The organism is Streptomyces sp. DSM 106670, assembly GCF_055792845.1.
Map to the genome: position 1 here is coordinate 3296775 of NZ_CM147704.1, position 57540 is coordinate 3354314.

46 protein-coding genes and 1 tRNA gene (2 of these 47 running past the window's edge) are annotated in these 57540 nt (G+C 72.1%); 20 read left to right on the forward strand and 27 right to left on the reverse strand.

Annotation, left to right across the window (positions count from 1 at the left end):
• The 4 genes in view from ACSMXR_RS14565 to ACSMXR_RS14580 are tightly spaced (at most 8 nt apart) and all read right to left on the reverse strand, a layout consistent with a single transcriptional unit that may run on beyond the window.
• Nucleotides 1–715, reverse strand: the 5' portion of a protein-coding gene (locus tag ACSMXR_RS14565) for a QcrA and Rieske domain-containing protein (RefSeq protein WP_473172038.1). The gene continues 5 nt to the left of window position 1, outside the view; the window shows 715 of its 720 coding nt (coding positions 1–715); it begins with the start codon at nucleotides 713–715; its stop codon lies beyond the left edge, outside the window.
• Nucleotides 712–1314 (reverse strand): 4Fe-4S dicluster domain-containing protein, encoded by a 603-nt coding sequence (locus ACSMXR_RS14570; protein WP_473172039.1) that lies wholly within the window; start codon nucleotides 1312–1314, stop codon nucleotides 712–714. The genes ACSMXR_RS14565 and ACSMXR_RS14570 overlap by 4 nt, the downstream gene beginning before the upstream one ends.
• An 8-nt stretch (nucleotides 1315–1322) precedes the next feature.
• Entirely contained in the window at nucleotides 1323–3650 is a 2328-nt protein-coding gene (locus ACSMXR_RS14575; protein WP_473172040.1) for a molybdopterin oxidoreductase family protein, read from the reverse strand.
• Nucleotides 3647–4756 (reverse strand): MFS transporter, encoded by a 1110-nt coding sequence (locus ACSMXR_RS14580; RefSeq protein WP_473172041.1) that lies wholly within the window; start codon nucleotides 4754–4756, stop codon nucleotides 3647–3649. The genes ACSMXR_RS14575 and ACSMXR_RS14580 overlap by 4 nt, the downstream gene beginning before the upstream one ends.
• A gap of 218 nt (nucleotides 4757–4974) precedes the next feature.
• On the opposite strand from ACSMXR_RS14580, the gene ACSMXR_RS14585 reads away from it, so the two are divergent.
• The gene (locus tag ACSMXR_RS14585; protein ID WP_473172042.1) at nucleotides 4975–6057 is read left to right on the forward strand and encodes a P1 family peptidase; all 1083 of its coding nucleotides are present in this window, start codon (nucleotides 4975–4977) and stop codon (nucleotides 6055–6057) included.
• A 231-nt stretch (nucleotides 6058–6288) separates the two neighbouring features.
• A complete protein-coding gene (locus tag ACSMXR_RS14590) occupies nucleotides 6289–7044 on the forward strand; it encodes a DUF6227 family protein (RefSeq protein WP_137234683.1) in 756 nt (251 codons plus the stop codon).
• A gap of 62 nt (nucleotides 7045–7106) precedes the next feature.
• Here the strand turns inward: ACSMXR_RS14590 and ACSMXR_RS14595 are convergent, their stop codons facing one another.
• On the reverse strand, nucleotides 7107–8657 hold the full coding sequence (locus ACSMXR_RS14595; RefSeq protein WP_473172043.1) for an MFS transporter: 1551 nt from the start codon (nucleotides 8655–8657) through the stop codon (nucleotides 7107–7109).
• A gap of 61 nt (nucleotides 8658–8718) precedes the next feature.
• Here ACSMXR_RS14595 and ACSMXR_RS14600 point away from each other — a divergent pair, with 61 nt between their 5' ends.
• Entirely contained in the window at nucleotides 8719–9792 is a 1074-nt protein-coding gene (locus ACSMXR_RS14600; RefSeq protein ID WP_473172044.1) for a helix-turn-helix transcriptional regulator, read from the forward strand.
• A 131-nt stretch (nucleotides 9793–9923) separates the two neighbouring features.
• Here ACSMXR_RS14600 and ACSMXR_RS14605 read toward each other — a convergent pair whose 3' ends face one another.
• Nucleotides 9924–10925 (reverse strand): sigma-70 family RNA polymerase sigma factor, encoded by a 1002-nt coding sequence (locus ACSMXR_RS14605; protein WP_103508188.1) that lies wholly within the window; start codon nucleotides 10923–10925, stop codon nucleotides 9924–9926.
• 611 nt (nucleotides 10926–11536) lie between these two features.
• Here ACSMXR_RS14605 and ACSMXR_RS14610 point away from each other — a divergent pair.
• Complete coding sequence (locus tag ACSMXR_RS14610) at nucleotides 11537–12622, forward strand: questin oxidase family protein (protein WP_473172045.1); 1086 nt, start codon at nucleotides 11537–11539, stop codon at nucleotides 12620–12622.
• A gap of 56 nt (nucleotides 12623–12678) precedes the next feature.
• Here ACSMXR_RS14610 and ACSMXR_RS14615 read toward each other — a convergent pair whose 3' ends face one another.
• Nucleotides 12679–13461 (reverse strand): dioxygenase family protein, encoded by a 783-nt coding sequence (locus ACSMXR_RS14615; protein WP_103508191.1) that lies wholly within the window; start codon nucleotides 13459–13461, stop codon nucleotides 12679–12681.
• 266 nt (nucleotides 13462–13727) lie between these two features.
• Between ACSMXR_RS14615 and ACSMXR_RS14620 the strand changes: the two genes are divergently transcribed.
• Nucleotides 13728–14240: a MarR family winged helix-turn-helix transcriptional regulator gene (locus ACSMXR_RS14620; RefSeq protein WP_137234688.1), complete on the forward strand. Its 513-nt coding sequence runs from the start codon at nucleotides 13728–13730 to the stop codon at nucleotides 14238–14240.
• A 98-nt stretch (nucleotides 14241–14338) separates the two neighbouring features.
• Here ACSMXR_RS14620 and ACSMXR_RS14625 read toward each other — a convergent pair whose 3' ends face one another.
• Together ACSMXR_RS14625 and ACSMXR_RS14630 are read right to left on the reverse strand one after the other, a co-directional pair.
• Complete coding sequence (locus ACSMXR_RS14625; protein WP_473172046.1) at nucleotides 14339–15883, reverse strand: MFS transporter; 1545 nt, start codon at nucleotides 15881–15883, stop codon at nucleotides 14339–14341.
• A gap of 168 nt (nucleotides 15884–16051) precedes the next feature.
• Nucleotides 16052–16711 (reverse strand): TetR/AcrR family transcriptional regulator, encoded by a 660-nt coding sequence (locus tag ACSMXR_RS14630; protein ID WP_218526054.1) that lies wholly within the window; start codon nucleotides 16709–16711, stop codon nucleotides 16052–16054.
• Nucleotides 16712–16976: 265 nt separating this feature from the next.
• Here ACSMXR_RS14630 and ACSMXR_RS14635 point away from each other — a divergent pair, with 265 nt between their 5' ends.
• Nucleotides 16977–18254, forward strand: coding sequence for a M6 family metalloprotease domain-containing protein (locus ACSMXR_RS14635; protein ID WP_137234691.1), 1278 nt, complete (start codon nucleotides 16977–16979; stop codon nucleotides 18252–18254).
• On the opposite strand, the gene ACSMXR_RS14640 is transcribed toward ACSMXR_RS14635, so the two are convergent.
• Nucleotides 18241–19989: a class I adenylate-forming enzyme family protein gene (locus tag ACSMXR_RS14640; protein ID WP_473172047.1), complete on the reverse strand. Its 1749-nt coding sequence runs from the start codon at nucleotides 19987–19989 to the stop codon at nucleotides 18241–18243. The two genes, ACSMXR_RS14635 and ACSMXR_RS14640, sit on opposite strands and share 14 nt — an antisense overlap.
• Before the next feature lie 163 nt (nucleotides 19990–20152).
• Nucleotides 20153–21076 carry a phosphorothioated DNA-binding restriction endonuclease gene (locus ACSMXR_RS14645; protein ID WP_308342374.1) on the reverse strand — a complete coding sequence of 308 codons (924 nt, stop codon included), beginning with the start codon at nucleotides 21074–21076 and terminating at the stop codon, nucleotides 20153–20155.
• 229 nt (nucleotides 21077–21305) lie between these two features.
• On the opposite strand from ACSMXR_RS14645, the gene ACSMXR_RS14650 reads away from it, so the two are divergent.
• Both ACSMXR_RS14650 and ACSMXR_RS14655 read left to right on the forward strand, forming a co-directional pair.
• Nucleotides 21306–21378: transfer RNA gene (locus ACSMXR_RS14650), tRNA-Arg, on the forward strand.
• A 148-nt stretch (nucleotides 21379–21526) separates the two neighbouring features.
• Complete coding sequence (locus ACSMXR_RS14655) at nucleotides 21527–22138, forward strand: hypothetical protein (RefSeq protein ID WP_473172048.1); 612 nt, start codon at nucleotides 21527–21529, stop codon at nucleotides 22136–22138.
• Nucleotides 22139–22230: 92 nt separating this feature from the next.
• Here ACSMXR_RS14655 and ACSMXR_RS14660 read toward each other — a convergent pair whose 3' ends face one another.
• Nucleotides 22231–22869 (reverse strand): DUF4333 domain-containing protein, encoded by a 639-nt coding sequence (locus ACSMXR_RS14660; protein ID WP_137234723.1) that lies wholly within the window; start codon nucleotides 22867–22869, stop codon nucleotides 22231–22233.
• 269 nt (nucleotides 22870–23138) lie between these two features.
• On the opposite strand from ACSMXR_RS14660, the gene ACSMXR_RS14665 reads away from it, so the two are divergent.
• Complete coding sequence (locus ACSMXR_RS14665; RefSeq protein WP_364884870.1) at nucleotides 23139–25217, forward strand: restriction endonuclease; 2079 nt, start codon at nucleotides 23139–23141, stop codon at nucleotides 25215–25217.
• 14 nt (nucleotides 25218–25231) lie between these two features.
• Here the strand turns inward: ACSMXR_RS14665 and ACSMXR_RS14670 are convergent, their stop codons facing one another.
• The gene (locus ACSMXR_RS14670) at nucleotides 25232–26104 is read right to left on the reverse strand and encodes an aminoglycoside phosphotransferase family protein (protein WP_473172049.1); all 873 of its coding nucleotides are present in this window, start codon (nucleotides 26102–26104) and stop codon (nucleotides 25232–25234) included.
• A gap of 99 nt (nucleotides 26105–26203) precedes the next feature.
• Here ACSMXR_RS14670 and ACSMXR_RS14675 point away from each other — a divergent pair, with 99 nt between their 5' ends.
• Nucleotides 26204–26977 (forward strand): ATP-grasp domain-containing protein, encoded by a 774-nt coding sequence (locus tag ACSMXR_RS14675; RefSeq protein ID WP_473172050.1) that lies wholly within the window; start codon nucleotides 26204–26206, stop codon nucleotides 26975–26977.
• A gap of 120 nt (nucleotides 26978–27097) precedes the next feature.
• On the opposite strand, the gene ACSMXR_RS14680 is transcribed toward ACSMXR_RS14675, so the two are convergent.
• The 3 genes from ACSMXR_RS14680 to ACSMXR_RS14690 form a co-directional block, all read right to left on the reverse strand.
• Complete coding sequence (locus ACSMXR_RS14680) at nucleotides 27098–27958, reverse strand: adhesin (RefSeq protein WP_473172384.1); 861 nt, start codon at nucleotides 27956–27958, stop codon at nucleotides 27098–27100.
• A 231-nt stretch (nucleotides 27959–28189) separates the two neighbouring features.
• Nucleotides 28190–30058, reverse strand: coding sequence for an MFS transporter (locus ACSMXR_RS14685; protein ID WP_376184017.1), 1869 nt, complete (start codon nucleotides 30056–30058; stop codon nucleotides 28190–28192).
• Nucleotides 30059–30263: 205 nt separating this feature from the next.
• Nucleotides 30264–32834, reverse strand: coding sequence for a serine hydrolase (locus ACSMXR_RS14690; RefSeq protein ID WP_473172051.1), 2571 nt, complete (start codon nucleotides 32832–32834; stop codon nucleotides 30264–30266).
• A gap of 192 nt (nucleotides 32835–33026) precedes the next feature.
• On the opposite strand from ACSMXR_RS14690, the gene ACSMXR_RS14695 reads away from it, so the two are divergent.
• The 3 genes from ACSMXR_RS14695 (at nucleotide 33027) to ACSMXR_RS14705 (ending at nucleotide 35295) form a co-directional block, all read left to right on the forward strand.
• Nucleotides 33027–33746 (forward strand): GOLPH3/VPS74 family protein, encoded by a 720-nt coding sequence (locus tag ACSMXR_RS14695; RefSeq protein WP_003968450.1) that lies wholly within the window; start codon nucleotides 33027–33029, stop codon nucleotides 33744–33746.
• A 266-nt stretch (nucleotides 33747–34012) separates the two neighbouring features.
• A complete protein-coding gene (locus ACSMXR_RS14700) occupies nucleotides 34013–34870 on the forward strand; it encodes a helix-turn-helix domain-containing protein (protein WP_030078611.1) in 858 nt (285 codons plus the stop codon).
• A 218-nt stretch (nucleotides 34871–35088) separates the two neighbouring features.
• Complete coding sequence (locus ACSMXR_RS14705; RefSeq protein WP_030078613.1) at nucleotides 35089–35295, forward strand: DUF397 domain-containing protein; 207 nt, start codon at nucleotides 35089–35091, stop codon at nucleotides 35293–35295.
• Nucleotides 35296–35465: 170 nt separating this feature from the next.
• Here ACSMXR_RS14705 and ACSMXR_RS14710 read toward each other — a convergent pair whose 3' ends face one another.
• The gene (locus ACSMXR_RS14710; RefSeq protein WP_376184015.1) at nucleotides 35466–36320 is read right to left on the reverse strand and encodes a hypothetical protein; all 855 of its coding nucleotides are present in this window, start codon (nucleotides 36318–36320) and stop codon (nucleotides 35466–35468) included.
• 96 nt (nucleotides 36321–36416) lie between these two features.
• Between ACSMXR_RS14710 and ACSMXR_RS14715 the strand changes: the two genes are divergently transcribed.
• Both ACSMXR_RS14715 and ACSMXR_RS14720 read left to right on the forward strand, forming a co-directional pair.
• Nucleotides 36417–37199: an SDR family oxidoreductase gene (locus ACSMXR_RS14715; RefSeq protein ID WP_473172385.1), complete on the forward strand. Its 783-nt coding sequence runs from the start codon at nucleotides 36417–36419 to the stop codon at nucleotides 37197–37199.
• A gap of 384 nt (nucleotides 37200–37583) precedes the next feature.
• Nucleotides 37584–39176, forward strand: a complete 1593-nt coding sequence (locus tag ACSMXR_RS14720) for a sodium:solute symporter family protein (protein WP_473172052.1) — start codon at nucleotides 37584–37586, stop codon at nucleotides 39174–39176.
• Nucleotides 39177–39191: 15 nt separating this feature from the next.
• On the opposite strand, the gene ACSMXR_RS14725 is transcribed toward ACSMXR_RS14720, so the two are convergent.
• From ACSMXR_RS14725 to ACSMXR_RS14735, 3 genes are all read right to left on the reverse strand, one after another.
• On the reverse strand, nucleotides 39192–40307 hold the full coding sequence (locus tag ACSMXR_RS14725; protein WP_137234705.1) for an ADP-ribosylglycohydrolase family protein: 1116 nt from the start codon (nucleotides 40305–40307) through the stop codon (nucleotides 39192–39194).
• Nucleotides 40308–40487: 180 nt separating this feature from the next.
• On the reverse strand, nucleotides 40488–41228 hold the full coding sequence (locus ACSMXR_RS14730) for an AAA family ATPase (RefSeq protein ID WP_473172053.1): 741 nt from the start codon (nucleotides 41226–41228) through the stop codon (nucleotides 40488–40490).
• 10 nt (nucleotides 41229–41238) lie between these two features.
• On the reverse strand, nucleotides 41239–43641 hold the full coding sequence (locus ACSMXR_RS14735; RefSeq protein WP_473172054.1) for a tetratricopeptide repeat protein: 2403 nt from the start codon (nucleotides 43639–43641) through the stop codon (nucleotides 41239–41241).
• Between the two features lie 139 nt (nucleotides 43642–43780).
• On the opposite strand from ACSMXR_RS14735, the gene ACSMXR_RS14740 reads away from it, so the two are divergent.
• Nucleotides 43781–44371: a hypothetical protein gene (locus ACSMXR_RS14740; protein WP_473172055.1), complete on the forward strand. Its 591-nt coding sequence runs from the start codon at nucleotides 43781–43783 to the stop codon at nucleotides 44369–44371.
• Between the two features lie 31 nt (nucleotides 44372–44402).
• Here the strand turns inward: ACSMXR_RS14740 and ACSMXR_RS14745 are convergent, their stop codons facing one another.
• Entirely contained in the window at nucleotides 44403–45269 is an 867-nt protein-coding gene (locus tag ACSMXR_RS14745) for an AraC family transcriptional regulator (protein WP_218526039.1), read from the reverse strand.
• A gap of 124 nt (nucleotides 45270–45393) precedes the next feature.
• Nucleotides 45394–46632, reverse strand: a complete 1239-nt coding sequence (locus ACSMXR_RS14750) for an MFS transporter (protein ID WP_473172056.1) — start codon at nucleotides 46630–46632, stop codon at nucleotides 45394–45396.
• 100 nt (nucleotides 46633–46732) lie between these two features.
• On the opposite strand from ACSMXR_RS14750, the gene ACSMXR_RS14755 reads away from it, so the two are divergent.
• A complete protein-coding gene (locus tag ACSMXR_RS14755) occupies nucleotides 46733–47638 on the forward strand; it encodes a MerR family transcriptional regulator (RefSeq protein ID WP_473172057.1) in 906 nt (301 codons plus the stop codon).
• A 17-nt stretch (nucleotides 47639–47655) separates the two neighbouring features.
• Here the strand turns inward: ACSMXR_RS14755 and ACSMXR_RS14760 are convergent, their stop codons facing one another.
• Complete coding sequence (locus ACSMXR_RS14760) at nucleotides 47656–48495, reverse strand: NPP1 family protein (RefSeq protein WP_381795068.1); 840 nt, start codon at nucleotides 48493–48495, stop codon at nucleotides 47656–47658.
• Nucleotides 48496–48622: 127 nt separating this feature from the next.
• Between ACSMXR_RS14760 and ACSMXR_RS14765 the strand changes: the two genes are divergently transcribed.
• The gene (locus ACSMXR_RS14765; protein ID WP_473172058.1) at nucleotides 48623–49672 is read left to right on the forward strand and encodes an aldo/keto reductase; all 1050 of its coding nucleotides are present in this window, start codon (nucleotides 48623–48625) and stop codon (nucleotides 49670–49672) included.
• A gap of 107 nt (nucleotides 49673–49779) precedes the next feature.
• On the opposite strand, the gene ACSMXR_RS14770 is transcribed toward ACSMXR_RS14765, so the two are convergent.
• Complete coding sequence (locus tag ACSMXR_RS14770) at nucleotides 49780–50433, reverse strand: class I SAM-dependent methyltransferase (RefSeq protein WP_473172386.1); 654 nt, start codon at nucleotides 50431–50433, stop codon at nucleotides 49780–49782.
• A gap of 86 nt (nucleotides 50434–50519) precedes the next feature.
• Nucleotides 50520–53108: a bifunctional FO biosynthesis protein CofGH gene (locus tag ACSMXR_RS14775; protein ID WP_473172059.1), complete on the reverse strand. Its 2589-nt coding sequence runs from the start codon at nucleotides 53106–53108 to the stop codon at nucleotides 50520–50522.
• 172 nt (nucleotides 53109–53280) lie between these two features.
• Here ACSMXR_RS14775 and ACSMXR_RS14780 point away from each other — a divergent pair, with 172 nt between their 5' ends.
• Entirely contained in the window at nucleotides 53281–53982 is a 702-nt protein-coding gene (locus tag ACSMXR_RS14780; protein ID WP_364885098.1) for an HAD family hydrolase, read from the forward strand.
• A gap of 621 nt (nucleotides 53983–54603) precedes the next feature.
• Here the strand turns inward: ACSMXR_RS14780 and ACSMXR_RS14785 are convergent.
• Nucleotides 54604–55239, reverse strand: coding sequence for a TetR/AcrR family transcriptional regulator (locus ACSMXR_RS14785; protein WP_137234111.1), 636 nt, complete (start codon nucleotides 55237–55239; stop codon nucleotides 54604–54606).
• A gap of 140 nt (nucleotides 55240–55379) precedes the next feature.
• On the opposite strand from ACSMXR_RS14785, the gene ACSMXR_RS14790 reads away from it, so the two are divergent.
• Nucleotides 55380–56132, forward strand: a complete 753-nt coding sequence (locus ACSMXR_RS14790; RefSeq protein WP_137234112.1) for an SDR family NAD(P)-dependent oxidoreductase — start codon at nucleotides 55380–55382, stop codon at nucleotides 56130–56132.
• 128 nt (nucleotides 56133–56260) lie between these two features.
• Here the strand turns inward: ACSMXR_RS14790 and ACSMXR_RS14795 are convergent, their stop codons facing one another.
• Nucleotides 56261–57540, reverse strand: the 3' portion of a protein-coding gene (locus ACSMXR_RS14795; protein WP_473172060.1) for an MFS transporter. The gene runs 178 nt beyond the window's last position; the window shows 1280 of its 1458 coding nt (coding positions 179–1458); the start codon falls outside the window, past its right edge — the gene reads right to left on this strand; its stop codon occupies nucleotides 56261–56263.

Sequence of the window (57540 nt, forward strand, 5' to 3'; positions counted from 1 at the left end):
CCCGCCCGCCCGGGTTGTTGACATCGGTGGACACCGCGCCGGTCGCCCGGCCGGGGCCTGCGGCCCGGGGCGGGGATTCGGCTCCGCCGCCGATGTCGGGGCAGCCGATACGGGTGGCGAGGTCGGGGCGCTCGCCGCCGAGCTGGCGGCAGAGGCCTTCCTCGACGCTCTCGCCGGAGCGGGTGGTGCCCACGGCCCAGATGCTTCCGTCGTCCTGCTCGATGACCACGACCTTCGGCAGCCCTCGGGGCGGCGGCCCGGCGGTGACCTCGCCGGACCGGGCGTCGAAGACTCCCTCGTGGCACGGGCAGTACAGCTCGCCCTCGCTGCCCCGGTCCTTGCGCCAGAGCACGGCGCAGGCGAGGTGGGTGCAGACGGCGGAGTAGCCGACGAGGGTGCCGTCGTCGAGGCGGACGGCGACGGCCCGGTCCTCCTCGCCCGGGTAGCGGAAGGCGATGGACTCACCGGGCGGCAGTTGCCCGGCGACGCGCTTCGGCTCGGGGGCCTTGCCCTCCTCGCCGTCGCCGTGCCGGTGCAGGATGCCGGCCGCGACGCCGATGCCGCCGACGGCGAGACCGCCGGAGACGGTGGTGACGATCCGGAGGTAGTCCCGCCGGGTGGTGAGGGAGTCGGCGGCGATCCGGTCCTGGAGCGCCTCGCGCGGGTCTCCCCCGGCGGGATGCTCGTCGGCCGGCTGCTGGTCGGTGACGCTCATCGGCCGACGTCCTTCCCATTGATCTCGACGACGGGAAGACCGCCGGGGACCGGCCACTGGACCCGTTCGGCGGGGACGACCATGGCCACGCCGGTGCGGACCTCGGTCTCGCCGAAGACGAAGGTGTCGGCGACCTGGACACCGGGGCGCTCCGCCTGGAGTTCCTCGACGGTTCCGTAGAAGAGCGCTCCGGTCGGGCAGACGGTGGCGCACATGGGGGCGAGGCCGTAGGCGGTGCGGTCGTAGCAGAGGTTGCACTTCATCTGGAGCTTCGCCTGGAGGTCGATCTTCGGTACGCCGAAGGGGCAGGCGTTGACGCAGTTGGAGCAGCCGATGCAGCGGGTGGTGTCGGCCTGCTGCACCACACCGTCGGCGGTCACCAGGATCGCGTCGGCGGGGCAGACCTCGGCGCACGGGGCGACCGGGTCCTCGCAGTGCATACAGACGGTCGGGAGGGAGGCGACGGACTGGCCCTCGTCGGTGTAGTCGAGGTGGATCATCGATTTGCCGCGGTGCGAGTCGCATTCGCGGCAGGCGGAGACACAGGCCTGGCAGCCGATGCAGCGCCCCGGGTCGATGAAGATCGTTCTGCCCATCATGGGGGGGATCAGCTCCTCTCCGAGGTGCCACGGCCCTGCGGGGCCGTGGGAGGCAGCGGGTCGGTACGGGAGACCTGGGTCTCCGGGTAGGCGACATGGCCGGGGGCGACCGGCGGGGCGGGGACCTCGTCGATCCGCTCGGCGTGCTCGATGCGGCAGGCGCACACCTTGTACTCGGGGATCTTGGAGCGGGGGTCGAGGGCGTCGATGGTGAGGGCGTTGGCCGCGGTGGGGACGGGCCAGTGGTACGGCACGAACACGGTGTCGGGGCGGATCGCCTCGGTGACCAGGGCGGGGAAGACCTCGCTGCCGCGCCGGGTGACGACGCGGACGGGTTCGCCGTTGCGGAAGCCGTGCGAGGGGTGGATCTCGGCCCAGGGGCGCGGGGTCTGTTCGACGAGGGCGCCGAGCCTGCGGGTCTGGTTGCCGGAGAGGAAGTGGGCGACGGTGCGGCCGGTGGTGAGCGACATGGGGTGCTCGTCGTCGTACGGGTCCATCGGCGGGTGCCATTCGACGACCTGGAGGTGGATCTTGCCGTCGGGGTGGTAGGTCTTTCCGTCCTCGAAGAGCCGGGGGGTGCCGGGGTGGTCGGTGGTGGGGCAGGGCCAGGCGATGCCGCCGGTCTCCTCCAGCCGTTCGTAGGTGATGCCGTAGTAGTCGTTGACGGTTCCGGCGGAGGCGATGCGCAGCTCGTCGAAGACCGACCGGGAGTCGGGGAAGTCGAACTTGTCGCCGGCGCCGAGCCGGCGGGCGAGCTCGCAGATCGCCCAGGTGTCGGTGCGGACGCCGGGGGGCGGGTCCTGGGCCTTGTTGTGCTTGACCACGCGGGCTTCCGCGTTGGCCATCACTCCTTCGTCCTCGGCCCAGGTGGTGACGGGGAAGACGACGTGGGCGTTGGCAGCGGTCTCGGAGAGGAAGAAGTCGAATTGCGCGTGGAACTCGGTGGTGTCGTACCCCTCCTTGACCACCCGGTAGTTGGGCAGGGAGACGAAGGGGTTGTTGCAGATGCCGATCAGGCCGCGGATCTCGCGGCGCTGCATCTGCCAGACCATTTCCATCATGGAGGTGCCGGCGAGCGGGAGTTCGGACTCCTCGATGCCCCAGATCTCGCAGATCTGGCGGCGGTGCTCCTCGTTCATGATGGAGCGTCCGCCGGGCAGGAGGTCGGACTTCTGGCCGTGTTCGCGGCCGCCCTGCCCGTTGCCCTGGCCGGTGATGGTGCCGTAGCCGGCGCCGGGTCTGCCGATGTGGCCGGTGGCGGTGCAGAGGTTGATCACGGAGAGGCAGTTCTCGACGCCCTGCGAGTGGTGTTCGATGCCCCGGGCGTGCCAGGCCATGGCCTTAGGCGCGCGGGCGAAGGCCCGGGCGACCTGGACGATCTGCTCGGCGGGGATGCCGCAGATCGCGGCGGCGCGGGAGGGCGGGTATTCGGCGGCCTTGGCCTTGACCTCCTCCCAGCCGGTGGCGTGGGCGGCGAGGTAGCCCTCGTCGGTGAGCCCTTCCTCGATGACGACGTGCAGGACGGAGGTGAAGAAGGCGGAGTCGGTGCCGGGCTTGAGGGCGACGTGGATGTCGGCGGTCCGGGCGATGGCGGTCTCGCGCGGGTCGACGACGATGAGGCTCGCCCCGCGGTCCCGGGCTCCCCAGACGTACTGGGTCATCACGGGGAAGCACTCGCCGACGTTGGAGCCGGCGATGAGCAGACAGTCGGTGAGGAGGATGTCGGAGAAGGGGTTGCCGGCCCGGTCGATGCCGAAGGCCAGCTTGTTGGCGCCCGCGGCGCTGACCATGCAGAGGCGGCCGTTGTAGTCGACGTGCCGGGTCTTGAGGGCGACCCGGGCGAACTTGCCCACCAGATAGGTCTTCTCGGAGAACAGACTGGCCCCGCCGAGGAGCCCGAAGGCGTCGTTGCCGTGCGTCTGCTGGATGCGCCTGATCTCGGAGACCGTGAAGTCGAGCGCCTCGTCCCAGGAGACCTCGCGGAACTCCTCGTCGCGGGAGCGGCGCATCAGCGGGGCGGTCAGCCGGTCGGGGTGGTTGACCTGCTGATAGGCGTTGATGCCCTTGGGGCAGAGCCGCATCCGGTTGATGTCGTGGTTGCGGGGTTCGACGCCGAAGACCTTGCCGCCGCGGTCCACGCGCAGATACATCCCGCACTGGACGCCGCAGAAGCAGCAGTGGGTCGGCACGAGCGTCTCGCCGTTCTGGTCGGCGTGCCACTGGTCGGCCGGGATGCCGCCGGCGTCCCGGAAGGCGCGGGTGCCGGGCGGGGCGAGGGAGGGATCCAGGGGGATGAAGGTGCGGCGGTCGGCAGCAGCTCGCGGATCCGCGGTCACTTGAAGCCCTTCTTCACATGGGAGAGGTAGGCGCTGCCGCGCAGCACCCGCTTGCAGCGCGGGCAGTACTCGGCCCAGGCGTCGAAGTCGAGCCGGAGGTCGCGCATGGTGCCGCGGAGGTTCTCCACGTAGGGCCCGGTGTCGATGGGTTCCTCGCAGCGGCGGCAGGCGAACACCTCGTCGTCCTTGCGGCCGGTGTACTTGAACAGCTGCATGCCGACCGCGGCCGGGCGCTGGACGATGTGGAAGAACTTGCCGAACGGGATGTAGATGAGGGTGAAGACCACCGACACCATGTGCAGGATCGCCAGGAACTGGTAGCCGCCACCGTGCAGGAAGACCGAGGAGAAGGTGAGCAGCAGGCCCGTCACTGAGATGACGATGAGCGCGATCAACGGCACCAGGTCGTAGGCGAAGCGCTGGCCGGTGATGGCGCCGCGGTCCTTCATCCGGCGCCACAGGAAGTACGAGGCACCGGGGATGACGAGGACGGCGGCGATGTCCAGGCCGTGGAACATCAGCCAGCCGAGGAGGTTGAGGGAGTCGAAGCCGAGGATCTTGAAGCCCCAGATCCGCATCTCGTAGCCGGGGCCCGAGCCGCTGCCGGAGGTGAAGGTGAACCAGCCCCAGGTGAGCGGGAAGGTGATCAGGGCGGCGAGGATGCAGCCCCAGAAGATCAGCTGGTGGGCGGCCCAGCGGGCGCGGGAGCGGGCGCCGAGGAACTTCTGGAAGCCGAGATAGGTGGCGATCATCTTCGGCAGGGCGGTGGGCGCCCGGCGGAAGTTGTCCAGCGAGAAGAAGCTGCGCCAGCCCTGTTTGAAGAGGCGTCGGGCGCCGGGGGCGGAGATCCAGACGGTGTACCGGTAGGCGACGCCGAAGGCGAGGAAGACCGTGGCCACGGCGTAGGGGAGGAGGGCCGAGTCGAAGTTGCGGAGCATCCGGCTGCCGAGCACGATCGCGAGGATCAGCAGGGCGGAGACCGCCGCTCCGACGAGCGTGGCGCGGGTGGTGACGGACCGGGGGCCGGTCGCGGCGGGGGGCGTGGCCGCAGCGCCGTCGGGGGCGTGGGGCTCGGCTGCTGCGGTGGCTTCTGAGGGCTCGGTCACCCGGCCACCGTAGGACCGTTTGGGTCGATTGAACCCGTTTTAGGGGGTGGGAGGGTGAGCGGGTCGCCCGGACAGTCGCAAGGGTCGCCTTGCCCGGTCCGGGTCCGGGCGCCCTGCTCGCGCGGGGCCTTGCGCACCGCTCCCGGCCCGCCGGTACGTTCGAGGCGCATCGGCCCGCGCTCCCCCGCGGGCCCCGATCCCGACCGGAGGAGCCGCACATGACCCGCGAGGACAGGACCCCCGCCCTCCCGCCCCTGCTGGACGCGCTGACCGATGTGGCCGGGATCCGCGTCGGCCATGCCGAGGTCGCCGGAGCGGGGGCGTTGAGCGGTACGACCGTCGTCCTGGCTCCCGAGGGCGGGGCCGTGGCCGCCGTGGACGTACGGGGCGGCGGGCCGGGTACGCGGGAGACGGACGCGCTGGATCCGCGGAATCTGGTGCAGCGGGTCGACGCCGTCGTCCTCACGGGCGGCAGCGCGTATGGACTGGACGCCGCGTCCGGGGTGATGGCCTGGCTGGAGCAGCGGGGCCGGGGCGTCCGGGTCGGCGCGGGCCCCACGCAGGTGGTCCCGGTCGTTCCGGCCGCCGCCCTCTTCGACCTCGGCCGGGGCGGCGACTGGCGGGCCCGGCCCGACGCGTCGACCGGCCGCGCGGCGGTGGAGGCCGCGGCCGCCTCGGGGCCCGGGGATCCGGTCGCCGAGGGCGGCGTGGGCGCGGGTACCGGCGCGGTGGCCGGGCAGTTGAAGGGCGGCATCGGTACGGCGAGCACCCGCCTCGCCTCCGGGGTCACGGTGGCCGCCCTCGTCGCGGTGAACGCGGCGGGCTCGGTGGTCGACCCCCGGACCGGAGTGCTGTTCGGGGAGTACGGGGCCGGGGAGCCGCCGACGCATCCTCCGGCCGAGGTCCACGCGGCGGCGGAGCGGCGTCTGGCGCGGGAGCGGGAAGCGGCGGAGGAGGCCGGGGGCGGGGTTCCGCCGTTCAACACGACGATCGCGGTCGTCGCCACGGACGCGGACCTGACCCGGGCGCAGGCCCAGAAGCTGGCGGGCACCGCGCACGACGGCCTGGCACGCGCGGTGCGCCCGGTGCATCTGCTGACCGACGGGGACACCGTGTTCACCCTCGCCACCGGGCGGGTGCCGGTGCCGTCGGGCGATCCGGTCGCCGTCAACGAGATCCTGGCGGCGGGCGCCGACGTTCTGGCGCGGGCCGTCGTGAAGGCGGTGCGCGCGGCCCGGAGCACCGAGGCGCCGGGCGGCAGGCTCCTCTCGTACACGGAGCTGTACGGCGGCCGAACCTGACGAGAACGGCAGGATCCGAGGGGGCGCGCGGCGTGAGCGAGGGGCGCGCGGGCGGCCGACTCGCCCTCTGCGCCCGGGAGTTCACCCCAAGCGCCCGAAATGCACCACGAACACGCGGGGAACTTTCTGCGTGCGCCCTACGTTTTTACCAACCCCGGTCACGATGTCGGACCCAGGGACTACGTTAAGCACGCATCAAGTAACACGCGGCGACGGCCTGGAGACACCACCTTGAGCGATCCGTACGAGACAACCGAGCACCACCTCGACCGACTCCTGCGACGCGCCCTCAACTCCTTCGACCTCCCCGACAGTACGGTCGACCGGCTCGGCACCGCGCTCGCCCACAGCAGTTCGCTGTACTCGTCGCACCACAGTGCCGTGCTGCACCGCGAGACCTACCGCCACACGTATCTCCTCGCCGACGGCTCCGCCCTGACGCTGTGGGAGCTGGTGCACAGCGGAGGGCGCGATGTGCGGGCCCCGCGCCGGCACGAGCTGTACGACGAGGAGGGCGACGCCCGTATCGCCGCGTCCCGGCTGGCCGGAAGCCTCTCCGACTCCCCGGTCTTCGGCGACGAGGGGATGCAGGAGGCGCAGGGCGATCTGGAGATGCTGACGGTCCTGATGTCCGCCCCGCCGGCCCCGCTCCCCCGGACGTACGCGCCGGACAACTCCGCGGACCACGCCCGCCGGGTGCTGCGCCGCGCAGAGAACGCCGACCGGCCGGGCGAGCAGAAGGCACGACTGCTCCGGTCCGCCTTCGCCCACCACATCACCCAGATCTTCGGGCGGCAGTGCCACGTCGACGGCCGGACGGCCGGATTCACGCTCTACGAGCACGCGTTCCTGCTGCTGGACGGCAGCGAGACGAGCCTGTGGGAGGTCGAGCACACGGCGACGCCCGACGGCCGCCACATGTGCGAGGTGTACGAGGACGAGCACACCGCCCGTACGGCGATGGAGAGCCGCACCCGGATCTGCTGAACGGGCCTCTCGCCCCGGATCTGCTGAACGGGCCTCTCGCCCGGATCCGCCGCGCGCAGCGGTCAGTTCGGGTCGCCCTCCACGTGCGCGCGGGGGCGGGCGGGCAGGGCGAACATCACCAGGAAGATCACCGAGAGCACCCCGGCCACCCACCACAGCGACTGCTGGAAGGCGTCGACGAACGCCGGGCCGACCGCCTCCGGCGCAAGCCGGTCGCCGATCGCGCCGAAGAAGACGACGGACACCAGGCCGAGGCCGAGCGCCGTCCCCATCTGCTGCACGGTGTTGATCAGCCCGGACGCCGAACCGGCGTGCTCCTTGGGCACGTCGGAGAGCACCGCGTCGGTCAGCGGAGCCACGATCAGACCCATCCCCGCGCCCATGACCACCAGCGGGACGGCCATCTGCCAGGACGTGATGGCCATGCCGTAGTGCTCGCTCTCCCAGAGGTAGATCAGCAGCCCGGCGATCATGAGAAGCGCGCCGGACTGAAGAACCTTGCGGCCGAAGCGGGGCACCAGCTTCTGTACGGAGATCCCGGCGGCCACCGAGACGGCGACGGAGAACGGGATGCCCGTCGTACCGGCGCGCAGCACGCTCCAGCCGAGCCCCATCTGCATGTACATGGTCCACACCAGGAAGAAGATGCCGAGGCCGACGCCGAAGGTCAGCTGCACGGCGATGCCCGCGGCGAAGCTCTTGACCCGGAACAGCGACATCTCGATCAGCGGCGAGCCGTTGGTCAGCGTCTTCTGCCGCTGGTTCAGGGCCAGCGCCCCGAAGACGAACAGACTGCCCACCATCGACAGATGGCCCCAGAGCGGCCAGCCCAGCTCATGTCCCCGGGTGAGCGGGTAGATGAGCATCAGCATCGCCAGGGTGATCAGGGCGACGCCGAGAAGGTCGAGGCGGACCGCCTTGGGGGCCTTGGACTCGGTGATGAACTTCGCGCCGAGGAGCAGACCGGCGATGCCGACGGGCAGATTGATCAGGAAGATCGGCCGCCAGCCGAGCCCGAAGAGGTCCCACTCGGTGAGCAGCGCGCCCAGCAGCGGGCCGGAGACCGCGCCGAGCCCGACGATCGCGCCGAACAGTCCGAAGACCTTGCCGCGCTCGTGGGCCGGGAAGGTGGCGTGCACGATCGAGAGGACCTGCGGCACCATCAGGGCCGCCGTGGCGCCCTGGAGGATGCGGGCGGCGACCAGTATCTCGGGGCTGCCCGCGAGACCGCAGAGGGCGGAGGCGAGCGTGAATCCGCCGATGCCGATGAGGAAGAGCCGCTTGCGCCCGTAGATGTCGCCGAGCCGGCCGCCCGTGATCAGCCCGGCCGCGAACGCGAGCGCGTAACCGGCGGTGATCCACTGGATCGCGGAGACCGACGCCTCGGTCTCGCGCTGGATGCTGGGGATCGCGATGTTGACGATCGTGACGTCGACCAGGTCCATGAAGGCCGCGGTCATCACGATGGCGAGCGCGAACCAGCGACGCCGGTCGACCGGGGCGGACCCGGGTGCGACCGGTGTCTTCACCGGTGCCGGCGGCACGGGCGGGGTGGACGGGGTGGTCGGTGCGAGGTGCGACGCCGTGGGAGGCGGGGGTGCGGAAGAAGGCATGGGAAGAACCTAGGCGGCCATTAGGTCAGACCATGACCTGATGGTCCGGCACCCTGAAGCCATGTCCGACACCCCCGCACGACTGCTGAAACTGCTGTCGCTCCTCCAGACCCCGCGCGAGTGGCCGGGCGGTGAGCTGGCCGAGCGGCTCGACGTCAGCCCGCGCACGATCCGCCGCGATGTCGACCGGCTGCGCGACCTGGGCTACCCGGTCGAGGCCTCGCGCGGCTCGGTGGGCGGCTACCGCCTGGTGGCGGGCGCCGCCATGCCGCCCCTGCTGCTGGACGACGAGGAGGCGGTGGCCATCGCGGTGGGGCTGCGGGCCGGGGCCGGGCACGCGATCGAGGGCGTCGACGAGGCCTCCGTACGGGCGTTGGCGAAGCTGGAGCAGGTGCTTCCCTCGCGGCTGCGGCACCGGGTCTCCGCGCTCCAGAACGCCACCGTGCCGCTGACCCGGGGCGACGGCTCGACCATCGACCCGCGGACCCTGACGACGCTGGCTTCGGCGGCCACCGGGCGGGAGCGGCTGAGGTTCGCGTACCGCAGCGGCGACGGCACCCGGACGAAGCGGCAGGTCGAGCCGTACCGGCTGGTGAGCACCGGGCAGCGCTGGTACCTGGTGGCGTACGACCTGGACCGGGAGGACTGGCGTACGTTCCGGGTGGACCGGGTCGGTGAGCCGTACGCGACCGGGGCCCGGTTCGTCCCGAGACCGCTGCCCGTGGAGGGCGCGGCGAGTGATGCGGGGAGCGGGGACGCGGCGAGGTTCCTCGCCCGGTCGATGCGGCGGATGAAGCCGGAGCTGTGCCTCGATGTGTGGTTCGGCGGGCCGGCGGAGTTCGTGGCGGCGCGGCTGCCCGCGCATCTCGGGGCGCCGGAGCCGGACGGGGAGAGCGGCTGCCGGCTGCGGACCTCGTGCACCGATTCGCTGGAGTGGGTGGCGCTGCGGCTGGCGTTGGTGGACTGCGAGTTCTCCGTGAAGGGGCCGCCGGAGCTGGTGGCGTACCTGGAGGGTCTCGGCGCCCGGCTGACCCGCGCCGCCCGGCCCGGGGACCGGCACCGGCCTTCCGGCCCGGAACAAGGGCCGGAACAGGAACCGGAGCAGTGCCAGGAACAGGGCCCGGAACAGGGATGAGCCCCGACGCCGGGGGGGGTGGGCGCCGGGGCTCAGCTCGGGGACCGGCGAAAAACCGGTCGGGTGACCGGAATGACCCGGTCGGTCAGCCGGTGCGAACCGGCTTGATGGGGAGATTACGGGTTATTGGCTCACGCCGCAGCGTCAAAGCCCGTGTCGTGAGCCATTCGCTTCAATTCGAGCAGTGCGTGCTTCTCTATCTGGCGGATCCGCTCCCGGGTGAGGCCGTGCTGCTTGCCCACTTCGGTCAGGGTCCGCTCACGCCCGTCCTCGATGCCGTACCGCATCTTGATGATCGAGGCGGTCCGGTTGTCGAGCTTGCCGATCAGGTCCTCCAGCTCCTCGCTGCGGAGCAGGGTCATCACCGACTGCTCGGGCGAGACGGCGGAGGTGTCCTCCAGCAGGTCGCCGAACTGGGTGTCGCCGTCGTCGTCGACGGACATGTTCAGACTGACCGGGTCGCGGGCCCAGTCCAGGACGTTGCCCACGCGCTCGGCGTTGGAGTCGAGCTCGGCGGCGATCTCCGCGTGCTCCGGGTCGCGCCCGTGCTCACGGTTGAACTCGCGCTGCACCCTACGGATCCGGCCGAGCTCCTCCACCAGGTGGACGGGGAGCCGGATCGTGCGCGACTGGTCGGCGATCGAGCGGGTGATGGCCTGCCGGATCCACCACGTCGCGTACGTGGAGAACTTGAAGCCCTTGGCGTAGTCGAACTTCTCGACCGCGCGGACCAGGCCCGCGTTGCCCTCCTGGATCAGGTCGAGCAGAGGGAGCCCCGCGCGCGGGTAGCGGCGGGCCACGGCGACGACGAGCCGGAGGTTGGAACGGATGAATATGTCCTTGGCGCGCTCGCCCTCGGCGACCAGCGCCTCCAGCTCCTCACGCTTCGCGTCACCGGCGGCACTCTCCACCTCGCCGTCGAGGATCTGCTGGGCGTAGACGCCCGCCTCGATGGTCTGGGAGAGGTCGACTTCCTTGGCGGCGTCGAGCAGCGGTGTGCGGGCGATCTCGTCCAGGTACATGCCGACCAGGTCGCGGTCGGCGATTTCCCCGCCCCCGGCGCGAACACTGCTTGCCCTGCCGGTCCCACCGGTGGTGGTGGACGTACGACGGGCGACGGCACGGGTTGCCATGCGTGCTCCCTTGCTGAGTAGGTCGCGACACCTTTTCGGGTGCCCTGCATCCGATGGAAACAACGACTGGAATCCGGACAGAATTCCCATGCTGCACATTCATTTTCGTGATCATGCAGTACCCTGTCCGCCGCCGACCGGCGGATGCAGCTTCCGGCTATCGCCGGACGCGCAGGTCAGAGCCGGTTCCGGGGACGGTGGGGCCGCTTTCCGGCTCTCCGGCCGGATACCCGGAATCAGTGCGCCCATGAGACCGCGCTCACCTTCACGCCCGCCTCTCCCCCGACCGGCCGGCCCGGGTCCGGACCCGGGTCCAGGAGGGCCGCGCTCCCGCCGTGAAAGACGTGCCGGTCGCCGTTCGGGTTGCTCAGGACGTCCGCGATGTGCCGGGCGGGCCCGGTCCTAGGACCTCCGACCGATCCGGCCGACCACCGCGGCCGGTCGGCTTGGGACCGCGGTCCCGGACCGACCGGGACCGCAGCCCGATCCGCCCCGACCGGAGCACGCCTAGCGTGATCGACACGAGCTGCACGAGCTGCACGGACTGCGCGAGCTGCACTGACTTGCACTGACTCCACGAGCCGCACTGACACCACGGGAGCGTGATCGGCATGGACGACACCACGGGCACCCTCGACGAGGCACTGGAGCGCATCCACGTCTCGGGGCCGGAGCGCGACGGCTGGCTCAGCAATCACGCGCCGATGGCCGTGGAGGCCCTGGTGCGGCACGGCCAGGCGTCGGCCGTGCACCGCTGGCTGGACCGTTACGGCCCGAAGCTGGAGGAGATGCCGGTCACCGGCGCCCCGGTGACCGCCCGGAACTGGCACGAGGCGCTGGGCGACCCGCGCCGCGTCGCCGACTGGACGGCGTACTTCGAGCGGGAGACGGCCCGGGCACCCTGGCGTGACGTGCTCGCCGCGTGGTGGCCCCGGCTGCTGCCGGGCATCGCGGCGGGCGCCACCCATCCGGTGATCCGGGTGGGCCACTCCGTACGGACCCTGCTCACCGGCGAGGAGACCGCCCCGCGCGTCCGGGAGCTGGCCCACGCGCTCGGCTACTGGGCCGCCCGGCACCAGCCGCTGCCCGCTCTGACACCGCTCGGCCCGGCCCCGAGCGCGGCCGCGGCGCTGGACCTGGTGCCGCTGGTGCCCGACCGGAGCGGCGGCATCCGGGAACGGTTCACGCAGTTGACCGGGTTCCCGGAGTGGCCGGCTCGTCCGGGCCGGGGGCCCGCCGCTCATCCGGGCCGGGGTCCCGCCACCCCGGAGCCCGCCGGTCCGGAGCCCGCCTCCGCCGAGGCGGCCCGGTCCGCGTTGCGTGAGCTGGTCCGGGCCTCGACGCACCGGTACGCGACCCACGCGCACGGCGAGCCGATCATGCTGGTCCACGCGGCGACCGCGCCCAACGCGGTCCTGCGCACCCTGCCCGCCCTGCCTCGCGAGCTGTGGGCGCCGAGCCTGCGGGCCGCCTGGGCGGCGAGCGCGGCGGTCACCGCCGCCTACGCGCCCCGGGAGGCGGCCCCCGTACCGGCGTCGGCCGGGGCCGCTCCGGACGCCGGGGAGCTGTTCGCCCGGGCCGCGGCGCACGGCGACGACCACACCATCAAGTTCACCGACACGGCGCTGGACGTGGGCGACGCGCTCGCGTTCTCCGCCGCCCGGCGCGCGATCGAGCTGAACCCGCCGGTGTTCTAGGACGGCGAGGGCGGCGAGGACGGCAAGGACCCCGGACCCCGTACCCCTCAGCCCTCTCAGCCGAACTGCACCGAGCGCTTCGCCAGCCCCATCCAGAACCCGTCGATGACGCTCCGCCCCCGGTCCAGCTCGTCCTCGGCCGCGCCCAGCGTCACGAACAGCGGTGCGAAGTGCTCGGTGCGCGGGTGGGCCAGCTTCCCGGCCGGGGACGTGTGCTCGAAGTCGAGCAGCGCGTCGATGTCCTGGGCCCGCAGCGCACGGTCGCCCCAGTCGTCGAACTCCGCCGACCAGCCGGGCACCCCGCCGCCCTGGTGCCGCAGGGCGGCCAGGTTGTGGGTGAAGAAGCCGCTGCCGACGATCAGCACGCCCTCGTCGCGCAGAGGGGCGAGTTTGCGCCCGATCTCCATCAGCTTCTGCGGGTCGAGCGTCGGCATGGAGATCTGGAGTACGGGGATGTCGGCGTCCGGGAACATCTCCACCAGCGGTACGTACGCCCCGTGGTCCAGGCCGCGGTCCGGGATGTCCTGGACCGGCGTACCGGCGCCGCGCAGCAGCTTGCGGACGCTGTCGGCGAGCTGCGGCGCGCCGGGGGCCCCGTACCGCACCGCGTAATAGTGCTCGGGGAAGCCCCAGAAGTCGTACACGAGCGGCACCGGCTCGGTGGCGCCCAGCGCGAGCGGCGCCTCCTCCCAGTGGGCGGAGACCATCAGGATCGCCCGCGGGCGGGGCAGCCCCGCGGACCAGGCGGCGAGTTCGCCGGGCCAGACGGGATCGTCGGCCAGCGGCGGTGCGCCGTGCGAGAGGTAGAGAGCGGGCATCCGCTCCGCGGTGGCTGTCATGGCACTCCCCATCCACTGGACGCGGAACCCGGGGCACCGGGCACCGCGTTGGATGCACAGGGCACTGGTTCCGGTCACGAACTCGTCCGAGCAGGAGTTTCCCGAGGTCATCCGGGGGATCGTTGTTCAGGGGTCCTGCGGAATCCTTGCGGATCCACGCGGGATCCCTTTTCGGGAGCCTCCTCGGCAGGATTCTTGAAGCTTCAAGTTCCTACCTCCGGAGACCTTAGCCCTATCTAGTTAAACTTTCAAGAAAAGGTCGTACAGTGGAGTACATGACCACGGCACCCACCGGCGCGCCGCGCTGGCTCACCGACGAGGAGCAGCTCGCCTGGCGCGCTTATCGGCATGCCACCACGCTGCTGGAGGATCACCTCGACCGCCAGTTGCAGCGCGATGCCGGCATGCCGCACATCTATTACGGACTGCTCGTCCAGCTCTCCCAGGCCCCGCGCCGCCGGATGCGGATGACGGAGCTGGCCCGGGACGCGAAGATCACCCGTTCCCGGCTCTCGCACGCCATCGCCCGGCTGGAGAAGAACGGCTGGGTGCGCCGCGAGGACTGCCCCTCCGACAAGCGCGGCCAGAACGCGGTGCTCACCGACGACGGCTACGAGATGCTCCGCCGTTCGGCGCCGGGCCATGTCGAAGCCGTACGGCAGGCGATGTTCGACCGGCTCACACCCGAGCAGGTGAGCAGCCTCGGGGAGATCATGCGGGTGCTCGCGACCGGCCTGGAGCCGGAGGGCGCGGACGCGGACCTGCCCTGGCTCCGCTGAGCGATCGCTGAGCGGAACCAGGGCAGGAAGCCAGGGCAGAAAGCCCGGACAGGAACCAGGGCGGGGAGCCCGGGCGGGGAGGGGAGCGGCGGTCGCCGTCAGTGGGCGACGACCGGGATCTTGAACTCCTCCTCGGCGCCCGCGCCGGACGCACCGTCCGCCCCGCCGCCCGTCCCCGTTCCGGGGCGGCCGGTGTTGATGAGCGTCATCGCGATGGCGGCCGCGGCGACGAGGATGCCGACCGCCCACCAGATCGCGGCGGCGAAACCGCTGACCATGGCCTGGAGCTCCAGGAGCTGCGGGTCCGTGGCGCGGGCCGCGTGGTCGGCAACGTACGCGGTGGTGGCGCTCGCGGCGATGGTGTTCAGCAGAGCGGTGCCGATGGCGCCGCCGACCTGCTGCGAGGTGTTGACCATCGCGGAGGCCACGCCCGCGTCACGCGGCTCGATGCCGTGCGTGGCCAGGGACATCGCCGGCATGAACGCCGTACCCATACCGAGGCCGAGCAGCAGCATCCCGGGCAGGATGACGGCCGCGTAGCCGGTGTTCAGGTCCAGCTGGGTCAGCAGCAGCATGCCGACCGCGGCGACCAGGAATCCGGGGCCCATCAGCAGCCGCGGCGGGACCCGGGTCATCAGCCGGGTGCCGATCTGGGTGGAGCCGGTGATCATGCCCACGATCATCGGCATGAACGCGAAGCCGGTCTTGACCGGGGAGTAGCCCTTCACGACCTGGAGGTAGTAGGTCAGGAAGAGGAACAGCCCGAACATCGCGATGATGGCGAGACCCAGCGAGAGGTAGACCCCGCCGCGGTTGCGCTCGGTGAGGACGCGCAGCGGCAGCAGCGGCGACTTCACGCGCGCCTCGGTGACCACGAAGGCCAGCAGCAGCACGGCGGCGGCGATGAACATGGAGACGGTCAGCGCGTCCGACCAGCCGGCCGACTCGGCGCGGGTGAAGCCGTACACGAGGGCGACCAGGCCGAGCGTGGAGAGCACGACGCCGGGGATGTCCAGCGGTGCGCGGTTGCGGGCGCCGGAGGGCTCACGGATGACGAAGTACGCGCCCGCGGCGGCGACGATGGCGAACGGGATGTTGACGAAGAACGTCCAGCGCCAGTTCAGGTACTCGGTGAGGAAGCCGCCGAGGATCAGCCCGACCGCGCCACCGCCACCGGCGATGGCTCCGTAGATGCCGAAGGCCTTGGCCCGCTCCTTGGCGTCGGTGAACATCACGGCGAGCAGGGACAGGGCGGCCGGGGCGAGCAGGGCGCCGAAGACACCCTGGAGGGCCCGGGAGCCGAACATCATCGCCTCGTTCTGGGCCGCGCCGCCGAGCGCGGAGGCCAGGGCGAAGCCGATCAGACCGACGACGAAGGTGCGCTTACGGCCCCAGAGGTCGGCGATCCGGCCGCCGAAGAGGAGCAGCCCGCCGAAGGCGAGGGCGTATGCGGTGATGACCCACTGCTTGTTGCCGTCGGAGATGCCGAGGTCGGTCTGGGCGGAGGGCAGCGCGATGTTCACGATGGTCGCGTCGAGGACGACCATCAGCTGGGCGAGCGCGATGAAGGCGAGGGCTTTCCAACGGCTCGGATCGGGAAGGGCGGCGTCTGCCGCTCGGGACAGACCGGCTGTTTTTGGCATGGGTGTAGCCACCTAAGGACGTGCGAGGGCGCCGAGGCGTCGCGAAGTGGGCGTCGGCGGTACGTACCGGTGTACGCGCGACGGATGAAGTGGGATGTGACGGAGGGGAACGACTACGTGTACGGGGGCGGTGACATGCCGCCCGGAAGGCTCAGGTCGGTGCGGGCGTCAGGGGCGCCGCAGGTCCTCCAAGGTCGCCGCCGATCCGGGCAGCTCCGAGCGGGCCGGGGTCTCCAGGCCGTCCAGGAACAGCTGCAGGTGGCGGTGGGTGAACCGGTCGATTCCCTGGCAGGCGATGCCGGGGAGCGGCCGGGTGAGCTGGGAGAGGGCGACGAGTACGTCACCGACGGCGATGTCGGTACGCAGCCGCCCCGCGGACATGGCGCGCGCCACGAGCCCTTCGACGGCCTCTTCGAGGCGCCGGCGCTCGGCGAGCAGTTCGGGGTGGTCCTTGTCGAAGACGCCGGAGAGCATCGGGCACAGCGCGCCGATGCGTTCGTCGGCGGCCGCGTGCACGAAGCGGCTGAGCGCGGCGAACGGGTCGGACTCCGCGGCGACGGCCTCCTCGGCCTTCTGGGTGGTGCGGGAGGTGACCGCGAGGACGACCTCATGGGTGAGGGCGGCCCGGTCGGGGAAGTTCCGGTAGAGCGTGGCGTTACCGACGCCCGCCCGGCGGGCGACGTCGTCCAGCGCCACGTCCGGGCCGAACTCGACGAACAGCTCGCGTGCGGCCGCGACGATCCGCTCGCGGTTGCGCAGCGCGTCGGCCCGCGGGCGGACCGTGCGGCACTGTGCGGCCGGTGCGGCGTTCTCGGCGACGGTCTCCACGACGATGCCGTTCCTTCCCTCTGTGTAGCCGGTCGGCCCCTGCCCGTAACCGGGGACCGTTTCCCCGTTTAGCGGGGACACGTATGCAAACGGGGAGAGGATCCCCGCTTATTTCCCGCCCCACTGTGACCTGAGTCACATCGCCTCGACGGGAAAACCCACCGATCGGCGCACCCAGCGAGCGGCCCCGGACCACCCGGCACAGGCTGATCGCCAGAGCGCAGTCAGGGGTCGGCCGACTGCCGCGGACCCCGAAGGCGCCTCTATGCAGCAGCCCCGCCACCGGATACGCAGACACCGCCGCCCGGTCGCCCTGGCCGGAGCGACCGCGCTGGTCATAGCGGCCATGGCCTCGGCCAGCACCACCCTGCCGACCACCGGCCGCGCCTCGGCGGGCCCGGCGGCCACCGCCCAGGACTCCGCGCTCGCCCCGTGCCGGATCTCCGCCACCATGGGCGTACAGATGTCCGAGGGCCTGCCCACCCCGCCCGGCTACGCCCGGTCGACCGGCGAGGTCAGGGCGCTCAACCTGATGATCGACTTCCCGGACGCGGAGGGCACGGAACCCGCGGCGGACCGGTACGCGGAATTCTTCCCGCAGACCTCCGACTGGTTCAGGACCAGCTCCTACGGCCGGCTCGTCTACCGGCCCGAGGCCCCCGTCAAGGACTGGCTGCGGATGCCGATGGCGTTCACGGAGTACGGGATAGAGCGCGGATCACCGTTCGAACCGGGCTACCGCCAGCTGGTGAAGGACATCGTGGCGGCCGCCGACCCCCGGGTCGACTTCTCGGAGTACGACCTGGTCAACATCCTGGTCAGCCCGAACGCCGGCCCCTCCGCGCTGGACACCGTGCTCTCGGTGACCTTCTCCGGCAACGACGAGGCCCCGGAGGCCGACGGCGTACCGCTCGCCAACACCTCGTTCGTCTACAGCCGCCAGGACGACGGTTCGGGGTCGTACGCCGAGACCGGCTACCGCGTCCTGCCGCACGAGAACGGCCATGTCTTCGGGCTCCCCGACCTCTACACGATGGAGGGCGGCGGTTCCGTCGGGCACTGGGACATCATGTCCGAGGACTGGGGGGCCAACAACGACTTCCTGGCCTGGCACAAGTGGAAGCTCGGCTGGCTCGACAACGAGCAGATCAGCTGCGCCTCGCAGTCCGGCGTCAGCGAGCACACGCTCGGCCCGCTGGCCACCGAGGGCGGCACCAAGCTCGCCTTCGTCCCGCTGAGCGCCCAGTCCGGCTACGCCGTGGAGGTCCGTACGGCCGGGGGCAACGACGAGGCGGTCTGCCGGCCCGGGGTGCTGATCTACAAGGTCAGCTCGGACGTGGACACCGGCCAGGGACCGGTCTCCGTCGCCGACGCCACGGAGGACAGCGGCGGCTGCACCCGGCGCCCCAACGTGCACGCGGAACTGTCGGACGCCCCGTTCCGCCCCGGCCAGACGTTCACCGACCGGGCCAACGGCGTACGGATATCCGTGCTGGACGAGGACGACGACGGGAACTACCGGGTACGGGTCACGCGCCCGTGAGGGGCGCGGCCGCCTCCAGCAGGGCCCGGAGCCGGTGCTTGAGGAGCTTCCCGGTGGCGTTGCGCGGGAGCGGCTCCTCGGTGAGGAGCACCCGCGCGGGCACCTTGAAGGCGGCGAGCCTCCCGCCGACGTGCTCGCGCAGGGCCCCGGCGGTGACCACGGCCCCGGCGCGCGGCCGGACCACGGCCGCCACCTCCTCCCCCAGCACCGGGTGCGGGATGCCGAGGACGGCGGCGTCGGCCACGTCGGGGTGGTCGTGCAGGACGCCCTCGACCTCGACGCAGTACACGTTCTCGCCGCCCCGGATCACCACGTCCTTGATCCGGTCGACGATGGAGACCCGCCCCTCGCGGCGCACGGCGAGGTCCCCCGTACGGAACCAGCCGCCATCGCCGAAGGCCTCCTCGGTCGCCTCTCGGTCCCGCCAGTAGCCGCGGAACAGCGACTGCCCGCGCAGCCACAGCTCCCCCGTCTCCCCGTCGGGCAGCTCATCGCCCGAGGGCCCGGCGATCCGCACCTCCGTGACCGGGGTGGGCCGTCCCGCGCCGCCGGGCTCCGCGCGGTACTCGTCGCCGAAGTGCGCGAGGACCCCGCCGCTGGTCTCGGTGAGGCCGTAACCGTTGCGGGGCTCGACGCGGGTCCCGTAGCGGGCGGTGAGACGGGCGACCAGGGCGGGCGGCGGCGCGGCTCCCCCGGTGCTGAACAGGCCGAGGCCCCCCAGAGCGTCTCCGTCGCCCGCCCGCTCCGCGGCCTCCAGCAGCTGGAGCCCGGTGGCGGGGACGCCGGAGAAGTGCGTGACGCGGTGCGTACGGATCAGCCGCAGCGCCTCGTCCGCGTCCCACTTGTGCATCAGGACGAGGGCGCCGCCGGCCGCCATCGCGGCGTAGAAGCCGGTGAACGCGGCAACATGGAAGAACGGGAACGTCATCAGCGAGACCGGCGCGGGCCCCTGCCCCGGGATGACGCCGCGCGCCCGTGCGGAGGCCGCCGCGTGGTAGCGGGGGTTGAGCGCGGCCCCGGCCTGGGCGAGCTGGGTGGCCACCGCACCCTTGGGACGGCCGGTGGTGCCGGAGGTGTAGAGGATCGTGGCGTCGTCCTCGGGCCGGGGCTCCACGTCGGGCGGCGCGGCCAGCGGATCGGCCGCGGGGAACTCCTCGTACCGCTCGACGCGTAGGCCCTCCACCGTCCGCCCCGCACCGTGGAAGAGGACGACGTACGCCCCGGTCCGCCGGGCCCAGCCGGCGACCCGCCCCAGCCGCTCCCCGTCCACGAGGAGCACCCCGGGCTCACAGTCGTCGAGGGCGTGGCCGAACTCCTCCTCGGTCCACCAGGCGTTGAGCGGTACGGCGACGAGACCGGCCAACTGGGCGGCCCAGAAGGCGATCTGCCACTCGGGATGGTTCCGCATCGCGATCACGGCCCGGTCGCCGGAGCGCAGCCCGTACCGCTCTCGCAGGCGTACGGCGAGGGCGGAGGCGGCCGCGAAGAACTCCCCGTAGCTGTACGTCCGTTCCCCCGCGATCAGGAACGGCGCGTCCCCGTAGGCCCAGGTGGTCTCGACGAACTCCCGCAGCGTACGGGGCCCGTCGGCGTACTCCGGCGTCCCCCGCTCACCGATGACCACGGCGAAGGGCGCGCCGGGCGCGGTGAGGGCGGCCTCGATACGCGCGGCACGCCGGGCGAGCTCAGCAGCCTCGGCTGCTCCGGGGTCCGGGGACGGGACGGTGTGCGGCACGGACGGCCTCTCTCGCGCTGACGCTGATGCTGATACCGGTGCTGATGCTGACACCGGTGCTTGCTGGCACTGCTGCTTGCTGACACGCGAGACGCTATGCGGGCGGAGGCGAAGCGCCAAGGGCGCGACCACCCGGCCCTACCCACCTCGCCGCCCACACCGCTTACGCCGCCTGGGCACCAGGACGCTTGAAGACCTGACGGCCGTGCCAGAGGACGAACTCCGGATCAACCGGGGGCTGCCCGGGCCGGGGCGCCGCGACCGGCTGCCCGTGGAGGGCGTCGACGGCACGCCCGGCCGGGCCACGCGCCACATAGAGGGGAGACACCTGTATCCGCAGGTCGGGCAGGAGCCCCAAGGCGCCCAGGTCGAAGAGCGTGTGATGCAGGGAGCACAGCGACAGCCCGTTGGCGACCTCATCCGGGCCGTCCTGACTGTGCCACCGCACATGCGCCGCCTCCAGGCCCACGGGATTACGGCCGAGCGCCCCGTCGAAGCCGCAGAACGCGCAGGCGTACGCGTAGGCCATCAGGACTTCCTCGGCGAACCCGGACCTCCGCCGCCGCGCCCTGCCCCGCCCCGGCAGCTGCGCCGCCTCGTCGAGAAGGTCCGGGTCGAGACCGACGGCGTCCCGGACCAGCGGCTCCAGCGCAGGCGTGAAGTGCTGTTCGAGCAGGAGCCGGGCGGCCGCCGCGAAGGTGCCCGGCTCGGCCAGCAGCAACTCGACCTCGGGCCGGAACCGCCCGTGGGCACCCCGGCCGCGCAGCAGACTCCCCCGTTCGGCCACCTCGGTGCCCAACGGCAGCCCGTCCCGGTCCCGCAGATCCCACAGAGACCGCTCCAGGTGCACGAACGGCATCGCGGCCCGCTCTCGCGCCCGCGTCCGGCTCGTCACGGCCGGCCCGAAGTCATTGATCAGCCGGCTGACGGGCTCCTCGGCCTCGCCGTACGTCACCGCCGAACTGCCGCTCCCGGCGAATCTCCCCAGCAGCCAGAGCACGAGCAACGGCTTGTGCGGAGCCCGCCGCCCGCCCACCCGGGCCCTCTTCAGCGCCGACAGCAAGGCCAGCAGCTCTTCTCGCGTCACCGAACCAGCCGTTCCACCGAGCAACCCCCAGGACCCCGGCAGCAAACCCCACCCACGACCGACCGCACAAGCCGGACGCCGGCCCCCACCCCGCCTCGGGCGACTCCCCGGGTACCCCTCGCGCGAGTCCCGGGGCACACGATCACCGACCCGCAGAACCGCTGCCGCCCCAACCGCTACACTGGCGGCGGTAGCCCGGCCTGCACGGCGGGGCCACCGTCGCATCCCCGCCTTCGTAGCTCAGGGGATAGAGCACCGCTCTCCTAAAGCGGGTGTCGCAGGTTCGAATCCTGCCGGGGGCACGCATATCACCCAGCTGACCTGGTACTTCTCCTCCAGGAAAGCGCTCGGGCCGGCGGCTTCACTCGACGGAGTGGAGTCGGCCGCCCGCGAGGGAATGTCGGGCCCACCCTGCTTCGGTTCCGCGTCGGCCTGCCGAACGATGAGCGCATGTCACTGCACTGTCTGCGTTCGCTGACCCGCCGCGCGGTTCCCGCGCTACTGGTCGTCCAAGTCGCCCTTCTCCCTCTCCCGTCCGCCTCCGCCGCCGCCGAGCACGGGGCGCCCCCCTGCCGGTCGTCCGACACCTGTGGTTCGGTCATCGTCGCCCCGGTCTCCCAGGCGGCTCCGGACGAGGGCGACTGCACCAGCCCGGAGCCGGTCGTGTGCCTGATCCGGGCCGAGGCCCCACAGGAGCGCGAGGTCGCCCGGGACCAGCGGATGCGGTATCACGAGCTTCTTGAGGACATGGAGCGGACGGAGTGCGCGATGCGCACCGAAGGGCGCTCGGAGGAGGACATCGCCCGCACCCTGGTGCAGATGCGCAACGACGCCAAGGACGTCGTCCGGGCCGGTATGACCCCGGAGCAGGTCGCGGAGCTGGAGGCGCGCAACCAGAAGAAGTACGGCAACCCGCTCGGCCCGACGGCGGATCAGCTCTATCTGAAGTACGGCTCCTGGGAGAAGGTCACCGAAGCCGCCACACGTTCGAGCGCGGCCGTGGACCGCGAACTCGGTCTGGAATTCCGTCCCTGCCCGTGCGACGTGCTCCGGGCCGCCTGACGCGACCCGCACCGCCCGTGGTCGTACAGGGGGGAGTGCCGCTGCGGCCCGCCCCCACCTTCGCCGAGGTGGGGGCGGGCCGCAGCGGTGTGTCAGCCGTTCGGGGCGCTGTCCACCTGGAAGTTCATCTTGACGGTGCCGTTGACGACCGAGGTCGCGGTGACCGTCACGCCGTACTGCTTGCCGTCCGCGGCCAGTTGGCAGCGGATGGTGGCGTTCACCCGGGCCGGGAGGTCCTGGGGGCAGGAGAAGGCGTCGGGCGCCTGGCCCGTCTGGGCCGTCAGGGCGGCCTTGCCCTGACGGGCGACCTCCGCCTTGTCCACCGTCTGCGTCCCGCCGCCACCGGCGCTCGGGGTGCCGGAGGGCTGCTCGGAGGGGTCCGGTGCCGCGGAGCCGCCCGCGCCAGGGGCGTCGTCGACCTTGAAGTCCATCTTGACCTTGTCGTCGTCGACCGACGTCGCGGTGGCCGTCATCCCCTGCTTCTGGCCGCCCACGGTCACCTCGCAGCGCGTGGTCTCGCCCGCCTTGGCCTTGAGGTCGTTCTCGCAGGTGACGTCGTCGATCTCGCGGCCGATCTTCTTGCTCAGGGCCGCCGACGCCTGCTTCGCGACCTCTTCCTTGCTCACCGCCTTGGGGCTGCCCACACTGACCGAGCAGCCCGCGACCAGCAGCGCCGCCAGCACTCCCACCGCCGCTCGCGCCACGATCCGGCTCCGTGCCGACTGCTGCATCGCATTCCCCCGAGATATGTTCATGTCAAGCGTTGGGGCGGCCAACGTATCAGTCGGTTCCGGCCTCCCCGGCATCGGCTCGGTCCGCCGTCGACAGGCGCTCCTCCGCTTCCGGAAACGCGCAGTTCAGGGAGGCGCGGAGGGCATTTGCGGCAAGGGCATGGGCGTGCCGTTGGTTGCCGACTAGAGTCGTCTCACTACTGGTGGTTATGGGGGCCAGGGGCCTGGTGCGCGCACTCCGGTTTCCTGGCGGGGAGGGCCTGTAGAGCATGAGTCGTCGCTCCAATGGGTTGGTCGGTGTCTGGGCCGAAGCGCAGCGCCAACAGCAACGTCAACGTGAGGCGCAAGCCAGGTACCAACTGGATCAGGAGAGGCAGCAGCGCGCCTACCAGCGTGAGATGGCGCGCGGCTACCGCGAGCAGAAGGCCGCCTACCGGGAGCAGCGCGAGGCGGAGGCCCGACGGCGCACACGGGAACTCGACGCGCGGGTCGAATCGCTGCAGGGGTTGCTGGCGACGGGGTGCAGGGCCCCGGCGTTCCGGGCCGACACTTTGACGCGGGCGGAGCGGATCGAGGCCTTCGCTCCGGGGCAGCTTGCGCACCCGATCCGGATGCCGGACCCCAACCAGTATCAGGCGCAGGGCGGTTGGACCGCCGCGCAGCGGGCTCACGCCCAGGCCGAGGCCCGGGCGAGGTTCGAGCGCGACTGGCAGGCCGCACAGGCCGCGGAAGCGCAGCGTCAGCACCAGCTGGCCGCCTATCAGCAGCAGTACCAACAGTGGGCCGACCAGCAGTTGGGTGAGATCCGGCGCCACAACGCCGGAGTCGAGGAGATGAAGGCGGGGCTGCGCAACGGAGACCCGGAGGCCACGGTGGAGTACTTCTCCGCTGCCCTCTACGCCTCCACCGGCTGGCCGGAGGAGCTGCCCCGCCAGGTGTCCGCGGCGTACGACCGCAGCGCACGCCAGTTGGTCATCAACTGGGAGCTGCCCCGGTACGACGTCGTTCCGGAGGCGAAGTCGGTCCGCTACATGATCAATGCCGACCAGGAGAAGGAGTCGCCCCGGCCGGTCACACAGCGCCGCGCCCTGTACCGGGATGTGCTCGCCCAGTGCCTCCTGCTGGTTCTGCGCGATCTCTTCGCAGCCGACGAGTTCGGTGCGCTGGAATCGGTCGCGTTGAACGGGTTCGTGGACGATCACGATCCGACGACCGGCAGACCCGCGTCCATGTTCCTCGGCACGGTGATGGCCCCACGCTCGGCCTTCACCGAACTGCATCTGGAACAGGTGAACGCCGTCACGTGCCTGGTGGACGGACTGCGGGCACAGCTGTCATCGCGCCCTGACCAGTACGCGGCCGTGCGACCCGGCCGGCTGCCCGAGGACGTCGGCAACGGTGTCGTCACCCACGGAGGCGACGAAGAGCCGGATCTGTACGAGATGGACCCCATCGCCTTCGAGGCGCTGGTCGCCGACCTGTTCCGGGCCATGGGCATGCAGGCCGTGACCACCCAGCGCTCGAACGACGGCGGCGTGGACGTCGATGCGCTGGACCCGGCCCCGATCCGCGGGGGCAAGATCGTCGTCCAGGTCAAGCGCTACCGCAACACCGTGCCGCCGACCGCCGTCCGCGACCTGTACGGCACCGTCCAGGACGCCGGTGCCAACAAGGGCGTCCTGGTGACGACTTCCTCGTTCGGGCCCGGCTCGCACACCTTCGCCAACGGCAAGCCCCTGGAGCTGGTGGCGGGCTCCGAACTGGTCGATCTGCTGCACCGCCACGGACTGCGCGGCCGACTGGGCAGCGGTGAGCGTCCTGTACCCGCTCAGCGAACCGCGCCGGACAGCGAGACCGCCGCCGACGACCACAACGTGTTGGGCATGTACTGGTCGGGCGACGTCGCCCTGGACGTGTGCGCGCTGGTCTGCCACGGCAGCCGGGTTCTGGACGACGACCACTTCGTCTTCTACAACAACCCCCGGACACCGGACGGTACGGTCCGCGCGCTCGTCCCGGTCGCGCCGGACAAAGCCGCCATCCAGGTCTCCTTCGATGCCCTGCCCCCGCGCGCCGATCGCCTCGTCGTCATCGCCGCGATCGATCCTGTCGCCAACCCCGCGGCCGACCTGTCCAGGTTCACCGACGCCGGCATCCGGCTGCTGGACGCCGAGGGAACCTCACTCGGCCGGTTGGACGTATCCGACGGTCGATCCGGTGAAACCGCCCTCGTGCTCGGGTCGTTCCGTCGCCGAGCGAACGGGGACTGGGATTTCGTCACGGGAGGCAAGGGGTACGAAGGCGGCCTGGAGGAGCTGGTCCAGGAATACGGCATAGACGTGGACTAGGCCCTGGCGCTGCCCTACGCCCGCTGCGCGGCCTCGTCCACGATCTCCTCGATGACATGCGCCGCGATCCGCGCCATCACCGGATGCGAATCCCGGTAGTGCGCGAGCTCCATCAGGGCGATCGACAGTGCCCAGCCCCGCCCCCGCGTCCAGGTCGCGTCGTCGGCCGCCACCGCCGTACGGAATGTCTCCCTGGCCCCGGCCGTCAGCAGGTACCAGGCCGCGATCAGGTCGACGGCGGGGTCGGCCAGGCCGGTGCAGCCGAAGTCGATGACCGCGGTGAGGCGGCCGTCCGCGACCAGGACGTTGCCCGGCTGGAGGTCCCCGTGCACCCAGACGGGGTCGGCGGTGAAGGGCGGGGCGGCCAGGGACGCGTTCCAGGCGGCGGTGGTGTTCTCCCGGTCCACGACCCCGTCCAGGGCCGCCAGCGCCTCGCGGGTCGCCCGGTCGCGGGAGGCCAGGGGCTCGGCGCGGTAGGCGGGCGGGGCGTCCGTCGGGTCGATCCGGCGCAGCGCCAGCACGAACTCCGCCAGGTCCGCCGCGAGCAGCTCGGAGGCCGAAGAGCCGTCGCCGGGGCCCGGGTTCGTGCCCTCCAGCCAGGTGCAGACCGACCAGGGCCGGGGGAACGCCTCGCCCGGAACGCCCTGGGCCAGCGGGAGCGGTACGGGGAAGGGCAGGCGTGGGGCCAGCCTCGGCAGCCAGCGGTGCTCCGTCGCCACATCCGCCGCGCTGCCTTCGGTACGGGGCAGCCGTACGGACTTGTCGGCGCCCAGGCGGTAGATCGCGTTCGCGGTCCCGCTCGCCTCGACCGCCTCCACGGGCAGATCCGCCCACCGCGGGAACTGGGCGGCGATCAGGCCGCGTACGAGCGGCGGTTCAATGATCATGCGGCGATCGAACCAGGCGCGCCCGGCCCGCACAACGTGCACCGCCCCGCCGGTAATTCGGTGGGGCGCGGCGCACCCCGTACGGGAGGATCAGCGGCCATGACCCGCCCCCCGCGCACCCTCGTCCTTCCGCCCCGACTCACCGCCTCCGCACGGACGTTACGCACCACCGCGCTGCGGCGCGGGCTGCGGATCGTGGAGGCCACGGCCTCCGCCGTTTCGGAATCGAAGGGGGAACTCGGAGGCCGTGCCGTGCATCTGCACGCCGGGCCCTCCTTCGCCGACGTCGTGGCCCCCACGCTCGACATCGCCCTCCTGGAGGCTCCCGCCGACTGGCTCGCCCGGCTCCCCCGGGCGCTCACCCGGCGGGACGTCCGGGCGATGCCCATCGGCGACGCGTACCGGCTGCGCCGTCCCGCCTTCGTCAAGTCGCCGAACGACAAGAGCATTTCGGCGCTCGTGTACGCGGACGGGTCCCGGCTGCCCGGTCCCGATGCCGTGGACCCGGCGACCGTGGTGCTGGTGAGCGACGTGATGACGTTCGCCGTCGAGTACCGGCTCCATCTGCTCGACGGGGCCGTCCACACGGCCGGGCAGTACGCCGAGGCCGGCCGGCTCCGGCTCGGGCCGCCGGACCGTGACGCGCTCGCCTTCGGGCGGGAGGTCATCGCGGCCGCCGGGGCGGGCCTGCCCTCCGCGATCGTCGTCGACGTCGGCCGGGACGACGAGGGCCGCTGGGCGGTGATCGAGGCCAACGCCGCCTGGGCCAGCGGATGTTACGAGGCGGACCCCGGCCGCGCCCTCGACACCGTCCTCCGCGCCGCCGGGCCCGCCGCCGAACTTTCGCCGCACGACCGTGCCTTCGTACGGTGAGGGGGCCACGGGCCCGTCGCCGCACGGCCCTTCGTCCTCGCGCGGTGAAGGCCCCGTCGCCGCACGGCCTTCGCCCTCGCGCGGTGAAGGCCCCGTCGCCGCACTGTGGCAGGCCGTCGCTCAGTGGCAGGTCGCCCGCATCTGCGCCGCCGCGTGGTGCGCGCCGACCCGGCCCGTGTCGCCCCAGTCCCGGCCCCGGTCGATGAGCTGCACCGCGAAGACCTCGCCCTTGACCGGGTAGCTGCGCACCGGGACCGCGGTCCCCCGGTGTTCCGTCTGGCGTACGGCGAAGCCGGTGTACGCGGAGTCCGCGTCGTCCGGGTCCGAGAGCACCCGGTAGACCGTCGGGTCTCCGGCGGCGTCGCGCGGGCGGCCGCTGTCGGGGACGAAGACGGTCAGCGCGCACTCGCTGAACCCCCGGCCCAGCCGCCAGGCCCAGACCACCGTGGAGCCCCGGTCCTCCGTCGGGCTGCCCGACATCGGGACCGCGCTGAACCGGCCGTCGCACCCGCCGCCGTCGAAGCCGCCGTTCTCGACCGTGTACCAGGCCGCGTCCCCGCTCTCGAAACGGCCGCGCTCCGTGTACGTACCCGCCGAGCAGCCGGGGCCGGCCCACTGCGTGAAGCGGTCCCCGTCCGCCGGGGGCTCCGACGAGGTCCCCGATGGAGCCGGGGCGTCCGCGCCTGTGCCCGGGGCCGGGCCCGGTCCCGGGGCGATCCTCGTGGGGGCACCGCCGCCGACCCGGTCGGGCAGCGCGCCCGCCCGGCCCGCCGCGTCCGTCCGGCTGCCGCCGCCCCCGCCGACCAGCAGCGAGGCGACGGTGACCAGGCCTCCGGCGGCCACCACGACGCCCGCCGCGAGCAGGGCCTTGCGTCGGCGCGGCAGTGTGGAGAGCCGGCCCGTCAGCGTCTCGCGCACGACCCAGGAACCGTCCATGCCGACCGCGCGGGACTTCCCCGTCCCGCAGCCGGGGCAGACCATTCCGGGCAGCGGGCCTCGCCGCCCGCCGCCGCAGTGTTGGCACCTCATGGCAGGACACCTTGCCAGGGCGCCGCCCGCAGAGGGAGTGTCCGTACCCGATGGCCCGTACACGGGACGTACGGACCGGCGTGAGCAACGCCCTTTCCGTACCGGCCCGTTCGCCTTCGAAAAGCGGAATGCGGGGTACGGAGTACGGGAGTGCGGAGTGCGGGAGTGCGGAGTGCGGAGAAGTCAGCTCAGCTCTTCGGGGCAGGGCGTGCCCGGCTGGAGCTGGTACGGGGCCGCCAGCCGGTACACACCCGGTCGCGGCGCGAGCAGTTCGGTCCACTCGTCGCCGTACGGGCCCTCCTCGACCTTGTTCAGACAGCCGTGGGTGTTGATGTACGTCTTCGGCGCGGTCTCGTCCACCGCCGACCGCTCCTTGGACTCCTCGGTCTCCAGCGGGCGCTCCACGCTCTTGCCGTCCTCGTCGACGAGGGCCAGCCACCGCGTGTACGGGATCCGGATCAGCACCCGGCCCGCCGACTTCACGGTGATCGTCAGCTCGTCGGCGCCCGCGCGCTCCACCGTCGCCGGCGGGTCGGCCAGCGGCACCGGGTCCAGCACCCGGAAGAGCTTCCAGTTCGCGTCGCCCCAGATCTGGCGCAGATACGGCTGCCCCTGCTCGACCAGCTCCGCCTCCTGGACCGCCCCGTTGTCCGGCCGGTCCTTGGGCAGCACCACGTAGTGCACGGCCCAGCGGTCCAGCCACTCCCGGTAGTTCACCGGGTCCAGCGTGTCGTCGTAGAAGAGCGGGTTGCGCTTCATGTCCGCCTGGCGGTTCCAGCCGCGCGCCAGGTTGACGTACGGGGCGAGCGCCGATGACTCGCGGTGACTGCTCGCGGGCACCACCTCGACCCGGCCGCGCTCCGCCTCCACCTGCTGGAGCTGGTTGACCAGCGGGGCCAGTTCGCGGTTCCAGGACGCGGCGGGCGCGGTCCGGACGATGTCATCGACGCCCTTGAAGCCGATCCAGAAGTTCAGGCCCACGAAGGCCAGGACCAGCGCGTACCAGCGGCGGCTGCGCGGCGCCGTGTACGGCAGGGCGGCGAGCAGCGCCACCCCGGCGAACAGCATCGCCATGCGCGTGATGTTCGACCCGATCTGCGAGTCGATGACGTACGTGAGGAGCGTGCCGAGTCCGTAGACGGCGGCGGCGGTGCGGACCGTGCTCCAGTCGCGCGGTACGAGGAGGAAGACCAGCACCGAGAAGATGAACGGCAGCGACAGCGTCCCGAGCGACATCGGCTGCGTACCCGAGAACGGGAAGAGCCAGGCCGACAGACCGACCACGGCGACCGGGGCGAGGCCGATCGCGTACGCGCCGGGGCGTCGTTTGTGGAGGAACAGCGCCGCCGCGACGACGCCCAGGAAGAGTCCGGCGACCGGGCTGGACGCGGTCGCGAGGGCGGCGAGCGGGGCGGCGACGGCTGCCTTGGCCCACCGCTTGTACCGCCACCGGTAGGGCCAGCAGAACACCGCGGCCACCGCGCCGACGGCGAACATCATGCCGAGCCCGAACGTCACCCGGCCCGACAGCGCGTTGCACAGGAACGCGAAGACCCCGGCGAGCGAGCAGGCCAGCGGATTGCGGACGGCCGGCACCCGGACCAGGATCAGCGCGGTCAGCGCGGAGGAGACCGTACCGACGATCATCATCGTCGTACGGACGCCGAGCAGCGACATCAGATAGGGCGAGACCACGCTGTACGAGACGGGGTGCATGCCCCCGTACCAGGCGAGGTTGTACGCGGTGCCGGGGTGCCGGCCCACGAACTCGGCCCAGGCGTCCTGCGCGGCGATGTCACCGCCGGTGTTGGCGAAGAAGAAGAACCAGAGGAGATGGAGGACGGCGGCGGCCGCCGTCGCGACGGTGACCGGGTGGCGCAGCAGCCGGCGGGCCCGGACCTGCGGTGTCCCGGCCTCGGTGGATCCCGCGGCCGGTCCCTCGGCGGGAGATTCCGGGAGGCGGGGGGACGGCACGCGGACGTGCAGGGCGCCGCCCTCGGCACCCGTGGTCCCGTCCGCCTCGCGGCCGGGTTTCGGCTCCGCGGTGGTCACTACGGCTCTCCCCGTCTCCGCCGGCCCCGTACCTCCTCTTGGACGCGTCCCGGCGTCCTTGAGTTGTCCGGGGACGCTAACACGTACCTCCGACACGTTTCTCTGTCATAACTGTCGTAGGACGGGGAGGGGCGGGCGACGTCGCCCGCCCCTCCCACCTGGTGTCTCGACCCGGTGTCTGGACCCGGTGTCTCGAACCGGTGTCTCAGCCGATCCTGGTCAGCTTGTCGCCGAAGGCCGGCTGGGCCAGGTCGGCCTGCAGCACCACCGGCGCCGTGACCTTCCCGGTGCCGGTGCCCACGGTCACCGAACCGACCTCGCTCCCGGCCTTCGCCTCGCGGTCGATGCCCTTGCCGTTGTCCGTCACCTTGAGCTCGACCTCCAGGCCGGACCAGCCGACCGCCTTGAGGTTCTTGGTGGCGACCACCGGGGTCTGCCCGCCGAATCCGTTGTCCACGTACCCGACGACATCGCCCTTCTTCACCACCGTCGCCGAGGTGGCGGCCTCCTGCGCGTCCTTGATCAGCTTCAGGCTGTTCTGGAGCGACAGCTCCAGGCTGTCGTAGACCCGGCCGGTACCCGCCTGCTGGCCCATGACCGCGCCGTAGATCCACAGCACCTTGCCGTCGACCTTGGTGTTCGCGGACCAGAGCAGGTTGCCGCCCGCCGGGGTGGAGGAGCCGGTCTTGATACCGCTCACGCCCGGCTGCAGCAGCAGGTTGTTGTTGTTGTAGATCTTGCCGTCGATGCCCTCGATCTCGACCTCGGGCATGTCCACGATCTCCCGGAAGACCTCGTTGCGCATGACCGCCTGCGCCAGCTTCAGCTGGTCGGTGGCCGTGGAGACGGTGGTCTTCTCCAGGCCGCTCGGGTCGGTGTACGTCGAACCGGTCATGCCGAGGTCCTTGGCCGCCTCGTTCATCTTCTCGATGAACGCGTCCTCGGAACCCGCGTCCCAGCGGGCGAGCAGCCGCGCCGCGTTGTTCCCCGAGGGGATCATCAGCAGCTGGAGCATCTGCCGCTGGGTGAGCTCCTGCCCCTTGGACAGCGGGGCCGTCGACTCGTCGGGGCGCTTGGACTCGTCCTCCGCCTTCTGGTCGACGGTGATCTTCTCGCCCTCCTCGTCACCCTTGAGGGGGTGCCCCTGGAGGATCACGTAGGCGGTCATGACTTTCGCGACGCTCGCGATCGGGGCGGGCTTCTGCGCACCCTCGGAACCGAGCGAGCCGACGCCGTCCACCATCACGGCCGACTGCCCCTGGCCCGGCCAGGTCAGCTTCGTCGCCCCGCCCTCGAAGATGTACGTCGGCTTCGCCGTGAGCTCCAGCGAGGGCTCCGGCAGCGGGCGCATCACCTGCACGATCGCAAAGACGATCAAGAGAAGGAGCACCAGCGGGGTCCAGATCTTGACCCGTCGCACCGCGGTCCGGACCGGGGTCTCCGGGGGCGGCGGGGTGTTCGTCAGCTCGGCGAGCAGGTCGAGCGGCGGCCTCGGCGGCAGCGGCTGCTGCCGGGTCCGCTCGGCCGCCGCCCAGGAGGGGGCGGCGGCGGGCGCCGGAGCGGCCGGAGCGGCGGTCTCCGGGGTGCGCGCGGACGCGTCGGGCCGGGCGTCGGACCCGGTGCCGGCCCCGGTGCCGGGTCCGGCCTCGGGCTCGGGCTTGCGGGGTGCCAGGGCCGGTCGTACGTCGTCGGAGCGCAGCGGCACGAACGTGCTCGTGCGCTCGGCGTCGCTCTCGGGCGTGCTCCCGGACTTGTCGTCGGGCTTGCTCTCCGGCTTGCTCTCCGGCTCGCTCTCGCGGGGCGGGAGCTTCAGCGCGGTCGTCGCCTGGTCGACGCGCTCGGCCGGCTTGACCGCCTTGAAGATGGCCGTGGGCTGATCGATTCCTCGCAGGTCGGAGGCGTCGGCGGCGGCCGGCTCGGGCTTCGCCTCGTCGTCCGACTCGGTGTCGGCGGCGGCGTCGGCGTCGGTCTCCGCGTCGGGGCCGGGCTTCGCCTTGCCGTCCGGCTCGCCCTCCGGCTCCGGCTTCGACTCCGGCTCCGGCTTCGCGTCCGCCTCGGGCTCGGGTTCGGGCTTGGATTCCGCCTCGGGCTCGGCCTTCGTCTCGGCCTCGGGCTTCGGTTCCGCCGTCGCGGAGGGCGCGCTCTTGCCGTCGGCCTCGGACTCGGCCCCGGGCTTCTCGTCGGAGTCCGCGGCGTCCTCGGCGTCCGCCGCCGGCTTGTCTTCGGCCGCGGCATCGACCCAGGCGGCCACCGCGGCCCGCAGACGGCCGTCCCCGGCGTCGGCGTCCGGGTCGGCCTCCGCGTCGGTGTCGTCCGCCGCCCCCTTCGCCGATTCGTCGGCAGGCGCCTCCGCGCCAGGCTTCTCCTCGTCGGACACCCGCACGTCGGACGCCTCCGCGGCCGTGTCCGGGCTCGTACGGCTCTCAGCGGCTCCCGCACCCTCCGCGGGCGCGGTGGCCTCCTCAGGGGCCTCAGAGGCCGCCACAGCCGCGCTCTCCGGCTCGGCCTCGGGCTCGCGCCGGGCGGCGTCCTCCGGAAGCCGGGGACGGAACACCGCGGTCGCCGTGTCGGACGTGGGCCGCGCGTCAGCACCCGAGCCGGCACCCGTGCCCGAACCCGAGTCCGCATCCGCGCCCGAATCCGCACCCTTGTCCGCTGCGTCCGCGTTCGCGTCGGCGCCGGGGTCACGGAACACGGCGAAGCGCGGGTCGCGTTCCTCCGCAGCCGTCCCCGACGACTTCCGCTGCTCCGTTTTGTCGGGGGACTCGCCCGCCACCGATGCCTCCTCATGCGCTGCGGGGCCACCCCGCGCTGTCCGAACCATCTACCAGTGTCCTGTGTGAACCCCTGGCCGAGCTGCTAGACGAGAACGACATAGCTACTGGTTCCCGTACAAAGCAGTCAGGCGCTCTCGACAGATGAATGTGAGAGGGGTCACCCTGTCAGACATCCACGCGGGGAGGCATGGATGGGCAGGAGCCGCAGAACAATCCCGGAGGAGCTTCTGTTGCTCGCTCTGGACCCGACCACGGGTACCACAGCGCAGCCGCAGTCGCTCGACCTCGGCCTGGCCGGGGCACAGCTAGTGGAGCTGGCTCTGGCAGGACGGATAGCCCCTGACGGGGATCGTATCGCCGTGGTGATGCCACGGCCGACAGGAGATCCGACTCTGGACTCCGCACTGGAACTGCTGCGCCGTCGTGGCAGTCCGGTCCGGGCGGTCCACTGGATCGGCGGACCCCGGCTGGGGCTGCGCCAGATCTATCTCGCTCATCTGGAGCGGTGCGGCATGGTTCATGCCGTGGCGGGCCAGATGTGCGGAGTGCTGCCGACGACTCGCTACCAAGCGACGGAGACGGCGATCAGCCGGGACATCAGGAACCGGCTGGACAGTGCGATCCGCACCGGCGTACCGCCGGACCCGCGGACCGCGGCGCTCGCCGCACTGGCCCACGCGGTCGGACTCGGCAAGCACCTGTACCCCGGGAACGAGGGGCGTTCTTCGCGCTCCCGGCTCCGGGATCTGATCAGGCACGACCCGATGGGCGGTCTCGTGGCGCACGCCGTGATGGACGTCCAGAACGGAGTGGCGGTCCAGCCACGCCGTACGCAGCAGGCAGCGGGCGTTCCGTTGCAGCCGCAAGCACAGGCCCGCCGAGGCAGCATGGCGCACACCGCCGCGAGCTGACCGCACGGACCTGGGAACAGCACACAACAGCACACCGCCGTACCGTCGTCAGTCATCACAGGACCCGGTCCGGGAGCCGCACCACGCACGGGGCAGCCGGTAGTCACCATCACCGGCTGCCCCGTGCGCTTGCGCGCCGTCCCGCGCACCGGTGCGCACGCCCCCCGTGGCCTGCGTGTGGCCGTTTCCCAGCGCGGCCGGGGCAAGGGGTGGCAATCTGCTGAGCAGTAGATACGCACAGCTACATAGCCGGAGGTGCCGTTTCCGTGCCGTCCAACGTCAATCCCACTGTCAGGCGACGCAGGTTGGGCCAGGAATTGCGCCGCCTGCGCGAACTCAAAGGCATGACGGCCGAGGAAGTGGCGGAGCGGCTGCTGGTCTCGCAGTCGAAGATCAGCCGCCTGGAGAACGGCCGCCGCTCCATCAGCCAGCGCGATGTGCGCGACCTCTGCGGGGTGTACGAGGTCGAGGACCACCGCATCGTCGACTCGCTCATGCAGATGGCGAAGGACTCCCGCCAGCAGGGCTGGTGGCACGCCTTCGGCGACATCCCGTACAGCGTCTACATCGGTCTGGAGACCGACGCGGAGTCGCTGCGGGTGTACGAGCCCCAGATGATCCCGGGCCTGCTCCAGACCCGGGCGTACGCCGAGGCCCTGATCAGCGGCGCGCTTCCCGAGGCGCCGCCGTCGGACATCGAGAAGCGCGTGAACGTACGGTCGCGGCGGCAGGACCGGGTGAACGCCCCGGACAATCCGCTGCGGCTGTGGGCGGTGATCGACGAGTCGGCGCTGCGCCGGGTGGTCGGCGACAAGCAGGTGATGATCGACCAGCTGGAACACCTCGTCGAGCAGTCGCATCTGCCGCACGTCACCGTGCAGGTGCTGCCGTTCGAGATGGGCGCGCACCCGGGGATCAACGGGCAGTACGCGATCCTGGAGTTCCCGGACGCCGCGGACTCCAGCGTCGTCTACATCGAGGGCGTCACGAGCGATCTCTATCTGGAGAAGGCGAACGACGTGCAGCGCTACAGCGTGATGTACGAGCATCTGCGGGCGCAGGCGCTGAACGTGGAGCAGACCCGGGAGTTCATCAGCAAGATCGCCAAGTCGTACACGAGCTGAGACGTCGCCGTCGTATACGAGCCAATCCGGGAGCGGTTGCGAGTGATTGGGCGGCGGAATGGTACACCGCCGCCCACTCTCCTCGTCAGGCATACCAGGGAAAGACCATCCGGTCGAGTGAACGGCCATCTCATGGACGGGGCTTGGCGAGTAGCGTCGATCACGCCAATCGGAATCAGGTTGGTGCGACTCACCCAACTCTCTGAACCGGAGTGAACATGGCAATTCTTCAGGGTGCTACGGACCAGTGGACGAAGTCGTCGTACTCCGGGGGCAACGGCGCGTGCGTCGAGGTCAAGTCCCCGGTCGCGCTGTCCATCGCCGTACGTGACTCGAAGGCCCCCGAGGGCCCCTCGCTGACCTTCGTCCCCGGTGCGTGGAACGCCTTCGTGCGCGATGTCGCCACCGGCGCTGTCGACGCCTGATCACGCATCACCGCAGCACAACAGCGCAGAGCAGCACCACTGCACCACTGCACAACCGCACCACTGCACCACTGCACCACTGCACCACTGCACCACCTGATGGAGCCCTCTCGACCGGTTCGCCGTCCTGGCCGAGGGGGCTCGGCACGATCCGGCACCGCGCGCCGGCGTCACCGCAGCCGGTCGACGTACAGATCCGTCCCCGGCACCGTCGGCACGAACGGGGCGACCAGCTCGACCCGCCCGAGCCCGGCCTCCGAGACCGCCGTGTCCAGACCGGTGAAGCGCTCCTCCCAGCAGGTCCGCGGGTCCTCCTGGAGGAACCACAGCAGCGTCAGCCGGCTGTCGACCCCCTCGACCTGTTTCACGTACGTCATCCGGTCGCCGGGCAGCGGCGTCGGCCGGAACACCGTGACCATGGCCGCGGGCGACCCCTTCAGCCGCTTCGGGAGATGGCGCGATCGCAGCCATTCCAGCAGCTCCGCCCGCTGTTCGGGCCCCTCGGCGTCGACGACCTGGAGGACGAGGCCCGCGTACGGGTGGTCGAGCGCGTGGAAGTCCCGGGGGCCGGCGGCCCCGTCGCGGTAGACGGTCGCCTCGTGGTCCTGGAAGGCCGTGAAGACATGGGTGCGGTCCTGGTAGACCCGGCCGTCCCGGTTCAGCCGCTTGTTGATGGCGACGGTCCACTTCATGTGGTCGTCGTAGCGCCCCTCGGTCACCCAGTACGTCGACAGGTAGCAGCCCGCGGAGACCGGCCGGGCCACCGCCGACTCCTCCGGATACCTCAGCTCCTGGAGGTCCTTGGTGGCCACCCAGCGCCGCCCGGCGAACATCCACGGCATCGCCGTCGCACCCGCGTAGTAGTGGTCGTCCTCGTACCAGCGGTTGTAGGCGTACTCATGGCCCGGATGCGGTTCGACCATGGTGATCAGGGCATGCCCCGGCCGCACCCCGTACGGCCCGGTCGCCGCCAGCTCGGCGTACCTCTCGCCGTACCCCTCGCCGCGTGTCCCGTCGTCTCCCACCGGGTCTCCCTTCCTCTTCCGTTCCTCTTCCATCGGCTCGCGCGTCTCCCTACTCTGACGGTCCGTCAGATGAACTGCCAGGGCCGGGAGGCGCCGATGTTGCTCGCGGGGAAGACCGTCATCGTGTCCGGCGTCGGGCCAGGGCTCGGGCACCGGGTCGCGGAGACCGTGGTGCGCGACGGCGGGCGCGCGGTGCTCGGCGCGCGCACGGCGGCGAACCTGGCCAAGTCGGCGGCGGAGATCGATCCGGAGGGTCGGCACACGGCCCACCTGCCGACCGACATCACGGACGAGGCGCAGTGCGAGGCGCTGGCCGCGCTGGCGGTGGAGCGGTTCGGCGGCATCGACGCGGTGGTCCATGTGGCCGCCTGGGACAGCTACTTCGGCGGGCTCCAGGACGCGGACTTCGCCACCTGGCAGTCGGTCATCGACGTGAACCTGCTCGGTACGCTGCGGATGACCCGGGCCTGCCTGCCCGCGCTCAAGGAGCGGGGCGGCTCGGTGGTGGTGATCGGCACGCAGTCCGCGGTGGCCGCCCCGTCCCAGGTGTGGCAGGCGGCGTACGCGGCGTCCAAGGGGGCGCTCACCTCGGCGATGTACTCGCTCGCCCGGGAACTGGGTCCGGACCGGATCCGGGTCAACACGGTGCTGCCGGGCTGGATGTGGGGGCCGCCGGTGCAGGCGTACGTCCAGTTCGCCGCGCACTCCGAAGGCGTACCGGAGTCCGAGGTGCTGGCCCGGCTCACCGAGCGGATGGCTCTGCCGGAGCTGGCCACGGACGGGGATGTGGCGGAGGCCGTCGCCTTCCTCGCCTCCGACCGGGCCCGGGCGATCACCGGCCAGTCGCTGCTGGTCAACGCGGGCGAACTGATGCGCTGACGCGTTCGCGCACGAGCCACTCCCCCTCTCGAACTTGTGGACTTCTCGGTCTCTCGGCCGCACGGGACCCGCATCCCGTGCGGCCTTCGCGCGTCGCCGCACGCTCCCTGACTTCTGCGAACTTCTCTTCTGCACAGCCTGACGAAGTGCCCGCCCATCGTGTGGCCGCCGTCACGTTCGCGACAACGCCCCACAAGGTCAAGAACAAGTAAAATCGTTCGTCTTGCTGATTGGTGTTCACATCCATGACCGCAGACAGTCTTGACCGTGGCCCCCCACAGGGGGTTCAATCCCCGAAGTCCCCGCTCCCGCAAGGGGACGCCGCTGAACGGCCGTACCGACGAAGTGCGTTCCCGTTCACAAGGCGGACCCCTGGAGGGGGACATGAACAGTCTCGACTGGACTGTGCTCATCGGCTACTTCGGCGTGATGGTCGCGATCGGACTCTGGTCGCACAAGCGCGTGGACAACGTCAGCGACTTCTTCACGGCCGGCGGCAAGATGCCGTGGTGGCTGTCGGGCATCTCGCACCACATGTCCGGCTACAGCGCGGTGATGTTCACCGGTTACGCCGGTATCGCGTACCAGTACGGGGTCACGTCCTTCGTGACCTGGTCGCTGCCGATCGCCATCGGCATCTTCATCGGCGCGAAGCTCTTCGCGCCCCGGCTGAACCGGCTGCGCTCGCGGCTCCATGTCGCCTCGCCGCTGGAGTACCTCAAGAACCGCTACAACATCCAGACCCAGCAGGCGCTCGCCTGGTCCGGGCTGCTGCTGAAGATCGTGGACGTCGGCGCCAAGTGGGCGGCCATCGCCACCCTGTTGTCGGTGTTCACCGGCCTCTCCATCACCCAGGGCATCCTGATCACCGGCGTCGTCACCGGGATCTACTGCACGGTCGGCGGGCTGTGGGCGGACGCCCTCACCGAACTGGGCCAGTTCATCATCCAGTTGTTCGCCGGTCTGGCGATGCTGCTCGCCGTGATGAGCAAGCTCGACGGCTTCTCCACCCTGTGGACGGTCTGGGACAAGCTTCCCGACGGGCACGCGGACCCGACCGCCGGGCCGTACACGGTGACGTTCCTGATGGCGTTCCTGTTCATCAAGACCTTCGAGTACAACGGCGGCATGTGGAACCAGGCCCAGCGGTACATGGCGACCGACTCGGCCGCCTCCGCGACCCGTTCCGCGCGGCTCTCGGCCCTGCTCTGGCTCGTCTGGCCGGTCGTGCTGTTCTTCCCGATGTGGTGCGCCCCGCTGCTGGTCGACGCGCAGAAGCCGGACGCCTCCGACAGCTACGCCCTGATGACCGAACAGCTGCTGCCGCACGGGCTGTTGGGCCTGGTCATCGTCGGCTTCTTCTCGCACACGATGGCCATGTGCTCCTCGGACGCCAACGCCATCGCGGCCGTCTTCACCCGCGACATCGCGCCGACCCTCTCCAAGGCGGCGCGCGGCTGGAGCGAGCGGGCCGGGCTGATCGCGGCCCGCTGGACCACGGTCGCCTTCCTGGCCCTGTCGATGGCCATCGCCACGCAGATCAACTCGCCCACGTTCAAGGACATCATCACCGTCGTGATCAAGTGGGTCGCCGGGCTGATGGGCCCGATCGCGATCCCGTTCATGCTGGGTCTGCTGCGCCCGTTCCGGAAGTCCGGGCCGACGGCGGCGCTGGTCAGCTGGGCTGCGGGCCTGATCGCCTTCTGGCTGGTCAACTACCCGATCGACTGGGCCGTCGAGGGCGGCGTGCCGCTCCAGTACCAGGTGTCCGTACCGCTGGCCGTCTCGCTCGTGCTCTACATCCTGATCGGCTTCGTGAAGCCGGAGGACACCCCGGAGCGCGACGCGATCCTGACGAAGATCAACGAAGGCGACGGCGACGACACCGGGGACGACGGCGGTGACGGTACGGCGACGGCCGCCACGATCCCCGCCCAGGACGGAGGCCCGACCCCCGCGCCTCAGCCGCGCGGGTAGCCGGCGGACCGCGCCTCAGCCGCGCGGGTAGCGGGCCAGCCAGCCCGGGGCGACGGCCGAGGGGCTGTGCAGGGCGGGGCCCTGGGTCATCTCCATCGCGAAGTCGTCGGCCAGTTCGAGGAGCGTGGACCGCCCCTCCAGCTCCGCGAGCCAGGCCGGCGGCAGCGCGGTCTCGCCGTGCAGCGCCCCGAGCAGCGCCCCGCAGACCGACCCGGTGGCGCGGGAGGGGCCGCTGTGGTTGACCGCGAGCCGCAGCCCGTGCCGGATGTCCTCGCTGACCAGCGCGCAGTACACGGCGACGGCGAGGACCTCCTCGGCGGCGTCGCTCGCGCCCAGCGCCTCGATCAGCGCCGGGCCCGGGATGCCCTGCCGCACGGAGCCCAGCGCCTGCCGCAGCGCCTCGGTCACCGGCTCGTGGCCGGGGCGCTCCGTGAGCAGGGCCAGCGTGTGCTGCACGGCGCCGTCCAGGCTCTCGCCGCGGGCGAGCCCGTGCACCAGTACGGCGAAGGCTCCGGCGGCCAGCTGGGCGGCGGGGTGGCCGTGGGACTGGGCCGCGCACTCGACGGCGAGTTGCAGCACGAGCCCGGGCTCCCAGCCCACCAGGAGCCCGAACGGCGCGGACCGGGTGAGCGCGCCGGCGTCCCGGGCGGTGGGGTTCTTCGGCCGGTCCAGGGTGCCCATGACGGTGTCGCCGAAGCCGCCGAGGCATTCCCGGGCAGGGTCGCGGCGGGCGTAGAGCCACTCCTCGGCGGCCAGCCAGCCGTTGTCCTCGCGCCGTTCGTCGGGCCCCCAGTGGTGCTGGGTGGCGGCCCAGCGCAGATGGGCCCGGTGCACGTCGGTGGGCGGGTGCCAGGCTCCGGTGTCGCGGCGGACCTGGGCGCGGATGAGTCCGTCGACGGTGAACAGGGTGAGCTGGGTGAGGGCGGTGACGGCGCCGCGTCTGCCGTGCGCGGGAACGTAGTCGGTGACGCCTTCGACCCCGTGGGCGGCGCGGATCTCCTCCAGCACGAGCTCGCTGACCCCGGCCCCGAGCGCGTCCCCGACGGCTCCGCCGAGCAGGGCCCCGCGGACCCGGCTGCGGAAGTCCTGCTGCTCGGCCCGGCCCCAGACCGCCGTGGTCCCTGTGCTCACCCCGCCCCCTCCCGTCGCCGCTCTCCCGGCACCACGTGCTCGCCTCTGCGGGCCGCTGCGGGCGACCGCGCAAGCACTGTAATCGAACGGGAACGGGCGGTAGAGGGCGCGACCGGGGTACGTACGGGTATGTCGACGGACGTCCCGCAGGTCGTTTTTGGGCGGTGGGGCGGACGGCCTCTAGGGCTGCTCCCCGCCCCGGGGCCCCTCGGCCATGATCCTGCGCACGTCCGCACGCGTGATGGGGCCGCCCAGATCGTGCGTCTCCTCGTCGGTGACGAAGGGGCGGCCCCCGGCCCCGTCTCCACGTCCCGGGCGTACCGGGGCCGCCGTCGCGGCCAGCACCGCGTCGGCCAGCTCCGCCACCGTACGTCCGCCGCCGGTGTCGACCCGGTCCAGGCCGAGGGCCTCGACGGCGTCCACCAGCAGCGCCTGGTAGCGACCGGTACGGGCCAGGAACCGGTCCATGAGCAGCCGCTCCCCCTCCGAGGCCTGCTCGTAGCACCCCGCCGCCCGCACCCGGTCGCGTACGACCGTGTCGTCGGCGGTCAGCCACACAGCGGCCGTACGGGGCGCCGTCAGCCGGGCGACGCGCTCGGGCCACAGCGCCGAGCCCTCCAGGACCAGGCCCGGCGCCCCGTCCTCCGCGCGGTCGGTGATCAGCTCCTCGATACGCGGCCAGAGCCGTTCGTAGTGGGCGAGCACGGAGGCGATGAGCTCGTCGGTGGTCAACGTCCCGTAGTGCTCGGCGACATGCGGCGGTACCTCCTGCTCCGGGGTCCGCCAGGGCCGTCCCGGGTGCCGGGCCAGACCGTCCGTGGAGCGGTGCTCGAACCCGAGCCGCTCCGCCACCGCCTCGGCGACGGTCGACTTCCCGGTGTTCGAGGTCCCGCCGATCAGCACCACCCGCACATCACGCATACCCGCGAACCTACTGCCCCGTCCGGGCCCCCAGCCGCTCCCGCTGCGCCCGGGCCCACGCGTACCCCGGGTCCAGCTCCAGCGCCCGGTCCAGGTCCGCGCGTGCCTCCGGGATCCGGCCCAGGGCCTCCTGCGCGAGGGCCCTGCTGCCGTGCGCCCAGGCGTAGTCGGGGTCCAGGGCCAGCGCCCGGCCGTAGCAGGCGACGGCCTCCTCGTGGCGGCCCGTCGCCCGGTACACCTCGCCCCGCTCCCCCTCCGTCCCGGCGAGACCGGGGGTCAGCTCCTCGGCCCGGTCCAGATCGGCGAGGGCGCCCACCGGGTCGCCGAGCGCGGTGCGGACCCGGGCCCGCCGGACCAGCGCCCAGGTGTACTCCGGCCACAGCGCTATCGCCCGGTCGAAGTCGTCGAGCGCCTCCTCGTGCCGGCCCAGCACATGGCGGACCAGACCCCGGCTGCCGAGCGGCACCGCGTCGGCCGGGTCCATCGCGTGCGCCCGGTCCAGTACGGTCAGGGCCTCCTCCGGCCGCCCCATCCGCCGGTACGTCTCACCCCGCTCCCGCACCGCCCAGGCCCAGGCGGGCGCGATCTCCTCGGCCCGGTCCAGGTCGGCGAGGGCCTCCTCGTACCGGCCGAGCGACCGCAGGATCACCGCCCGTCCCTGGTGGGCGCGTTCGCTGCGCGGGTCCACGGCGATGGCCCGACCGTGGTCGGAGAGCGCGGCGTCCAGCTCCCCGGCCCGGAAGCGATCCCAGGCCCGCGCCACCAGAGCGGCCGCCCGGTCCCGGTCGGTCAGCTCGGCCCGGGTCAGCAGGAGTCCGAGCGCGGCGGTGGGGCGGGGCCCGTGGTCCGTCACGGCGGCGAGCAGGTCCCGGCCCCACTCCCGCAGTACGGCGTCGTCGGCGTCCTCGCCCGCCTCCACGAGGGTCCGGGCCCAGTACCGGGCCCGGGACGGCCGCTGGTCGCAGAGCGCTATCCCGGCGCGCAGGGCCTCGGGCAGCGCGGCGCGCGGGCGGGCGCAGAGCCGGTGGTAGAGCACGTCCAGGGCCGCCCGGCGCCACGGCTGCGAGGCCCAGAGGCGTTCCGGGTCGAGGCCCTCGGCCGCCGCGTCCCGCCGGACGGCGAAGGCCTCGGCCAGCCGGTCGTGCGCCGCCTTCCACCGCCGTGGCGATCCGGTGCGCTGGAGGCGGAGCATCGGGGCCCGGACGACGGCGTGGTAGCGGGAGCGTCCGCTGTACGGCTCGGCGACGAAGGGCAGTTCGTGCAGCCAGTCGTAGAGCCCGGGCACGGCGTGCGACCCGTGCGGTACGGCCACGGCCACCAGGTCCTCGTCGAACCGGCGGGGCAGCGCGCAGGCGAGCGCGGCCGCCCGGCGGACCGAGTCGCTCTCGCCCGCCAGGAAGCGTTCGACGGCGGTGGCGTTCGCCTCTCCGGCCGCCCCGGGGTTGGCGGCGAGCGTCGACACCAGGACCGGCAGCCCGCCGGAGAGCCGCAGCACCTCCCGCACCACGGGCTCCGCCACCACCCCGCGTCCGTACAGGAGTTGGCGCGACTCCTCCTCCGTGAACGGCCCGAGCGGTACGTCGGCGACCAGCCTGCCCCGGTCGCCCCAGTGCACGGGGTCGAGGCGGCGCTGACCGGCCAGGGTCAGGACGAGGTTGGCGGGCAGTTCGCCGTACCGCCCGGGGGTCAGCAGGTCCGCCAGCCACCGGTCCAGCTGGGGCGCGGTGCGCTCGTAGGTGTCCAGGAACAGGACGACCCAGGGCACCGCGTCCGCGACCCGGTCGATCTCGGCGACGAACACCGGCGTGAGGACCCGTACCGGCTCGGCCAGCAGGCGGGCCTCCTCCTGCTGCCGGGCCCGCCCGCCGAACACCGCCCGCAGCCCGCCCGCGCCCCGGGCCAGCACCGCCGGGTCGATGCCCCCGGCCAGCGCCCCGACGACCGGTATCGCCCCGGCCGCGATCAGCCCGGCCTGCGCGGCGGCGAGCGCCCCGGGCGAAGGGCCGCCGGCCGAGCTCTCGTTGTCCGCCGCGAGCCGCCCGGCCATGTCGTGGAGAGCCCGCCGGTAGGTGTCGAGCAGCCGGTCCAGCGCCTTGAGCGGATACCCCTGCTCGGCGAACTGCGCGGCGATGGCGGCGAGTACGTCGGGCACGGAGTCGGCGCTCTCGTCGACCGACGCGGTCAACGCCCCGAACTCCCCTGCCAACTCACGCCATTCCCGTACGAGCGAGGTCTTGCCGACCCCGGCGTTGCCCCGCACATGGAAGACGAACCGGTGCCGGGGGTCTTCGGGCGGCAGCGCGAAGTTGGCGCGGAACAGGCCGAGTTCGGCCTCCCGCCCGACGAAGGCGGCACGGCGCTGCCCTTCGACGATCTGCTGGAGGGAGAGGCGGCGGGGGCTGGACGGAGGCATGGGCCCAGTCTGTCAGCGGTCCCCGGGATCCGGCAGCCGCCGCCCCGGCCGGACCGGGGCGGCGGCCTCGTGCCTACTCAACCTCCCCTGAGTACCGGCGCTCATGATCACGCGCGGGCCGCTGCCTAGCGTGGCCTGCATGGACACGGAAGAAGCGACCACCGCGGCAGAGACGTCAACCCCCGCGAGCGCACGGGGGTTCTACGGCTGCGTGATCGCCCTGATCGCCTTCTTCACGCTGATCGCGCTGGGAGCGCATGCCTTCACGGAGTTCGAGAAGGGCCTCGACGGCGACGGGCAGCTGGAACGGTCCGGCCGCTCGGGCAGCGCGTACCAACCGTTCGGTCCCGGTACGACGGCACGGTACGAGGACGGGCTGTGGGTCACCGTCAGCTTCCCCGAGCGGCAGGACGACGGCACCTACAGCCTCACCGTGACCTTCAAGAACGGCACCGACGAGGAACTGCTCCTCGGCGAGGAGTCGCTCTCCGACACGCTCGAAGTCGAGCCCGACGAGTCCGGCCAGGACTACGCCGCCGGCAGCTACGTGGACTGGCTGAACTGGGACGAGTCCGCCTCCGCCCTCGCGCCGCCCCTCCCCGAGGACGAGGAACGCACCGTCCCGGTCCGGTTGAAGCCGGACCGGAAAGGTGTCCCGGTCACGGTGGAGGTCACCCCTCCGCACCCCGGCCACCGGGAGACGGCCCGCTACCAGCTCACCCTGGGGTGACCTCCGGAGTGCCGCCCGCGACCGGCCGGGGTCAGTCGCCGGCCCGCTCCACCGGGATCCACACCTCCGCGTCCGCGTGCGTACCGTCCTCGGACACCCGGGTGCGCGAGAGCGACGGGCCCGGCCGGCTCCGGTACGGGTTCGACGGGAACCACTGCGTGTACACGTCCCGCCAGAGGTACTGGACCGCCAGCGGAAACTCGCCCGAGGACTCGAACACCGCCCACAGGCCCGGCCCGATGTCCAGGACCTCCGAGGCGCCGGGCACCTCCGTTTCGCTCACCAGCCCGTGGAAGTAGTCGAGTTCGGTGCCTTCCGCGTCCTCGGCGGAATGGTTGCTGACGGCGGCCACGACACCGTCGGGCTCCCCGGTCGCATGCTCCTCCCAGCGGCCCAGCGTCTCCTTGCCGATGCTCTTGACGAACTCCACGATGGCCGGGTTCATCCCCTCGTAGACCAGCGGGATCCGTGTCCCCCTGCCCACGAGCCGGAACCTGTCCTTCTCCACCACCCGGTACCGCATGCTGCTGCTCCCTTCGACGATCAGACGGAAGGACATCCGGGGCTGGGAGTGCAGCGCCGCACCCGTCCGCCGCGCCTCGCCGGGGCCGACCCCGTGCACGGCGCGGAAGGCACGCGCGAACGCCTCGCCCGAGCTGTACCCGTACCGCACCGCCACATCGAGCAGCGTTCGCTCCCCGGCGAGCACTTCGGCCCCGGCGAGCGTCAGCCGCCGTCGGCGGATGTACTCGGAGAGCGGGATGCCCGCCAGCGCGGAGAACATCCGCCGGAAGTGGTACTCCGACGTCATGGCGATACGGGCCAGCTCGGCCGCTTCGACGGGCTCATCGAGATGGTCCTCGATGTGCTCCATGGCCTGATTCAGCCGCTCCAGCACTCCTGGCCGCCCTTCCTTCTTCCTTTGCGATCTCCACGTTAGGAACGGCCCACTGTGCCGGACCCGACATCCTGTGCCCGGTGCGGTCGGGTCGGGTCGGGTCGCCGGCCCGACCGGAGGCTGCTCAGCCGTGCCCGGCCCGCAGGCTCGCCACCGTGCTGAGCAGCAGTACGCCGAGGAAGGCGAGGAGCGGCGCGGTCCAGGCGCCGGTCGCGGTGTGCAGGACGGACGCGGCGGCCGGGCCGGTGGCGGCGATCAGGTAGCCGCCCGTCTGGGCCGCCGTGGACAGCGCGGCGACGTGGTCCTGGTCCCGGCCCCGCTTCACGTACAGGACTCCGGCGACCGCCTGCCCGCCGCCGAGGCCCGCCCCGAGGAGGAGCGCCCAGAGGGCGGGGAACGCGGCGGGGGCGGCGAGGAGACCGGCGTAACCGAGGCCGCAGACGAGGAGGACGGCGATCAGGTGGGGGCGCTGGTCGGTGCGGGCGGCGGCCAGGACCGGGGTGAGGAAGCCGCCGGCCGCGATGCCGAGGATGAACAGGGACTGCATGGTCCCGGCGGTCGCCTCGGCCACCCCGGCGTCGACGAGGATCGCGGGGAGCCAGGCGAGGGTGGTGTAGAAGAGCAGCGTCTGGAGGCCGAAGTAGCCGATCAGGCTCCAGGCGAGGCCCTTCCCGCGGCCGCCGAGGACGCGCACCCGGGCCCGTACCGGATCCGGTCGCACTCCCCGTCCCGCGTACCGCAGTTGAGGTGCGATGCCCACCGCCGCGAGCGCGGCCGGAACGACCGCCAGGGCCATGGCCGTACGCCAGGAGTGGCCGGACGCCTGCCAGACGGGCACCATCAGCGCGGCGACGACGGCGGATCCGGCGCCCATCGACAGGGCGTAGACGCCCATCATGACGCCGGTCCGGCGCGGGGCGAACCGGCTGCGCACGAACACCGGGACCAGCACGTTCACGACGGCGGTGGCGATGCTGACCAGCACGGTTCCGGCGAAGAGGCCGGGCAGGCCGGTCACCCGGACGACCGCGCCCGCGAGCAGCAGGACGCTCGCCCAGAACAGGCCGCGCTCCTCGCCGAGCCGACGCCGTACGGTCACGGCGAGCGGGGCGAAGAGGCCCATGCAGAGCGGGGGCAGCAGGCCGAGGACCGTCAGCGCCCCGGTCCCGAAGCCGGCGACCGGGGCGAGCGGCCCGAGCTGCCCGAACGCCACCCGGGTGTTGAGGGCGACCAGGACGAAGCCGGTGACCAGGAGGACGGCCGAGGCCCTTGCCGGGGCGGACGGTCCGGTGCCGGGGGCGGTGGCGGCATTGGTCGCGAGGAGAGAGGGAAGGGAGGGGAGCGGTGGGGGCTGGGTCGGCATGAGGCCTGGGCCTTCCGGTGGGTGCTGCGACGACCCGGCCCAGCCTTCACGCTCAAGTAGGCTTGAGCGCAAGCGCCGGATCGCGGCTCCGGAGGTGCCTGTGCGGGATCTGTACTCGATCAGCGAGGTCGCGGAGGCCTTCGGGCTGACGGTGGCGACCCTGCGCTTCTACGAGGAGCGCGGCCTCGTCCGGCACAGCGAGCGCCGGGGCCGTGTCCGGTACTACCGCCGCGCCGACCTGGCCCGGCTGGCGTACGCGCAGCTCTGGCACGAGGACGGCCTGCTCACGCTCGCGGAGACGAGCGCCATCGTGGACAGCGACCGGCTGGGCGACCGGCTGGCCCTGATCGCCGGCCAGCGGGACGCGCTGCGCGAGCGGATCGGGAGGCTGGAGCGGGCCGTGGGGGTGCTCACCCACATGCTCGACTGCCGGACGGACCGGGCGCTGGAGTGCCCGATGACCGGCACGTACATCCGGGGGCGGGTCGACGCGGCGCTGGACGGGACGCCGGAGCCGACGGGGTTCTGGCCGGAGGGGTTCGCGGGGGCCGCAGGGGACTGTGCGCCCGCGCCCGCCTCCGCGCGCCCTGCCCGCACTGCCCGCCCCGCCAGCCCCGCCAGCCCCGCCAGCCCCGCCAGCCATGCCGACCCTGCTCGCCCCGCCAGCTCCGCCCGCTCCGTCGGCGACGAGCAGCTGCTCGCCCTCACCCGGGACCTCGTGTCGGCCACCGCGAAGGTCCGGGAGCGGGCGTGCGGGACGATCGGCGACCTGGCGCGGTCCTTCGACCGGCGCGAGGTCCGGACGCTGGCCTCGCTCCTCTCCTCGGCCGCCGTTCTGGAGCAGGACGCGGACTGTCTGGAGTCCGAGCTGAACGCGCTGGGCGAACTCGCGACGACCGGCCTGTTCGAGGTCGGGGACATCGCCGCTCTGCGCCGGCTGCCGCGCGCGTCCGTGCGGCCGGCCGACGCAGAGCACCTGGACCGCCTGACGGCGGAGTATCTCTGACCGGCGGTCGGGAACCCTCAGGCCCAGGGGTCGAAGGGGATTCCGGCGGGCTTGGAGTTGTTGAGGAGGTTGCGGAAGCGGTCGTCCTTGTCGGTGACCTTGATGGTCGCGGACCCGAAGTCGGCGTTCATGAGCTTGTCGCGCAACTCCGTGCTGGGGAAGCCGTTCCAGTCGACGACCGGCGGGTAGCGCCAGTCGCCGTAGTGGTTCTCCGGCGGCTCGTCGTTGCCGTTGGCGAGGCGGAAGAAGTGCGTGCTCGGACCGTCCTTGTGGTACACGGCCTTGGGGTGCGAGCCGTCGAACCGCACCTGCGAGCGCGGGTAGGTCTTGACCGTGCTGTGCTGCGTGGTCGAGACGTAATCGACCTGGTTGGAGCCCTGGTTGACCCAGGAGATCACATGCTCGAAGTCGTGCCGGTGGCCGCCGAGTCCGCTGCCGTGGACGGCCTGGTCCTTCTCGAAGTAGCTCGCGTAGACGATGCCGCACCAGCCGTTGTTGCACTTCGAGCGGGCGTACGTCTGGGAGTTGTCCAGGTCCCACTGGTCCCGGCAGCTGCCGTTGATCGCGCCGCTCGTCTTCAGACCGGGCGCGAGGGTGCCGTCCGGGCCGATGGCGGGGGTGGCGTAGCAGCCGTCGCCGTCGTAGTCGTAGGCGGGCGAGAAGGTCTGCTCGTAACCGCCCGCGTTCTGCGGCAGGTTGCCCGGCGGATCGGCATGGGCGGCGGAGCCGGTGCCCAGGACGAGGAGACCGGCGGCGGCGAGGACGGCGGCGGTACGGGCGGGTGTTGATATCAGCTGCTTTCGCACAGGTGGCTCTCCTGGCTCGTCGGCACGGGACGGTGGGGTGGCGTCGCGCATGAGTTGCCCGGAGCATGACAGAACGAAACGGGGTTCTTCCCGAAGGCCTTGCCCTGGAGCGCACTCGAAGTCCTACAGTGCGGCGGGTCCGGCCCCGGCCCACCCGCATCCACCAGGGAGCTCGACCATGCATTACCGCACACTCGGCGGCACCGGCATCGAGGTCAGTGCGTACTGTCTCGGCACGATGATGTTCGGCTCGGTCGGCAACCCCGACCACGACGACTCCGTACGCGTCATTCACGCCGCCCTCGACGCGGGCATCAACTTCGTGGACACCGCGGACATGTACTCCGCCGGTGAGTCCGAGACGATCGTCGGCAAGGCGCTGAAGGGGCGGCGCGACGATGTCGTCCTCGCCACCAAGGTCCACTTTCCGATGGGCGAAGGCCCCAACCGCGGCGGCAACTCCCGGCGTTGGATCGTCCAGGAGGTCGAGGAGAGCCTGCGCCGCCTCGGCACCGACCGGATCGACCTCTACCAGGTCCACCGCCCCGACCACACCACGGACATCGAGGAGACCCTCTCCGCGCTGAGCGACCTCGTGCGCGCGGGCAAGATCCGCGCCTTCGGCTGCTCGACGTTCCCGGCCGAGGAGATCGTGGAGTCGCAGGTGGTCGCCGAGCGGCGCGGCCTCGGCCGGTTCCGGACCGAGCAGCCGCCGTACTCGATCCTCGCCCGGGGCATCGAGCGGGCCGTCCTGCCCGTCTGCCGGCGCTACGGCATGGGCGTGCTGACCTGGAGCCCGCTCGCCTCCGGCTTCCTGACCGGCAGGTACCGCAAGGGCGGGACCATCGACCTGACCACCGGGCGGGCGGCGCTGCAACCGCACCGGTTCGACCCCGAGGCGCCGCTGACCGCCGCCAAGCTGGAGGTCGTCGAGCAGCTCGTCGCCGTGGCCGACAGCATCGGGGCCACCCTGCCCGAGCTGGCGGTCGCCTTCCCGCCGGCCCACCCGGCGGTCACCTCGGTGATCATCGGCCCGCGCACGATGGAGCAGTTGGAGGGGCTGCTGAAGGGGGCCTCGCTCACGCTGGACGACGAGACGCTCGACCGGATCGACGCGATCGTCGCACCCGGCACCGATGTCTATCCGCCGGACGGCGTGTGGACCCCGCCCTCAATGACCGATGTCGCCCAGCGCAGGCGGCCGGTGGGCGAGCGCGCGGCGGCCTAGGCCGGGCCCTGCGGGGCGACCACCGGCGCCCCTGGCCGCTCCGGCTTCCCCGGGTTCCCCAGCTCCTCCAGCTCCTCCGGCTTCCCCCGCTCCTCCAACTCCTTCAGCTACTCCGGCTTCTGGGCCAGGAAGCCGGCGACCGGCCGGTTCGCGCCCGCCTCGGGTTCCTGCAACGTCCGCCCCGTGACGACGAACCCCGCCCGCTCCAGCAGCTCCGCGATCCGGTCCGCGGGCAGCCGGTAGCTGTCGAACGCGGCGGGTTCGCCGCCCCCGTAGCCGTACGTCCGGCGCTGGTGCCCGGTGTCGCCCACCCGGGTGACAAGCAACAGGTGCCCGCCGGGCGCCAGCGCCCGGTGGAACTCGGCGTACGCGCCGGGCAGCGACTCCGGCGGCAGATGGTGCGTGGAGTAGAACGCCAGCACGCCGCCGAGTTCACCGTCGTCCGCCTCCAGCGCGGACATCGAGCCGACGTCGAAACGCAGCTCCGGATGGGCCGCGCGGGCCAGCCCGACCATCCCCGGTGACAGATCGACCCCGAAGGCGGAGACGCCGAGCCGGGTCAGATACGCGGTGACCTTGCCCGGTCCGCAGCCCACATCGGCCGTCGGCCCGAGGTCCGCCGACCTGACGAGCTCGGCGAACGCGGCCAGCACGGCGCGCGACAACGGGTCCAGCTGGGCCGGGTCCTTGACGGACCGGGCGTAGTCGGCGGCGACGGCGTCGTACGACTGCCGGATCGCGTCCAGGTGCGGAGGTTCCATCACGCCGCAACGTTATGACGCCCGGGGCGAGAAGAGGTGTGCGGGTCGGGGGAACAGCCCCGCCCCGCACACCTCTCCCCCCTCCCTCAGCTGGGCAGCACCGGCAGCAGTTCCGGCAGATGGCCGTCCGAGGCCGTGGCCGCCGCGACCCGTTCGGCCGGGACCTCCCCGTACAGCGTCGTACGCGGGCGGGACGGGCGGCCCGCCAGGTCGGCGATGGCCTTCAGGTCCTGGATCGAGCGGTACGAGCCGTAACTCGACCCGGCCATCCGGGAGATGGTCTCCTCCATCAGCGTGCCGCCCAGGTCGTTCGCGCCCGAGCGGAGCATCTCCGCCGCGCCCTCCGTGCCCAACTTCACCCAGCTGGTCTGGATGTTGGTGATGTGCGGGTGCAGGAGCAGCCGCGCCATCGCCGTCACCGCCCGGTTGTCGCGGTCGGTCGGGCCCGGGCGGGCGATGCCGGCGAGGTAGACCGGGGCGTTGGTGTGGATGAAGGGGAGGGTGACGAACTCCGTCAACCCGCCCGTCTCCTGCTGGAGTCGGGACAGCGTACGGAAGTGGCCGAGCCAGTGGCGGGGCTGGTCGACATGGCCGTACATCATCGTCGAGGACGAGCGCAGGCCCACCTCGTGCGCCGTTCTGATGACCTCCAGCCAGGTGGCGGTGGGCAGTTTGCCCTTGGTGAGGACCCAGCGGACCTCGTCGTCCAGGATCTCCGCCGCCGTACCGGGGATCGAGTCGAGCCCGGCCTCCTTGGCGGCGGTCAGCCAGTCGCGGATCGACATGCCGGTGCGGGTCGCACCGTTGACGACCTCCATGGGCGAGAAGGCGTGCACATGCATGCCGGGGACGCGCTCCTTCACCGCCCGCGCGATGTCGAAGTACGCGGTGCCCGGCAGGTCCGGGTGGATGCCGCCCTGCATGCAGACCTCGACCGCGCCGACGTCCCACGCCTGCGCCGCCCGGTCCGCGACCTGGTCCAGCGAGAGGGTGTACGCGTCGGCGTCGGTGCGGCGCTGGGCGAAGGCGCAGAAGCGGCAGCCGGTGTAGCAGACGTTGGTGAAGTTGATGTTCCGCGTGACGATGTACGTGACGTCGTCGCCGACCACGTCCCGGCGCAGCGCGTCCGCGATCCGGCACAGCTCGTCCAGCGCCGGGCCGTCCGCGTGGAGCAGGGCGAGGGCCTGGTCGTCGGTGAGCTTCGTCGGGTCGTCGGCGGCCTGGCTCAGCGCCTGGCGTACGTCGGCGTCGATACGGGACGGGACCATGCCCGGGGCCGCCGCCTCGCGGAGCGCCTCCCAGTCCCCGTACACCTCGTCGAAGTCGTTCCGGCGGTCGCCGGTGCGGCCCTCGGTGTCGATCGTGGCGTGCAGGTCGGTGCGGCCGGAGGAGGTGAACCCCTCGTCGGGCTCCTGCCAGGGCAGGCCGACGGGCAGCGCGTCCTCGCGGGCGAGACCGGTCTCCGGGTCGGCGAGCGCGCGGACGTGCGGGAGCAGTCGGGGGTCGAGCCAGGGCTCGCCGCGCAGGATGAACTCGGGGTAGATGGTGAGGCGTTCGCGGAGCCGGAAGCCCGACTCGGCGGTCTTCGCGGCCAGTTCGTCGATGTGCGGCCAGGGGCGTTCGGGGTTGACGTGGTCGGGGGTGAGCGGCGAGACCCCGCCCCAGTCGTCGATGCCCGCGCCGATGAGGAGCGCGTACTCGGCGTCCACCAGATTCGGCGGGGCCTGGATCCGGGCGGAGGGGCCGAGAATGTGCCGGGCCACGGCGATCGCGGCGGCCAGCTCCTCCAGCTCCGCGTCGGGCATCCCGCGCATCGCCGTGTCCGGCTTGGCGCGGAAGTTCTGCACGATGACTTCCTGGATGCCGTGGTAGGCGCGGGCCGTCTTGCGCAGCTCGAAGAGGGAGTCGGCGCGCTCCTCGTACGACTCGCCGATACCGATCAGGATGCCGGTGGTGAAGGGGACGTTGGAGCGCCCCGCGTCCTCCAGGACCCGCAGCCGGACGGCCGGTTCCTTGTCCGGGGAGCCGTGGTGCGGGCCGCCCGGCTCGGACCACAGCCGGGTCGCCGTCGTCTCCAGCATCATCCCCATGGAGGGCGCGACGGGCTTCAGCCGCTGGAGGTCAGTCCAGGTCATCACGCCCGGGTTGAGGTGGGGCAGCAGACCCGTCTCCTCCAGGACCCGGATCGCCATCGCCCGTACGTACGCGAGGGTGTCGTCGTACCCCTCCGCCTCCAGCCACTCCCGCGCCTCCGGCCAGCGGTCCTCGGGGCGGTCGCCGAGGGTGAACAGCGCTTCCTTGCAGCCCATCGCCGCACCCTCGCGAGCGATCTTCAGCACCTCGTCGGGCGAGAGGAACATGCCGTGGCCGGCCCGGCGGAGCTTGCCGGGGACGGTCACGAACGTGCAGTAGTGGCACCGGTCGCGGCAGAGGCGGGTGAGCGGAATGAAGACCTTGCGGGAGTACGTGATCACGCCCGGCCGGCCCGCCGCCTCCAGGCCCGCGTCGCGGACGCGGGCGGCGGAAGCGGCCAGATCCGTCAGATCGTCGCCGCGCGCCTGGAGCAGGACGGCGGCCTCGGTGACATCGAGGGCGACACCGTCACGGGCACGTTTGAGCGCGCGCCGCATGGCGTTGGAGGTGGGACGTCCGCTCTGAGGATCAGGATCGGTCATGAACCGAGCATACGAGCGAGGCGCGTGCGCCGGACCAGGGCCTGGGTACGGGATGCGCAGGCCGCGGGGTGTATCCGATCACTCGTCGGTCACCCGGTGGTCACCCGTGCGGGCCGACTCACCCGGATGAGACCCCGCCGACGGTGTCCTCCCGCTTAGTGTCGGGACGGTGATGGAAACGATCGTCCTCGACATCGGCGAAACCCTCGTACGCGACGACCGGCACTGGGCGTCCTGGGCCGACTGGCTCGGCGTACCACCGCACACGCTCGGTGCGCTGGTGGGCGCGGCCGTCGCCCAGGGCCGCGAGGCCACGGACGCGCTGCGGATCCTGCGGCCCGACATGGACGTCGAGGAGGCGTACCGGGCCCGGGCTGCCGCCGGGCGCGGTGAGCACCTCGACGAGTCGGACCTCTACCAGGACGTGCGGCCCGCGCTGGCCGAACTGCGGGCCGCGGGTATCCGGGTGGTGGTGGCGGGCAACGGCACGGTCCGGGCCGGGGAGCTGCTGCGGGCCCTGGACCTGCCCGCCGACCTGGTGGTCACCTCGGACGAGTGGGGCGTACGGAAGCCGGACCCGGAGTTCTTCGCACGGGTGGCCGAGGTGGCGGGCGCGGCCCCGGAGGCGACGCTGTACGTGGGCGACCACCCGGCCGACGACCTGTTCCCGGCCGCGGCGGCGGGGCTGCGGACGGCGCATCTGCGGCGGGGGCCTTACGGGCACTGGTGGGCGGAGCATCCGGACGTGGTGGAGACGGCGGACTTCCGCATCGACGCGTTGACGGAGTTGGCGGGGCTGACGGCCCCGGCCCCGACGCCCGCCGCGGCGGAGGCGACGGGGGTGCGGCGGGGGGCGTTGCGGTCGGTGCGATAGACCGGGGTGGGCATTCTCAGCCCGTCCGGCGCTTGAGGACGGAACCGTGCAGGCGGACCCAGGTCCCCCGCCGTCGCACGGGCCCACATTTTCAGCCCGTCCGGCGCTTGAGGACGGAACCGTGCAGATGGACCTGGGTGCCGCCGACGGGGCCTTGTGCCCCAGGACCCTGCCGCCGCACCGTCCACCCGCACAAGGGTTCCGTCCTCAGTAGCCGTTGCACCGACCACCACCCCCGGCTCGACGGTCACCCCAGCGCAATCACCGGCCAGCACCTCGCCGACCGTCTCCCGAGCGATCCGCAACCGCTCACACACGGCCTCCGCCTCAAGCAACTCGGCCTGCAGAGACTCCACCCGCTACCGAGCGACCCGCTCACGCTCCTCCAGCAACCCCATCACCGACGGCATCCCAGCACCCCCACCGAAAAGACGACACCACACCCCCTCCCTCCCGCCGACGCCCCCGACCTACACCTGACCAGCAGAAAACCAACCACCATGCTCGGAAAGACAACAGCTACTCAAACGCCGGACGGGCTGGGTGGGGGCAGGGGTTCCGTCCTCAAACGCCGGACGGGCTGGAGTGCGCCGGACCGGCTGGGTGGGGCGGGTGCGGAGGCTACGGCTCCTCAGGCCCTGAGAGATTCGGCGGCCAGCTCTGCAGGACCGCGCCGACGATCCGTTCGAGGTCGGCGGGCTCGGCACCGCCGGCAGCCTGGATCGCGACGCCGTTGCCGATCGTCATGAGGTACCGGGTCAGCAGGTCCGGGGAGGTCCCCGCGGCCAGGTCGCCCTCGTCCACCGCACGCCGGAAGCGCTCGCTCAACAGGGCGCTCGTCTCGTCGCGCCACGCCGCCAGCAGTTCACGGATCGTCTGGCCGCTCTCGCCCCCGATCAACGAGGCCCGCAAACTGAGGCACCCCGTCGGGTAGCCCGGCAGGGTGCTGCTCCGGACCGCGCCCCGGAGGAAGACCGTGGCCACCTGGTGGGCAGTCGGTTCGGCCACCGCATCAGCACCGTACGAGGCCGGGCCATCGGCATAGCGCGCCAGAGCCTTGCGGAACAGCTCCTCCTTGTTGCCGAAGGCCGCGTACATGCTGGTGCGGCTGATCCCCATGGCCTCGGTGAGGTCGGGCAGGCTCGTGCCCTCGTAGCCGTTCTGCCAGAAGACCCGCATCGCGTTCTCGAGGGCCTCGTCGGCGTCGAAGCCCCTGGGCCGTCCGACCGGCGCGGGCGCGCTCCGTTGGGTGTCCATGCCACCGAGTATAGCGATTCGGTACCGACCGGTCCTAAAGTGCTACGGTAATTCTGCACCGATCGGTTGGTACGGAATTTTCGGCTGGTCGAGGCCTGTTAGGACGACACCTTCCCGCAGTGAGAAAGAGAGAGCGCGACATGAGTGAGCTGACCGGAAAGACCGCCCTGATCACCGGCTCCACCACCGGCATCGGCCGCGCGACGGCCCGGTCCCTGGCCGCGCGAGGTGCGAGCGTGGTGGTGACCGGCCGCAACGCCGAGCGCGGCGCCGAGGTGGTCGCCCGGATCGAGGCCGACGGCGGCACGGCCCGGTTCATCGCGGCCGACCTGACCGACCCGGAGGACGTGGCCCGGCTGGTCCGGGAAGCCGGCGACGTGGACATCCTGGTGAACAACGCCGCCGGGGCCAGTTTCGGTCTCAGCGCCGACATCACCACCGAGCAGTACGACGCCATGCTCGACGGCAACGTACGGGCGGTCTACGCGCTGACCGCCGCCCTGGCTCCGAAGATGGCCGAGCGGGGCGGCGGCAGCGTGATCAACGTGAGCAGCGGGGCGGCCGTGATGGGGGACGTGTACAACGCTGTCTACGCCGCCACCAAGGGGGCGGTGAACGCCCTGACCCGTTCCTGGGCCGCCGAGTACGGTCCGTCCGGGGTGCGCGTCAACGCGGTCGCGCCCGGCCCGGTCCGCACGAGCGCTCCGGCCGAGTACCTCGACCTGTACGTCCCGCTGATCCCGCTGCGCCGTGTCGCCGTGCCGGAGGATGTCAGCGAGGTGATCGCCTTCCTCGCCGGTCCCGGTGGCTCGTACGTGAACGGGGCCGTCATCCCGGTGGACGGTGGCCTCACCTCGGTCGAGCCCCCGAAGTCCCCGGCGGCCGCCGCCTGACAAGGCGCCATTCCAGCCCGTCCGGCGCTTGAGGACGGAACCGTGCAGATGGACCTGGGTGCCGCCGACGGGGCCTCGTGCCCCAGGACCCTGCCGCCGCACCGCCCACCCGCACAAGGGTTCCGTCCTCAAACGCCGGACGGGCCGGAGTGGTCGCCCTGGAAGAGGGCCTCTTCTCGGCGTGCCAGTAGCGTCATCAGGACCGCCGCCCCCGCGCACACCGCCCCCACCACCCACACCGCCACGTACCCGCCCTCGCTCGGCTCCCCCGTGGCGGACCCGGTGAACGCGCCCAGGACCGAGGCGAAGACGCCGCCCGCCACCGCACCGCCCAGGGTCTTCACGTTGTTGTAGAGCGCGGCAGCGATCCCCGTGCGCGCGGGCTCCGTGGCCTCCACGATCACCGTCGGCATGGCCCCCAGCGCCAGCCCGATGCCGAGGCCCAGGAAGGCCGAGCCCACCGCCATCTGCCCCACCGAGCCGTGCAGCACCGCGAATTGGAGGAAGCTCAGCGCCACCAGGCCGAACGCGCCCATCAATGTGGGGCGGTAGCCGATCCGGCGGGCGACGGCGGCCGTGCCCAGGGAGCCGATGACGCTGCCGACCGACGCGGGCAGCAGAACCAGGGAGATCGCGAGCGCGCCGTGCCCGAACCCGTACCCCGTCACGTCCGGATCCGCCGCGTAGAACGTGGAGTTGGGGGCCTGGCTGCCGAAGAAGAAGACGCCGAACAGGAACGCGGCCGCGTAGAACGGGGCCGTACGGCGGTCGGCCAGCGCCCGGACGTCGACCAGCGGTTCCGCGCTGCGCAGTTCGACCGCCACCCACACCGCCAGCAGCACCGCCCCGAGCAGGACCGGGCCCAGCACCCGCGCCGCGAGCCAGGAGCCGCCCTCCGCGCCGCCGACCCCGCCGAGCAGGGAGAGCATCGCGGCGCTGAGCAGCGTCACGCCCGCCCAGTCGACCCGGCCGCCGGTGCGGCCCGCCGACTCCGGTACGGCGACGAAGGAGACCGGCACGCAGACCACCGCGAGCACCGCCGGGACCAGGAGCGTCAGGCGCAGATCGCCGAACGCGGAGTCGACGAGGCCCATGACCACACCCCCGGCCATCGCTCCCAGCGTCAGCGCCCCGACCAGGCGGGCGATCGCCCGGCGCGCGTCGGCGACCGGGAGCCGGTCCCGCACGAGGGCGATCTCCAGCGGCAGCAGAGCGGCGATCGGACCCTGGAGCAGCCGGCCCAGGAGCAGGATCTCGTAACCGGGGGCGAGGGCGACCACCACCGTGCCGGCCGCGATCAGCGCCAGCGCGATCCTGAGCATTCGGCGGTGCCCGTACAGGTCGCCGAGCCGGCCGAACAGCGGTACGCACACGGCGGCGGCCAACAGCTGTACGGAGACCACCCAGT

Coding starts and splice junctions, on each gene's coding strand:
- ACSMXR_RS14570 (WP_473172039.1), bottom strand. CDS start 1,314: ATGATGGGCAGAACGATCTTCATCGACCCGGGGCGCTGCATCGGCTGC.
- ACSMXR_RS14585 (WP_473172042.1), top strand. CDS start 4,975: ATGACCCGCGAGGACAGGACCCCCGCCCTCCCGCCCCTGCTGGACGCG.
- ACSMXR_RS14595 (WP_473172043.1), bottom strand. CDS start 8,657: ATGCCTTCTTCCGCACCCCCGCCTCCCACGGCGTCGCACCTCGCACCG.
- ACSMXR_RS14600 (WP_473172044.1), top strand. CDS start 8,719: ATGTCCGACACCCCCGCACGACTGCTGAAACTGCTGTCGCTCCTCCAG.
- ACSMXR_RS14605 (WP_103508188.1), bottom strand. CDS start 10,925: ATGGCAACCCGTGCCGTCGCCCGTCGTACGTCCACCACCACCGGTGGG.
- ACSMXR_RS14610 (WP_473172045.1), top strand. CDS start 11,537: ATGGACGACACCACGGGCACCCTCGACGAGGCACTGGAGCGCATCCAC.
- ACSMXR_RS14615 (WP_103508191.1), bottom strand. CDS start 13,461: ATGACAGCCACCGCGGAGCGGATGCCCGCTCTCTACCTCTCGCACGGC.
- ACSMXR_RS14625 (WP_473172046.1), bottom strand. CDS start 15,883: ATGCCAAAAACAGCCGGTCTGTCCCGAGCGGCAGACGCCGCCCTTCCC.
- ACSMXR_RS14635 (WP_137234691.1), top strand. CDS start 16,977: ATGCAGCAGCCCCGCCACCGGATACGCAGACACCGCCGCCCGGTCGCC.
- ACSMXR_RS14655 (WP_473172048.1), top strand. CDS start 21,527: ATGTCACTGCACTGTCTGCGTTCGCTGACCCGCCGCGCGGTTCCCGCG.
- ACSMXR_RS14660 (WP_137234723.1), bottom strand. CDS start 22,869: ATGCAGCAGTCGGCACGGAGCCGGATCGTGGCGCGAGCGGCGGTGGGA.
- ACSMXR_RS14665 (WP_364884870.1), top strand. CDS start 23,139: ATGAGTCGTCGCTCCAATGGGTTGGTCGGTGTCTGGGCCGAAGCGCAG.
- ACSMXR_RS14670 (WP_473172049.1), bottom strand. CDS start 26,104: ATGATCATTGAACCGCCGCTCGTACGCGGCCTGATCGCCGCCCAGTTC.
- ACSMXR_RS14675 (WP_473172050.1), top strand. CDS start 26,204: ATGACCCGCCCCCCGCGCACCCTCGTCCTTCCGCCCCGACTCACCGCC.
- ACSMXR_RS14680 (WP_473172384.1), bottom strand. CDS start 27,958: ATGGTCTGCCCCGGCTGCGGGACGGGGAAGTCCCGCGCGGTCGGCATG.
- ACSMXR_RS14695 (WP_003968450.1), top strand. CDS start 33,027: ATGGGCAGGAGCCGCAGAACAATCCCGGAGGAGCTTCTGTTGCTCGCT.
- ACSMXR_RS14705 (WP_030078613.1), top strand. CDS start 35,089: ATGGCAATTCTTCAGGGTGCTACGGACCAGTGGACGAAGTCGTCGTAC.
- ACSMXR_RS14715 (WP_473172385.1), top strand. CDS start 36,417: ATGTTGCTCGCGGGGAAGACCGTCATCGTGTCCGGCGTCGGGCCAGGG.
- ACSMXR_RS14720 (WP_473172052.1), top strand. CDS start 37,584: ATGAACAGTCTCGACTGGACTGTGCTCATCGGCTACTTCGGCGTGATG.
- ACSMXR_RS14730 (WP_473172053.1), bottom strand. CDS start 41,228: ATGCGTGATGTGCGGGTGGTGCTGATCGGCGGGACCTCGAACACCGGG.
- ACSMXR_RS14735 (WP_473172054.1), bottom strand. CDS start 43,641: ATGCCTCCGTCCAGCCCCCGCCGCCTCTCCCTCCAGCAGATCGTCGAA.
- ACSMXR_RS14740 (WP_473172055.1), top strand. CDS start 43,781: ATGGACACGGAAGAAGCGACCACCGCGGCAGAGACGTCAACCCCCGCG.
- ACSMXR_RS14750 (WP_473172056.1), bottom strand. CDS start 46,632: ATGCCGACCCAGCCCCCACCGCTCCCCTCCCTTCCCTCTCTCCTCGCG.
- ACSMXR_RS14760 (WP_381795068.1), bottom strand. CDS start 48,495: ATGCGCGACGCCACCCCACCGTCCCGTGCCGACGAGCCAGGAGAGCCA.
- ACSMXR_RS14765 (WP_473172058.1), top strand. CDS start 48,623: ATGCATTACCGCACACTCGGCGGCACCGGCATCGAGGTCAGTGCGTAC.
- ACSMXR_RS14770 (WP_473172386.1), bottom strand. CDS start 50,433: ATGGAACCTCCGCACCTGGACGCGATCCGGCAGTCGTACGACGCCGTC.
- ACSMXR_RS14775 (WP_473172059.1), bottom strand. CDS start 53,108: ATGACCGATCCTGATCCTCAGAGCGGACGTCCCACCTCCAACGCCATG.
- ACSMXR_RS14780 (WP_364885098.1), top strand. CDS start 53,281: ATGGAAACGATCGTCCTCGACATCGGCGAAACCCTCGTACGCGACGAC.
- ACSMXR_RS14785 (WP_137234111.1), bottom strand. CDS start 55,239: ATGGACACCCAACGGAGCGCGCCCGCGCCGGTCGGACGGCCCAGGGGC.
- ACSMXR_RS14790 (WP_137234112.1), top strand. CDS start 55,380: ATGAGTGAGCTGACCGGAAAGACCGCCCTGATCACCGGCTCCACCACC.